The 57,671-nt window shown below is 69.0% G+C and carries 39 protein-coding genes (1 of these 39 running past the window's edge); 16 read left to right on the top strand and 23 right to left on the bottom strand.

Annotated elements, in window-relative coordinates; all coding sequences use genetic code 11:
* Positions 1 to 1,473 carry the 5' portion of a serine/threonine protein kinase gene (locus tag AC1Q6P_RS21095; protein WP_492665835.1) on the bottom strand. Its footprint begins 534 nt before the window's first position, so the window shows 1,473 of its 2,007 coding nt (coding positions 1-1,473); its start codon is at positions 1,471 to 1,473; its stop codon lies beyond the left edge, outside the window.
* Positions 1,474 to 2,347: 874 nt separating this feature from the next.
* Here AC1Q6P_RS21095 and AC1Q6P_RS21090 point away from each other — a divergent pair.
* Positions 2,348 to 3,058, top strand: coding sequence for a hypothetical protein (locus tag AC1Q6P_RS21090; protein ID WP_492665836.1), 711 nt, complete (start codon positions 2,348 to 2,350; stop codon positions 3,056 to 3,058).
* 57 nt (positions 3,059 to 3,115) lie between these two features.
* Here AC1Q6P_RS21090 and tagF read toward each other — a convergent pair whose 3' ends face one another.
* The 10 genes from tagF to AC1Q6P_RS21040 all read right to left on the bottom strand — a co-directional run bounded on the left by tagF (position 3,116) and on the right by AC1Q6P_RS21040 (position 17,895).
* Positions 3,116 to 3,847 carry a type VI secretion system-associated protein TagF gene (tagF, locus tag AC1Q6P_RS21085; protein WP_492665837.1) on the bottom strand — a complete coding sequence of 244 codons (732 nt, stop codon included), beginning with the start codon at positions 3,845 to 3,847 and terminating at the stop codon, positions 3,116 to 3,118.
* A complete protein-coding gene (gene tssM / locus AC1Q6P_RS21080) occupies positions 3,844 to 7,362 on the bottom strand; it encodes a type VI secretion system membrane subunit TssM (protein ID WP_492665838.1) in 3,519 nt (1,172 codons plus the stop codon). Before tssM ends, tagF begins: the two co-directional genes overlap by 4 nt.
* Before the next feature lie 91 nt (positions 7,363 to 7,453).
* Complete coding sequence (locus AC1Q6P_RS21075) at positions 7,454 to 8,815, bottom strand: DotU family type VI secretion system protein (protein WP_492665839.1); 1,362 nt, start codon at positions 8,813 to 8,815, stop codon at positions 7,454 to 7,456.
* Positions 8,816 to 8,824: 9 nt separating this feature from the next.
* Positions 8,825 to 10,162 (bottom strand): type VI secretion system baseplate subunit TssK, encoded by a 1,338-nt coding sequence (gene tssK, locus AC1Q6P_RS21070; protein ID WP_492665840.1) that lies wholly within the window; start codon positions 10,160 to 10,162, stop codon positions 8,825 to 8,827.
* A gap of 72 nt (positions 10,163 to 10,234) precedes the next feature.
* Positions 10,235 to 10,621 carry a DUF4280 domain-containing protein gene (locus AC1Q6P_RS21065; protein WP_492665841.1) on the bottom strand — a complete coding sequence of 129 codons (387 nt, stop codon included), beginning with the start codon at positions 10,619 to 10,621 and terminating at the stop codon, positions 10,235 to 10,237.
* Positions 10,622 to 10,645: 24 nt separating this feature from the next.
* On the bottom strand, positions 10,646 to 11,404 hold the full coding sequence (locus tag AC1Q6P_RS21060; RefSeq protein ID WP_492665842.1) for a PP2C family protein-serine/threonine phosphatase: 759 nt from the start codon (positions 11,402 to 11,404) through the stop codon (positions 10,646 to 10,648).
* On the bottom strand, positions 11,401 to 13,173 hold the full coding sequence (gene tagH / locus AC1Q6P_RS21055) for a type VI secretion system-associated FHA domain protein TagH (RefSeq protein WP_492665843.1): 1,773 nt from the start codon (positions 13,171 to 13,173) through the stop codon (positions 11,401 to 11,403). The genes AC1Q6P_RS21060 and tagH overlap by 4 nt, the downstream gene beginning before the upstream one ends.
* Before the next feature lie 63 nt (positions 13,174 to 13,236).
* On the bottom strand, positions 13,237 to 14,055 hold the full coding sequence (locus tag AC1Q6P_RS21050) for a BTB/POZ domain-containing protein (RefSeq protein WP_492665844.1): 819 nt from the start codon (positions 14,053 to 14,055) through the stop codon (positions 13,237 to 13,239).
* The gene (locus tag AC1Q6P_RS21045) at positions 14,055 to 15,845 is read right to left on the bottom strand and encodes a hypothetical protein (protein ID WP_492665845.1); all 1,791 of its coding nucleotides are present in this window, start codon (positions 15,843 to 15,845) and stop codon (positions 14,055 to 14,057) included. Before AC1Q6P_RS21045 ends, AC1Q6P_RS21050 begins: the two co-directional genes overlap by 1 nt.
* Positions 15,846 to 15,852: 7 nt before the next feature.
* Positions 15,853 to 17,895: a type VI secretion system Vgr family protein gene (locus AC1Q6P_RS21040; protein ID WP_492703318.1), complete on the bottom strand. Its 2,043-nt coding sequence runs from the start codon at positions 17,893 to 17,895 to the stop codon at positions 15,853 to 15,855.
* A gap of 259 nt (positions 17,896 to 18,154) precedes the next feature.
* Here AC1Q6P_RS21040 and AC1Q6P_RS21035 point away from each other — a divergent pair, with 259 nt between their 5' ends.
* Positions 18,155 to 19,087: a hypothetical protein gene (locus AC1Q6P_RS21035; protein WP_492665847.1), complete on the top strand. Its 933-nt coding sequence runs from the start codon at positions 18,155 to 18,157 to the stop codon at positions 19,085 to 19,087.
* A gap of 13 nt (positions 19,088 to 19,100) precedes the next feature.
* Here the strand turns inward: AC1Q6P_RS21035 and AC1Q6P_RS21030 are convergent, their stop codons facing one another.
* Positions 19,101 to 20,156 carry a cupin-like domain-containing protein gene (locus tag AC1Q6P_RS21030; RefSeq protein ID WP_492665848.1) on the bottom strand — a complete coding sequence of 352 codons (1,056 nt, stop codon included), beginning with the start codon at positions 20,154 to 20,156 and terminating at the stop codon, positions 19,101 to 19,103.
* A gap of 11 nt (positions 20,157 to 20,167) precedes the next feature.
* Positions 20,168 to 22,054: a S8 family serine peptidase gene (locus AC1Q6P_RS21025; protein ID WP_492665849.1), complete on the bottom strand. Its 1,887-nt coding sequence runs from the start codon at positions 22,052 to 22,054 to the stop codon at positions 20,168 to 20,170.
* A 471-nt stretch (positions 22,055 to 22,525) separates the two neighbouring features.
* Here AC1Q6P_RS21025 and AC1Q6P_RS21020 point away from each other — a divergent pair, with 471 nt between their 5' ends.
* The 11 genes from AC1Q6P_RS21020 to AC1Q6P_RS20970 all read left to right on the top strand — a co-directional run bounded on the left by AC1Q6P_RS21020 (position 22,526) and on the right by AC1Q6P_RS20970 (position 46,934).
* Positions 22,526 to 23,335, top strand: a complete 810-nt coding sequence (locus tag AC1Q6P_RS21020) for a PEP-CTERM sorting domain-containing protein (protein ID WP_492665850.1) — start codon at positions 22,526 to 22,528, stop codon at positions 23,333 to 23,335.
* 219 nt (positions 23,336 to 23,554) lie between these two features.
* The gene (locus tag AC1Q6P_RS21015; protein ID WP_492665851.1) at positions 23,555 to 25,006 is read left to right on the top strand and encodes a hypothetical protein; all 1,452 of its coding nucleotides are present in this window, start codon (positions 23,555 to 23,557) and stop codon (positions 25,004 to 25,006) included.
* A 293-nt stretch (positions 25,007 to 25,299) separates the two neighbouring features.
* Positions 25,300 to 26,460 carry a PEP-CTERM sorting domain-containing protein gene (locus AC1Q6P_RS21010; RefSeq protein ID WP_492665852.1) on the top strand — a complete coding sequence of 387 codons (1,161 nt, stop codon included), beginning with the start codon at positions 25,300 to 25,302 and terminating at the stop codon, positions 26,458 to 26,460.
* A gap of 370 nt (positions 26,461 to 26,830) precedes the next feature.
* Entirely contained in the window at positions 26,831 to 28,570 is a 1,740-nt protein-coding gene (locus AC1Q6P_RS21005) for a ShlB/FhaC/HecB family hemolysin secretion/activation protein (RefSeq protein WP_492665853.1), read from the top strand.
* A 19-nt stretch (positions 28,571 to 28,589) separates the two neighbouring features.
* Positions 28,590 to 41,042 carry a filamentous hemagglutinin family protein gene (locus AC1Q6P_RS21000; RefSeq protein ID WP_492665854.1) on the top strand — a complete coding sequence of 4,151 codons (12,453 nt, stop codon included), beginning with the start codon at positions 28,590 to 28,592 and terminating at the stop codon, positions 41,040 to 41,042.
* 46 nt (positions 41,043 to 41,088) lie between these two features.
* Complete coding sequence (locus AC1Q6P_RS20995; RefSeq protein WP_492665855.1) at positions 41,089 to 42,789, top strand: DUF2341 domain-containing protein; 1,701 nt, start codon at positions 41,089 to 41,091, stop codon at positions 42,787 to 42,789.
* Positions 42,790 to 42,813: 24 nt separating this feature from the next.
* The gene (locus tag AC1Q6P_RS20990; protein ID WP_102766681.1) at positions 42,814 to 43,224 is read left to right on the top strand and encodes an ExbD/TolR family protein; all 411 of its coding nucleotides are present in this window, start codon (positions 42,814 to 42,816) and stop codon (positions 43,222 to 43,224) included.
* A 31-nt stretch (positions 43,225 to 43,255) separates the two neighbouring features.
* The gene (locus AC1Q6P_RS20985; protein WP_102766682.1) at positions 43,256 to 43,657 is read left to right on the top strand and encodes an ExbD/TolR family protein; all 402 of its coding nucleotides are present in this window, start codon (positions 43,256 to 43,258) and stop codon (positions 43,655 to 43,657) included.
* Between the two features lie 19 nt (positions 43,658 to 43,676).
* Positions 43,677 to 44,405, top strand: coding sequence for a TonB C-terminal domain-containing protein (locus tag AC1Q6P_RS20980; RefSeq protein ID WP_165794462.1), 729 nt, complete (start codon positions 43,677 to 43,679; stop codon positions 44,403 to 44,405).
* Between the two features lie 35 nt (positions 44,406 to 44,440).
* A complete protein-coding gene (locus tag AC1Q6P_RS20975; protein ID WP_492665856.1) occupies positions 44,441 to 46,189 on the top strand; it encodes a putative porin in 1,749 nt (582 codons plus the stop codon).
* Positions 46,190 to 46,199: 10 nt separating this feature from the next.
* On the top strand, positions 46,200 to 46,934 hold the full coding sequence (locus AC1Q6P_RS20970; protein ID WP_492665857.1) for a hypothetical protein: 735 nt from the start codon (positions 46,200 to 46,202) through the stop codon (positions 46,932 to 46,934).
* Between the two features lie 17 nt (positions 46,935 to 46,951).
* On the opposite strand, the gene AC1Q6P_RS20965 is transcribed toward AC1Q6P_RS20970, so the two are convergent.
* From AC1Q6P_RS20965 to mltG, 7 genes are all read right to left on the bottom strand, one after another.
* The gene (locus tag AC1Q6P_RS20965; RefSeq protein ID WP_102766686.1) at positions 46,952 to 47,191 is read right to left on the bottom strand and encodes a hypothetical protein; all 240 of its coding nucleotides are present in this window, start codon (positions 47,189 to 47,191) and stop codon (positions 46,952 to 46,954) included.
* A 251-nt stretch (positions 47,192 to 47,442) separates the two neighbouring features.
* Entirely contained in the window at positions 47,443 to 48,096 is a 654-nt protein-coding gene (locus AC1Q6P_RS20960) for an ankyrin repeat domain-containing protein (RefSeq protein WP_492665867.1), read from the bottom strand.
* A gap of 15 nt (positions 48,097 to 48,111) precedes the next feature.
* Positions 48,112 to 48,891, bottom strand: a complete 780-nt coding sequence (locus tag AC1Q6P_RS20955) for a TatD family hydrolase (protein WP_492665858.1) — start codon at positions 48,889 to 48,891, stop codon at positions 48,112 to 48,114.
* A 65-nt stretch (positions 48,892 to 48,956) separates the two neighbouring features.
* Entirely contained in the window at positions 48,957 to 49,391 is a 435-nt protein-coding gene (locus AC1Q6P_RS20950; protein WP_492665859.1) for a PilZ domain-containing protein, read from the bottom strand.
* A 41-nt stretch (positions 49,392 to 49,432) separates the two neighbouring features.
* A complete protein-coding gene (holB, locus tag AC1Q6P_RS20945) occupies positions 49,433 to 50,494 on the bottom strand; it encodes a DNA polymerase III subunit delta' (protein ID WP_492665860.1) in 1,062 nt (353 codons plus the stop codon).
* Positions 50,488 to 51,117, bottom strand: a complete 630-nt coding sequence (tmk, locus tag AC1Q6P_RS20940) for a dTMP kinase (protein WP_492665861.1) — start codon at positions 51,115 to 51,117, stop codon at positions 50,488 to 50,490. Before tmk ends, holB begins: the two co-directional genes overlap by 7 nt.
* A 42-nt stretch (positions 51,118 to 51,159) precedes the next feature.
* Positions 51,160 to 52,197: an endolytic transglycosylase MltG gene (gene mltG / locus AC1Q6P_RS20935; RefSeq protein ID WP_492665862.1), complete on the bottom strand. Its 1,038-nt coding sequence runs from the start codon at positions 52,195 to 52,197 to the stop codon at positions 51,160 to 51,162.
* Between the two features lie 93 nt (positions 52,198 to 52,290).
* Here mltG and ygfZ point away from each other — a divergent pair, with 93 nt between their 5' ends.
* The gene (ygfZ, locus tag AC1Q6P_RS20930; protein WP_492665863.1) at positions 52,291 to 53,226 is read left to right on the top strand and encodes a CAF17-like 4Fe-4S cluster assembly/insertion protein YgfZ; all 936 of its coding nucleotides are present in this window, start codon (positions 52,291 to 52,293) and stop codon (positions 53,224 to 53,226) included.
* A gap of 8 nt (positions 53,227 to 53,234) precedes the next feature.
* Entirely contained in the window at positions 53,235 to 53,525 is a 291-nt protein-coding gene (locus tag AC1Q6P_RS20925; RefSeq protein ID WP_492665864.1) for a DUF4936 family protein, read from the top strand.
* On the opposite strand, the gene AC1Q6P_RS20920 is transcribed toward AC1Q6P_RS20925, so the two are convergent.
* The 3 genes from AC1Q6P_RS20920 to AC1Q6P_RS20910 form a co-directional block, all read right to left on the bottom strand.
* Entirely contained in the window at positions 53,512 to 54,369 is an 858-nt protein-coding gene (locus AC1Q6P_RS20920; protein WP_102766693.1) for a YbgC/FadM family acyl-CoA thioesterase, read from the bottom strand. The genes AC1Q6P_RS20925 and AC1Q6P_RS20920 overlap by 14 nt on opposite strands.
* Before the next feature lie 72 nt (positions 54,370 to 54,441).
* Positions 54,442 to 55,359, bottom strand: a complete 918-nt coding sequence (locus AC1Q6P_RS20915) for an alpha/beta hydrolase (protein ID WP_171826442.1) — start codon at positions 55,357 to 55,359, stop codon at positions 54,442 to 54,444.
* 94 nt (positions 55,360 to 55,453) lie between these two features.
* Complete coding sequence (locus AC1Q6P_RS20910) at positions 55,454 to 56,155, bottom strand: PA4824 family protein (protein ID WP_492665865.1); 702 nt, start codon at positions 56,153 to 56,155, stop codon at positions 55,454 to 55,456.
* A 284-nt stretch (positions 56,156 to 56,439) separates the two neighbouring features.
* Here AC1Q6P_RS20910 and gbd point away from each other — a divergent pair, with 284 nt between their 5' ends.
* Positions 56,440 to 57,588, top strand: coding sequence for a 4-hydroxybutyrate dehydrogenase (gbd, locus tag AC1Q6P_RS20905; RefSeq protein WP_171826346.1), 1,149 nt, complete (start codon positions 56,440 to 56,442; stop codon positions 57,586 to 57,588).
* Positions 57,589 to 57,671 lie beyond the last annotated feature (83 nt).

The following is a 57,671-nucleotide window of genomic DNA, read 5'->3' as shown; positions in this document are numbered from 1 at the left end:
TGCGCCCTCGCTCGGCGGCGCAGCTGTGAGGCTCGGTGGCGCGCTGGCGGCCGAGGCACTGCTCGACAGCGCGGCAGTGCTGTCTTTGGGTGCAGCGCCCGGCCCACCCCGCCCGCCCAACCAGGCCGTGACACCCAGCCCCGCCAGTCCCAGAGCTGCACCCAGGGCCAACCAACGCTTGCGCCCTGCCCCGGCGCCTGTGTCCGCCGCAGCTGTTCGGCCTGGCGCATGCACGGCGCCAGCTGTGGCGGCTGTGCTTGCGGGCGCGGCCTTGGCGCGCGCGGCGCCCGAAGCGGAAACAGATGCTCCATCGTCCAGCGCCGATGCCGCTGAGTCAGGGTCCGACTCAAGGCTGCTCAGTGCGCGCAGGCCCAGGTCCTGGCGCAGCGCGGCGATTGACGCGGTCCGGTCCTCCGGCCGCACGCGCAAGGCCCGGTCCAGGGCCTGCAAGAACTGCGGGCTGTAGCGGCCAGCGGCTGCCTGTTCCAGCGGCACATAGCTGTCGCTCATCAAGCGGCTGACCGAGGTGGGCGGCGTGCGGCCCATGATGGCGAAATGCATCGATGCCGCCAGGGCATAGACGTCGGTCCAGGGGCCCTGCTTCATATTGGGCGCCTCGGCGTATTGCTCCACCGGCGCATAGCCAGGCTTGAGAATCACGGTCAGGGCCTGCGTCATGTCGCCGATGACCCGGCGTGCCGCGCCGAAATCGAGCAGCAGCGGCTTCTGGCGCTCACCGACCAGGATGACGTTGTCGGGGGCGATGTCGCGGTGAAAGCAGTTCTGCGTGTGGATCACGGCCAGCGCCTCGGTCAGGGGCGCGAGCAGGCCCATGAGCCAGGCTTCGCTGGGCGGTTCGCCCAGCTCGCGCAGCTTGTCCTTGAGCGTGATGCCCTCGTAGAAGGGCATGACCATATAGGCCGTGCCATTTGCTTCCCAGAAGCGGTAGACCTTGACCAGGGAGGGATGGTCGAACGAAGCCAGCAGCTTGGCTTCGTTCACAAAGCTCTTGAGGCCCGCCTCGAAGGTGTCGCGGTGGCGCTCGGACTTGACCTGAACCTGGGTGTTGCCCAGGCGCGCCGACAAGGCCGCGGGCATGTACTCCTTGAGGGCCACGCGCCGCTCGAGGGAATGGTCCCAGGCCAGGTAGACGATGCCAAAGCCCCCTTCCCCCAACACCCCGGTCAGCTCGAACTCCCCGAGGTAGGTGCCCAAGGGCAAGGCGTTGCCGCTGTCGCCCGCACTCGATGCCGAGGGGGCCCGCGAGCTGGCGGCTGATGGGGAGGCAGATGGAGAGGTCGGCGCCAGCGCCGGAGCCTGTGCACGCGCGGCCAAGTCCGCAGCGCTCACCGGGGCCTGGGGCGAGATCAAGGTCGCCATATCGGCCAGTCCAGACGTCGGCGCCGGGCCGGCGGGTGGCGACTTCAAAGGCCGGATGACCGTGCGATCGTCATCGGAGTTATCACTGCTCATGGCGTGCTGGCTGACCCCTGCTCTTGTTCCCCGCATTTGCGTGTGTCGTGAATTCTGATTGACGAAAGTGACGCTCATGGGCCTCCAGACCCCAGTCGTGAATAAGCACGCGAATGGCCGCTGTTCGCGCCCTGCGCGGCCGACTATGGTGTGGGGCGAATGGCGACGCTGCGCCGTCCGGGCACCCGAGGGCCAAGCCCGAGCGGCGCCATTGCGCCAGCCATAGCCACCCATCCAGGTATTTCGAGCGAAGAAGCGAACGTGTGTGATGCCCGCGCCATCGGCCCCAGGCCGGATGCCATGAACCCAAGCCCTCTGCCAGGGGCGGAGCCTGCCTGTGCCGATTGAACGCGATGGCGGCTCGCGATTGAGAGCGTTCAAATCGACCGAGGCGGAAGCCTCGCAGTCCGGAGCCTCCACGCCCGCGCGTCGGCGGCTCGGCCCCAGACGTCGGCGTCCCAGGGCCGAAGAGGCTGAGCAACCCCAGCCGTTCAGCGCCACTGCAAAGACCTCACTCTCAACGCCTCCGCCCTCACCGCCCCCACCTTCACTGCGCGGCCGGGCTTCCGATGCAGCCGTTCATCCCGCAGCGCTGCCCCGGGCCGGTGCGCGGCGTCAGGCGCTGATGTGGGGCGCAGCGGGTCTGATCCTGGCGATCAGCGCTGGCCTGGCCTACCAGCGCTGGGCCTCGCTCGCAGGGGCTGGCGCGCCCCAAGAAACAGCGGCGGCGGAGCCTGCATCCCCGGCTGCCCGCGCAGCCTCGGCAGCGGCACCGGCCCTCGCCACAGCATCAAGGCAGGAGCCGGTTCCCCTGCTGAGCCTGGCGGACATCCTGGCCCACGATGGCCGGGGTTCGGGGTGGCAGCTCGCCCGCTTGCGCGACAAGCCCGCGATCCTGATCCTGGAGTTCCCCAGCCTGCTGGAGCAAGGTCTGGCCTTGAATCGCGCCGCGGCCTTCATCGAGAAGAAGCACAGCGCCGGCGGCGCGGTCTTGGGCGATGCCGAGATGCAGGGGCTGCTGGCCCGTTCGGGCGATTCGGTGGCGACCTTCTACTTCGGCCATGACTACAGTGCCGAGCAGCTGCAGCGCTTTTTTGCCCAGGCCCAAGTGCAGGGCCTGAAGCTCAATGCCCAGGAGCTCAAGCTGCAGAGCTTGCTGCAGGCGCAGGGCTTGCTGACGGCCACGGCTGCAGCCCCGTCAACGGCGAGCGCGCAGGCCCTGGTCAGCTTCACCGCCGTCCAGCAGGACGACCCGACCACCCCCGGCGATGAGCAGGTCGATGCCTTGCGCCGTGAGTCGACCTTGCGGCACGAACTCAGCCATGGCGAGTTTTTCACCAACCCGGATTACCAGCGCCGCTGCTGGGCGTTCTGGCAACAGGGCCTGAACGAAGCTGAGCGTGCCCGCTTCCGCAGCCTGCTCTCCAGCATGGACTACGACCCGGGCAACGAGGCCTTGATGGTCAACGAAACCCAGGCCCTGCTGATGCACACGCCCGATCAGCGTGCTTTCAACGCCAGCAGCCTGGGCGTGACGGAGGCGCAGCTGCAAGCGCTGCGCGAACGCTTTCGTCAGCAGCCCTGAGGAGATCGACGAGGGGCGCGAGCAGACCCGCCACAGCGGCGGCCCCGTCCGCTCGGCTCATTCACCACCAAGCAGCGCCGATGCGCGCTGGGGCATGCCGGCGCACACGCGCCAGCGCGCGGCCTGCCCGGCCGGCTGCGCGCGCCAGTAGGAGCGCGGGGCCTGGCTGGAAGACGCCAGGCTTTGAGCCCAAAGCCGCAGGCCTGCGTCCAGCACCGGATCGCTTGAAGCCAGGTCGGGCGTGGCTGCGACATCCAGCCATTGCCCCGGCGAGGCCGCGGCCGCAGGCGCATCGCCTGGATCGCTCCACAAGGCATCGGGCCAGGCCGAGCTTCGCAGGGCGGCCTCCAGCTCGGCCTCGACCTGCTCGACCACCCAGTCCTGCTCCAGGGCGTCGGCCGCGCAGGCGTCCAGCGCCTGCAGGCGAGCCTGCACCGCCCGCCACGCGGCCAGGCTTCGCGGCAAGGCCGGCAAGGACTGCAGGACCAGAAAAGGAAAGTAGCGACCGACCCGATCCACCGAGGGCATGAGGCAGCCCATCCAGGCCTGATGCCCCAGCTCGCCCGGCAGGCAGGCCGGGCTCAGCAGAAACTGCCAGCTGGGACTGACCAGGTAGGCGTCCAGCCAGTTGCTGCCCCGCAGGCGATGCTGGGTTTGCAAATCCAGCAGGCCCTGGGCCAGCCAGGCGTCCCACCAGGCCAGCAGGTCGGGCCCCATGCGACGAGAGGCAAAGTCACCCAGGGCCGGCAGCTTGCCGTACCAGCCCGGCAGGGTGTCACGCCGGTTCACAGCGCCGCCGGGCAACGGAATTGCTTGATTTCCCGCAGCTGGAAGGGGTTGAAGACGCTGGCGGCAATGACATCGAGCTTGGCTTTGCGCCCATCGATCACCACCGGCACGCTGAAGCGCTCGGGTACGTTGGAGGGCTCGATGCCGAAGCGATCGAACAGGCGGAACAAGCCCCAGGGCCCTTCAAACAACATGGGCGCGGCCGCGCCCGGGGCGCCGCTGCTGAGCTTGATCTGCGCTGCCACGCGGCTGCTGGGCCAGTTCAGGGTGATGGAGGCACCCCCGGCGCTGAGCTTGTGGATCTGACCGTCGTTGTCGATCACCAGCTCTTTCAGGGCCGGGTCGATCTCGGACAGGCGCAGCTCGATCTTCAGGCCCGCTTGCTTGCCCCCGCTGCGGAAGAACACCTCGCGGATGCGGCTGGCGCGCTGGAACTCGGCCAGGGCTGCGGCGGCCACCGGCTTACTGCCATCTCCCAAGGGTTTGTAGCTCCAGCTGGGGGTCGTGGTGTCGACCAGGGTGGCTAGGCGCCGCTGGAAGAACTCGTCCATCAGACCGGCCGCGCCGAAGAACTGACCGAAGTCCTCCGGCAGCACATCGGCCCGCGATCCGCTGGCGAAGGGGTAGCGCCCATTGATGGCGCGGGCGCAGAACTCGGAGATGGGTTTGAGCTCGGCCGACAGGCCTTGGATCTCGGCCCCGCGGCTCTGGTTGGCGCCGGCATCGGCCAGCTGCTCCAACATGGAGCGGATGGGCTCGGGCTGCTGCCCGGCCATGGTCTTGATGCGTTCCGCACCGCCGCCCGGCGGAGGCGGCGACTTGCTCTTTTGCGCCGCGTCGACCGCGCTCAGCTGGGTGTAGAGCTCGTTGAACATCTTGAGCGTGTCATCGATGGGCGCGGGCTGGCCGCTGATCTGGCGATGGATGCCCACGAAATGGTCGTCCACCATGCGCTCCAGCGGCCCTCCCCCGCCGGCGGCGTCGGCGGGCGCGGCGCCGGCCAGGGCGGCCGCATCGCTCTTGGCCTGATTGGCCAGCTTGTCCAGCGCATTGCCGCCACCAGCGGGCGGCACTAGGCGGGTCTCGGCGCTGACGCCACGCAAATAGGCGGCCAGGGGCGAATCGACGGCCGACAGGATGCGCGCCACAGCAATGCTGCGCTCCAGCCCGGCCAGCTTGACCAGGCGCACATCGGCCAGGAAACGGTCCCAGGTCTTGATGTAGTCCTCGAAGTAGAGGCGGCGCACCTTGTCGCTGAGCTGCGTGCCCACGGCCAGGTCCTTGAGTCGCGCCGGGTCGCTCTTGATGCCCAGCACCCAGGGCTCTTCCTGCGCCAGGCGCAGGGCGGATTTCTGCACCTGCGACTTCACCAGCTTCTCGTAGCCTTGCTTGGTGTACAGGCCCGAGATGCCCTTGGTCAGCGGCTCGCCACTGGCGCGCACAAAGACCTGCGCGGCATTGGGGCCGGCCGCAGCGGCCACGGTGAACTCCGGCACATCGCCGGCGCGGTACTGGCGCTTGATGCGGCTGTAGACGCGGTACTCCAGCGGATAGGCCGCCAGCATCTCGCGCACGCCGGCGACCAGGCTCTCGTCCATGGCCACCGATGGCCGCACCGGGCCGCGCGAGAGCAAGGCCTCGAGATGGGCATCCAGCAGCTGGCGCTGGGCCGGGTCCATGCGGCCGTAGTTCTGATCCCAGTCCACACCGATCCAGGCCATGAGGCTGGCAGCGTCCAGCTGCTCGGCTTGGTAGAGCATCAGGTAGTTTTTGAGTGCCTCGTAGGCCTGCTCCAGGTTGTCACGCGAGGCGGTGCGCAGGCGCTCCTCCAGGCGGCGCGCCAGGCGTGGCATCAGCTGCTGCTCGAGCAAGCGGCCATAGGCTAGCTGCGCGCCGGCGTCGAGCTTGTCACCCTGGTAGAGGCCCAGGCCTTGCAGCAGCGGTGGGTCCTTCAGGTCGAAGGCCTCGCTGTGCGCCGCATCGCGCACCTGGGCCAGCACCTCGGGCAAGGCGCTGACATCGGCATTGTTGGCGGCAGGCAGCGCATCCACCGCCGCTTGCAGCGCCGGCAGACGCGATTGCACCAGTTCCGCATGGTCCAGATTGCGCGAGCGGCTGATCGCCCAGCCGAGCAGCAGGGTCACGCTGAACAAGCCGATGGCGGCGAAAGCCACGCCGCGCAGCAGACGGCGCCGGGCCGTGGCCGCCTGGCTGACGGCGCCAAGCCCACGTTCGGCGAACACCACATCGCGCAGCAAGCGGTTCAGGAAAAAGCTCTTGCCCCGTGCGCCAGCAGGCGCGGCAGCGCGCGCGTCGAAGCCAAACGAGCGGCCGAGCGCGCCCATGACACGCGCAATCGGCGAACCTTCTTGCGTGCCGCTGGTGAAATAGACACCGCGCAGGCGCGGCGTTTGCTCCAGCTGCCCGCCGCCGGCCAGCACCTGGTTCAAGAACTCGGCCAGCAGCGGCTGCAGGCTCGCAAACTCCTGCGGGAATGCCAGCATGGCCTGGCGGCGGCTCAGATCGCGCTCGGCCTCCAGCCGACCCAGCAGCTGGGCCACGAGGCGCTGCTGCAGCTCGCCGTAGAAGCGAGCGAAATCGGCCAGCGGATCACCGGTCGGCGTTTCCTCATGCGCAAAGGTGAAGCCCCAGACCTGGTCGCGCTCTTCCTTGCCCAAGCCCTCGAAGCTCTCGTTGAACCCGCCGATCAGGTCGGTCTTGGTCACCAGCACATAGACGGGGGCGCGCACGCCGAGCTTGCTGTGCAGCTCCTGCAGGCGCGCGCGCAGCTGGGCCGCGTGCTGCTTGCGCTCGACCGCGCCCTGCTGCAGCAGGTCTTGCACATTGACCGTCAGCAAGACGCCGTTGATGGGCTGGCGCGGGCGGGTCTTTTTGAGCAGCGAGAGGAAGTTGTCCCAGGCGCTGGCGTCCACCTCACGGTCGCTCTCCTGCGTGGCATAGCGGCCGGCGGTGTCGATCAAGACGGCGTCCTGGGTGAACCACCACTCGCAGTTGCGCGTGCCGCCCACCCCTTTGACGGCCGCGCTCTGGCCCTCCTTGCCTTCGCGCAAAAGGAACTGCAAGCCGGCATTCATCAAGGCCGTGGTCTTGCCCGAGCCCGGCGCGCCGACGAACACATACCAGGGCAGCTCGTACAAATACTGCTCGCCCGACCACCAGCTGCGCTTGGAGGCGGCCTTCAGCCTTTGGCCTGCCTCGGCAAAGCGCTGGGCCAGCAGCTGCGCTTCCTTGTCGGCGGCCGAGGGGCCAGCGCCCAGGCCGGCCAGCAAGGCGGCATTGGTCTTGCGGCGCTGGTGGGCCCTCCAGAGCAGGCGCGCGCCCCAGCACAGCCAGATCAGCAGCAGCAGGCCGGCACGCGGCAGCCAGCCGCCCAGCGGCGTGGCGCCGGCGATGGCGATCAAGGGCCCAAGCCACCAGATCACGGCCGACAGCAGCAAGAGGGCCAGCGTGCCCATCACGGCGGGGCTCAGGAGCCATTGCAGAAATCGCTTCATGGGTAACTTTCTTGCCGCATCCGGCGCGGGGCTGGATCGGCGATGCAATTCTTGGAAGTTCGCGGGCGGGTCATGTCGGGGCCTGGGCGCTTCAGGGCTGAGCCGCCACCGTCAGCACGATGTCGACCCGGCGGTTGCGCGCGCGGCCTTCGGCGGTGGCGTTGTCGGCCACCGGTTCGCTGTCGGCACGGCCTTCGGCGCCGAGGCGGCTGGCTTCGACCGTCTGGGCCAGCAGCTGACGCACGCTTTGCGCCCGCGCCAGCGACAAATGCCAGTTCGAGGGGAAACGCAGCGAGCGGATCGCTTGGTTGTCGGAGTGGCCCACCACGGCCACGCGGCCCGGCACCTGCTGCAGGGCCGCGGCAATGCGGCCGAACAAAGGCGTGGCCCGGGCGGCCACATCGGCACTGCCGGGCTCGAACATGGTGTCGCCCAGGACGGTCACCACCGATCGATCAGCCTCGTCGCGCACCTGCACCGCACCGGCCTCGATGTCACTGCGCAGCAGCTGGGCCAGGCGCGGCGGCACGGCCACGGGCGCGGCGGCCAACGCCGGTTTCGCCTCGGCCTTGGCATGGAGCGCTTGCAGCGCCATGAAGGACGCATCGGTTTGTGCGCCCAGGGTCAGGCGCAGGAGCAGCAAGATCAGCAGCAGGCCAAAAGCACTGAGCGCCGCCACCAGCCAGGGCGAAATGCCATCACGCAGCCGCGCCGGCGCCTGCTGCACGCCTTGCCAATGCGGCGACAGCGTCGGCTCCACAGGCCCGCTCAGCTGGCGCAGCACCTGGGCCAGGCGTTCGCGGATGGCGTCCAGCTGGGCACGGCCGTTGTCCAGCACCTTGTAGCGGCCTTCGAAACCCAGGGACAGGGTCAGGTACATCAGCTCCAGCAGATTGCGGTGCTGGGCCGGGCTTTCCATCAAACGCGCCAGCAGCTGGAAGACCTTCTCGCCGCCCCAGCTCTCGTTGTGGAACTGCACCAGCAGGCTTTGCGAAGCCCAGGCGCCGGCGCTGCCCCAGGGGGTGCTCGACGCGGATTCGTCCAGGAGCGTGCACAGCACATAGCGACCGGCCACCAGCTGCTCATTGGGCAGCTGCTGTTGCTGGGCGCTGAGCTCGAACTGGCGAATCGCCTCCACCAGGCTGGCCCGCAGCGCTTGCGGGTTGGGATGGCGCGGCATGGCGCGCAAGCGCGGCGCCGCCGACAGCAAGGGCGCAGCCGCATGAACCAGCGGATTCAGGCTGGCCTGGGCGCCCAGCTCGGGCAGCGGCGCGGAAGCCGGGCCGTCGGCGCGCGCGGCGGCCGCCTGGGTGGGCGAACTGCCAGCCTCAGCGGCACGATCCGCACCCGCCGGCGCGGCCGATGCGCCAGCACGGGCACGCCCGGCACTGGGCTTGATGATGGTGCGCTCGGACTCGAACGCGGCAAAGGGATCGTTCTCGTTCTCGCTCATGACAGGTCCTCAACTCCGGATGGCCCAGAACTCCAGGCTCAGACCCGGGAAGTCGCCGGCGATGTGCATGGCCAGGCCGCCCGAAGTCTCGAGCTGTTTCCAGAGCTCGTTGCCCCGGGTTTCCAGCTCGAAATAGGTGTAGCCCGCGTTGTAGGGAATCTGGCGCGGTGCCACCGGCATGGGCCGCAGCATCACACCGGGCAGCTGCAGATTGACCAGGTCACGGATGCGCTCGGCCGGGCCGATCTTGATCTGGGCCGGGAAGCGCGAACGCAAGGCCTCGCCCGGCATCTGCGCATTGACCGCCAGCACAAAGCTGGCCGTGCGCTGCAACTCAAGATCAGGGATCAGGGCGACCCGGATGCCGAACTTGCGGTCTTGCAGCTCGATCGGGATGGCGGTCTGCTCCAGCACCATGGACAGGGACTGGCGCAGGTCTGTCATCACCGCGCGGAAACAGCTGGCCAGGTCCTCGTGCCGGTAGGCCGGATAGGCCAGAGGCCGGCGTTGCTCGCGGAAGGTCGAGAGATCACCGGCCAGCTCCAGGCACTGGGCATACAGGCGCTCGGGGTGCAGCACCGGCAGGCGTTGCAAATGGGTGAAGACGGTCTGCTGGCGGTTGACGGTCTGCAGCAGCAGAAAGTCAGCGATCTCACCGACGCCGGCCCGGCCCGGCTGGGCCAGGCGGGCGGCCAGTGCCTCACCGCGCTGGTGCAGCATGCCCTGCACCTCGCGCAGATGGCTGTCCAGCACGGCATGGGCCGGCGCATGCAGCATGGGCGCGACGTACTGGCTGTCCAGCACCACGCGGCCATCGGCGCGGCGCTCGATGATGCGCGTCAGGCCCAGCACCGCATAACCCTCTCCCGCATCGCGCTCCAGCATCAGGCGCAGGTTCAGGCGGCCGATCTGCAGCGGCGCCTCGCGCAGGCTGGCCGCGTGGATGTCGGCGGCATCCAGATCGAGAGCGCGAAAGCGTGGCGGCATGGCGCCGTCGGCCGCTTCCACATCGCTCTCGGCCACGCCCGGGCGCGACAACGGCAGGGCCAGCACCAGCACCTGGTCGCGCACATCGGCCGGTACCTCGTAGGCCAGGGGTGCCGGGTCATCGCCAGGGATGTCAAACACCAGGCCGTCCGGCAAGATGCCCCGCGCGCTGGGCAGGGCCACCCGCCCCTGCAGCAAGGCCGCTTCGTCGATCTGCAAGCGGCTGAAGCCCCAGGCCCAGGGCAAGGCGGCCTGGATGCGGCCGTCGATCTGGCGGGCCACGTAGCGGTCCTGTTGCTGGAAATGCTGTGGCTGGAGGAACATGCCCTCCGTCCACATCACCTTGTTATGCCATGTCATAGATTTCTCGTTCCTGAAAATGGGGCGGTCTCGGTCCGGGCTGCGGGCGGTCGGCCCCTCAGCCGCAGGGACTCAGGGAATCATCTCGTTGGTCTGGCCCGGGCTGACAAAGCTGATGACGCCGCCGTAGTTGCACATCAGCTTGCAAGTGTTGTCGAGCCCGGGCTGTTGCAGCACCAGCACCGTCGGGGCACCTGGCGTCCAGGGCGCCGTTGTGTTGGGGATGCAAGGCATGGGCGTCAGCGCGCCCAGGGCCGCCGCGGTGGCCGAGGCCACCGACGGATTGCCTATGCTCTGGCACATGCCGAAGGTCGGGATGTTGAGCATGGGGACGTGGTCCATGATGTTGCCGGCCATCATGTTGTTGGTCATCACGGTCTTCGGCGTGGCGTTGAACACCGCGGGCGCCGCGCCCATGGAGCACATCATCTGGGCGCCGGTACACACGTGCATGGGCATGGTGGCTGCTCCTTGGTCGCAGGTTCAGGCCGCGCCGACCCAGACGGTCAGTGCGGTGAAGTTGTCATGGCTGTTCTTGTGCGCGGTGCGCCGGCGCACCTCGGCGGCCAGGGTGTCCAGCCAGGCCTGCTGCGAGGGCGCTGCGGCCAGGCTGTGTTCGAGGACCTCGGCGTCGAGATACTCCCACAGCCCGTCGGTGCACAGCAGGAACACATCGCCCGGCTGGGCCGGCTGGATGCCATCGCCGCAGCTGACCTCAAGGTCCTCATCGGGCAGGCCCATGGCCGAGCGCAGCTCGCTGCGCTTGGGGTGGCTGTTCATCTGCGCCTCGTCGAGCAGACCGGCATCCACCAGGGTCTGCACCAGGCTGTGATCCTGGGTGCGCTGCAGCAGGCGCGCGGCGCGGAACCAGTACAGGCGTGAATCACCGACATGGGCCCAGTGCACCTGGCCGCTGGTCAGGTCCAGCACCAGGCTCACCGCCGTGCTGTGCATGTCCTCGCGCTCGGTGCCGGGCTCGCGCTCGGCGCGCAGCTGCTGGTTGGTCGAACGCAGCAGCTCGCCCAGGGCGGCGCCGTTCTGAGACGGCTGGCGCGCGAAATGGCTGACCACGCCCTGCACCACCAGCTTGGAGGCCACATCGCCGCCGCCATGCCCGCCCGCGCCATCGGCCAGCACACAGCAGAGCTGGCGCTCGGACTGCCAGTGCCCGCAGGCGTCCTCGTTGTAGTTGCGCCCGCCTCGGTCCGACAAGAGGGCAATTTCGACATGCAGCGGCATCATGGGCGCTCACGCTCCGCGGCCAGGCGGTCCAGCTGTTCTTCGTAGGCATCGAGAAAGGCCTGGCCAAACAGGTCCTCGAAATCGTCCTGCGCCTCACTCGAGAGCTGGCTGAACAGCTCCTCGAAGGTGTCCCAGAGCCGCGCCTTGCGCAGCGAGGGCAGCAGCGCGCTCAGGGCCGAGCGTTGGGTCAGATCCGCCTCCAGCCGCACCGGGTCGAAGCGCAGCAGCACGCTGTCCAGGGCCGAGCGCATGCCGGCCATCACCGCCAGCTGGTGGGCGCGCAGGTCGTTGAAGGCATCGCGCATGGCCGGCTGGGCCGGCATGAAGCCCGGCAGCGCCGGCGACAGCAGGTACTGCATGGCCACCTCGGCCGAGGGCGAGAACTTGAGCGGGTTGTTCTCCTTGGCCACGATCATGGTCATCTCGGCCCGCATCTCGCGCTTGAGCGCGGCACGCGCGACCAGCAGTTCCACGGCGCCACGGGTCGATTCGCGCAAGAGGCTGCCGATCAGGCGCATCAGGTCTGGCGTCAGGGCCTCGAGGCGCAGGCCCGGCGTGGCCAGACCTTCCAGCAAGGCGGCCAGCAAGGCGCCCTCCCCGGCTGCGTCCGTGGGGCTTGCCGTGGCCGAGGACGCAGGATGGGGGCCCGCAGCCGGCACTCCAGCTGGAGCGGTAGCCAGTGCTGGCGCCGCAGGTAAACGATCGAGGGTGGACGGCCACGGCGTGGCCAAGGGATCTGGCACCGGCGCGGCCTGCACCCGCTCCTGGCGATCGCCCGGCCCGCGCGCCAGAAAACCGGGCACCGTGGTGGGCATCGGGTCCTTGACCTCGTCCCAGGAGAACACCGCGCCGGGCGGCAGGGCCGGCGCCGCGGGGCTGGCTGCAGGGCTGGCTGCGGGAGTGGGCACCGGCTTGGCCCCCTCGGCGCGCACGCGCGGCATGGCGGCATTGAGTTCGGAGCCATGGTCGGCCAGGCTGGGCCCGGACCGGGCGGGCGCTGCGCCACCGGGCTGGAGCAGCGGGTCGATGCTCGAAGGCGCGGGCGCCAGCAAATGGGCAAAGGGGTCGGCGCAGCCGGTACCCGTACCCGCACTGGAACCGGCTGCGCCCGCTCCGCCCAGGCCGAACAAGGCGTCCAGCGAGCTCTCGCTGCCACCGCCCAGCAAACCAGCCAGGCCGGCCGATCCGGCAGCCGCTGCGGGGAATGAGGAGGCCGCGCTCGTTGAGGCCGCGCCGGCCTTGGATGGGCTCAGGTCGGCAAACGGGTCCCAGTCCTCGGGGATCATGGCTGCGCCTGCGCCGCCGTGGGCGGCCGGCGCCGCCACCGGGGGCCGCGATGCCGGCAGGGGCGAGATGGGCGGCGAAGCTGCAGCTGCCGGGGCAGCCACGCCCGGCGCCGCCAGGCCGCCGCTGATGTCGCCGAACAGATCGGCAAAGGGGTCCGCGCTGGCCGCGGCCTTGTGCTCCTCGCTCACGCTCAAGAGGTAGCCACCGATCTGCAGCTGATCGCCCGCCTGGAGCAGCTGCTCCGCTTGCGGCGCCAAGGCCTGGCCGTTGAAGAGCACCGGATTGCTGCCGTTGTCGGCCACCACATAACGCCCGGCGCGGAAACTGATGCGGGCATGCTGGCGCGAGATGCTGCGCTCCGGGTCGGGCAGCACCAGCTGGTTGCCCTCGGCCCGGCCGATGCTGCCGCCCAGCTCGTCAAAGCTGGCGCTCAAGCCCTGCATGGGCTCGCCGTTGAAACTGAGCACGGTCAGGCGGATCATGCCCGGCCCTCCATTTCGCGGCCGGTGGGCGGTAGCAAACGGCCAGGCGTCTGTGTGTGGTGATCAGCGCAAGACATAAAACTCTCCCTCAATGGCCGAGACGCGAAGCGGCCAATGCAGCATGCAAGCAGCGCCCGAGGCCGTGCGGCCGGGGCTGCGAAGAAACGGTAGGCCATCGGCCCCCAGGCATTCCAGCAGCCGCCCCCCGGCCACCGCTCTGAGCTTGAGATTGCCGAGGCTGGGCAGCACGGGCTTCAACGCCTGAGCGGCGTGGTGACTCTGGACCTGGGCGCGCAGCCGTGCCACTTCGCTGCCCAGCTCGCGCTGGTAGGCCTGGGCCAGCTCCTCCAGTCGCAGTCGCGAAGCGCGAATCAGCGGCTCTGCATCACCCTTGGCCAAGCCCAGGGCCAAGCCCATGACATGGTCGACCAGACCGGCTCTCACGCTCGGATTGAGGCTCTGAACCGGCGCATCCAGCCACCGCCAGCGCGGGAAGCTGATCGGCAGCTCGAAGCGCTGTTGCAAGCGTGTGGGCGAGCGGTAGACCTCGGCTTCCGCCGGTGCCCAGTCCAGGGCCGCCAGGGTGCGTGCATGGCTGGGGTGGGCCAGCGCACCCATGCGCGGCAGCAGCAGACACAGGCGTGCGCCCAGGTGGCCATCGGACAAGGCCGGCTCCGCCTCGGCCTCGCTGCCCTCCGCCAGCACCGGCGCGGGGTTGATGATCAGCTCCAGCTGATTGGCACCGGCCAGCGCGTACTCATGCACCGGCAGATTCAGCACCGTGCTTTGCTGGCCGTCCACACGGCCCAGCGGCACCCCGTTGAACCAGGCTTCGGCGCTGCAGCCCAGCGCTTCCAGTCGGAGGACGAGCAGGCGTTCCATCAGGCCATGCTCCAGTCCAGCAGTGGCAAGGCGGGCAGCAGCTGCAAGGTTTGCTGGCTGGGCCCCATCAACGGGTCCTGGGTCAGCAGCTCCAGCGACACCGCCTCCAGCTGCAGCTTGGCATACCACTCCCAGCCGCTGCCCACCTTGCTGTTGGGCCGCAAGCCGAGCTCACCAATCAGGGCAGCCTGAGGCGCCGACACCGGCTGCAAGAGTGCGCCGGTCTCCGAGGCCAGTGGGTCCAGGCTCAGGCTGAGCGGCAGGCGCCAGCGGCTGACGGTTTGCGCCATCAGCGCCGGCAGAGGCTCGCCGGCCTGGCTGCGATTGAGTTGCGCCTGCAGCTCGGCGCGGCCGGCGCAGCGCAGGCTCAGCCGGCTGCGGGCGTCTCCCAGCTGCAGCTCGGCACTGAACTCCAGATCGGCCAGACAGGCCTCAAGCTGCAGCTGGGCCTGCAGGCCCATCCAGGCCGATGCCGCCAGGCCCTCGGCGCCCAGGCGCCAGCCCCAGCTGAACGCGGCCGAGCCGCGCAGCAAGCCCAGGCTGCCCTCCAGCTTGGGCTGCTGCAGCGCGGGCACCTGGGCCCAGGCTTCGGCCAGGCGGCACAGGGCTTGGGCGCAGGCGGCGTCCAGTCCTTGGTCCAGCTGTGCTTGCAGAGCCTGGGCGTCCTGCGCTTCGCCGTCCCGCTCGACACGGCAACGGCTGAGTGACTGCCGCCGGGCCTGGTGGCTGGGCGTGATGAGCTCGCGCTGGTCCATGGCCAGGCGCGGACGCTGAATCTCGACCCACCACTGCGCCGCTGGCCAGGCCTGGATCAGGCCGTGCTGCGATCCCAGGGCCTCGCCCTGGTCACGCAGGCCGCAGACCTGCAGCTCAAGCTTGTAATACTCGGGCGAGCTCTCTTCCGCCACCAGACAGCCCGGCCCGCTGGCCCGGCTGCTGGGCGCGCGGGCGACCATGGGCCAATTCAGGGCCCGTGTCTCATGGCCATGCCAGCGTTGGCGGTCTTGCGGGCCGGTAACGCTCAGGGCCGGATGGTGATCGCCGTTGCAGCTGGCATGGCTGCGGGCGCGCAGCTGCAGCCGGCAGGGCTCGCCCTGGCCCGCCACGGGGGCCAGCACGCTGATCAGGGCAGGCAGCGGGTGCTGGCTGTCGATGCGCAGCGGCGCCGGCTCCGGTCGCGGCAGTCGCAGCCAGCCGCCGGCCTGCCAGTGGTAATCCTGGGCCACAGGCGCCGGGCGCTCGCCGCCCTCGGCGACTCCGGCAGGCAGGACACGCAGTTCCACGGCCTCCAGATCACAGGCGGCGCGCGGCAGGGGCGGCGCGGCGGCGACCCGGGCCAGGCCGGCGCGCGGCTCGGCCACCCAGGCCTCGATGGCATCCAGCAAGCGTGCGTCGGCCGCACGCAGGCTGGCGGCATCGACCTTGGCGCCGGCCATGCCCTGCAACTCGGTGAGCGAGCGCTGCAGCAGCTGATGGAGGCTGGCCCATTCCGCCAGCGCCGGCCGCTCGCTGGCATCGCTCAGATGCTGCGCGGCCCAGGCGTACTCGGGGCGATCTTGGAAGCTGGGGCCCCAGACAAAGCAGAGGTTGACGTAACGCCCCACGCTGGCGGGCTGGCGCAAGCCCAGTTTGCGGGCCTGTTCCACCGCCAGCTGGACAAAGGTGTGGTAGCGCTCGGCCAGCAAGGCTTCCATGGCCGGCCACTGCGCGGCCAGATGCGCCGCCAGGCGGGGCACAAAATCGTGCCACGCCACCGTGCCCTGGGCTTCTGAGGAAAGCTGTGCCTGCATGGAGGCCTCAGCGGTGGGTCAAGGGATCTTCCGGCGCCTCGGGTGCTTGCGGCGCCTCCGGATCCAGCGGTGACACCGGGCTGGCGCCGCTGCCGCTGCCCGGCGAGCCGCCCGAGTTGAGCTTGATCATGGGGCCGGTGATGGACACCCCGTCCGGCCCGAGCACGATGGAGGCGGGGCCCGCCTTGATGGTGATCTGCGTGCCCGCCTCGATCACCAGATTCATGCCGGCCTTGAGATGCAGGTTCTGGCTGGCCTCGGCGCCGATATTGGCGCCGATCTTGAGGTGCAGGTCGGCACTCGATTCCATCGAGATGGCCGCGCCCGATTTGGCCGTGATGTCCTTGTCGGTCTTGAGGCTGAACACCCCGCCGCTCTTGAACACCAGGTCCTTGCCCACGGTAAGGTCGAGCTTGCCGTCGACCGCCTGCTTCAGGTCCTTGAGTACGCTCAGATGCATTTCGCCCTCGACCTTGTCGTGGCGGTTGCCCTTCAGGCTGCGGTGCTCGTCCTTGCCAATCTCGCTCTTGTAGGTTTCCTCGACAAAGTCCAGGCGGTCTTTTTGGGCATGGAGCAGCACATACTCCTCGCCCTTCTTGTCTTCGAAGCGCAGCTCGTTGAACTCGGCCGCACCGCCCAGTTTGCTGCGGCTCTTCAGGGTGCTGACCGTGGCATGGGCCGGCAACTCGTAGGGCGGCTTTTGCTGGGCGTTGTAGACCCGGCCGGTGATCAGCGGGCGGTCCGGATCGCCTTCCAGAAAATCGACCACCACTTCCTGGCCCAGGCGCGGCAGGGAAACCATGCCAAAGCCATTGCCGGCCGAGGGGCTGGCCACACGCACCCAGCAGCTGCTGGCGGCGGTCTTGGTGCCGATGCGGTCCCAGTGGAACTGGATCTTCACGCGACCATGTTCATCGGTGACGATGTCGCCCGGGTCGGCATCGCCGACCACCACCGCGGTCTGCGGCCCGGCGACGCTGGGCTTGCGGCTCAGGCGGCGCGGCCGGAAGGCCTGGTCAAAGCGCTGCAACTCAAACTCGCACTGCAGGCCAAAGGCCGAGCCCAAGCTGCCCGCCCCCACGCCGGACTCATAGCCGCCGCGCTTCATCTCGATGCGGGTGGACAGCACCAGGTACTCGGCGTTCTGGTCGCTGCGCGGATGCTTGCTCAGCTTGAACCGCCCCCCGGCGCACAGGCCCGGCGAGTCGCCCTTGCCATGAAAGCGGCCGAACTGCGCCTGTGCCTCGTCGAGCTGGACCAGCGCGCGCGCATCGCCAGCGGCCTTGGCTTCGTAGCCACCGGGGTAGTCGTAGACCTCGTGGCCGGCCTCGGCATGGCTGCGGCTGGCCGTGGCCGGCGAGCTGCTCAGGTCGGTGTCGGGCGTCAGGTAGTTGTAGTCGCGCAGCACGACCTTGCCGGTCTGCACCTCGCTGCGCATCTGCCAGCTGTGGATGGCGCTCTGCTGGGTCAGGGCATTGCCCTCGGCCAGGAAGGGAATGGTCTCAAAGCCTGCCATGGCCACGTGGGCGCTGCTGCTGTCAGCAATCACCAGCTCGTGGCGCGATTCGCTGTGGCGGAAGAAATAGAAGATGCCCTCTTCTTCCATCAGGCGCGAGACGAAATTGAAGTCGCTTTCGCGGTACTGCACGCAGAATGCCCGCTTGGCATAGCTGCCGCTCAGCTCCTGTACCACGCTGCCGCTGTAGTCGGCGAACACCTGCTCCAGGATCTCGGGCACGCTCAAGTCCTGGAAGATGCGCAGGTCGCTGGACCGCGTCAGCAGCCACAGGGCCGGGCGCAGCGTCAGCTGGTAGACGAAGTTACGCCCTTCCATGCCCTGGAAGGAGAAGGCGCTGACCAGGCCATGGAACCAGCGGGTGTTGGACGCATCCAGGCGCAGGGAGACCGCCGCCGCCGTGCCCAGCAGATCGTCGGCCGACAGGGTGGCCTCCGAGGAGATGGCGGAAACCTGGAACTCAAACGGCGTGGACAGCGCCTCGGACGCCGTCATGGCGCGAAAGCGCAGATGGGCGCCAGCCGCGCTGTTCATCCCCATCAGAAACCCGGTCGATGCTGGCATAGGTCCTCGAATACCTGGGGCGTTCCTGGCGAGCAGGCGACCCCGCTCGACACGCCTCGTGCCGAGACTATACGGTCGCCAGGCGCCTGAAATTTCGTGATTAAGCCCGCAGAAAATTGCCGCGCAGCCCTTGCCGCCTGCGCACAATCGGCCTCGCCGACCGGGCTGTCATCAAGCTTGGCCAGAATGCGGGCATCTCCCAATTTCAGCCGGCCTGGCCGCCGCCGCGATGACTGTTTCGGAACCCGATGTCCTGATCGAAGCCGCCGAAGGCCCCGCGCCTCTGATCATCACCTTCGGCTTTGCGCAGTGGAATGCGCCGGTGGCGTTTGATTTCGTGGGGCGGCTGCGCAAACTCGAGCTCCTGCTCGGCCAGAGCTTTCATCGCATCCATCTGCGCGACCGCAGCCTGTCTTGGTATCTGCACGGCCTGCCCGGCCTGGGCTCCAATCTGCTGCGCACACTGGACGCACTCGCCAGCCAGGTGCGCGCGCTGGCGCCGACGCGGGTGCTGACCCTGGGGCAATCGATGGGCGGTTACGGCGCCATCCTCTACGGCCTGGCCCTGGGCGCCGATCGCATCGTCGCCTTTGGCGCCCTGTCCACCATGGACCCCGCGGTGGCGCGCGCGCAGGCCGACCCGCGCTGGCTGTCGGTGATGGAGCGCTTGCAGGCCGAGGGCATCCGCCCCGAGCGCAGCGATCTGGTCACTCTGGCCGCCGCCTCGGCCCGGCCTCTGGACCTGCGCCTGCATTACGGCGAGCAGCCGGACTTCCCCGAACAGGGCCCGGCGAACTTCGACCTTTTTCATGCCGAGCGATTCGCCAGCCTGCCCGGCTGCCGCATCCACCGTCACGCCCAGGCCAACCATGCACCCTCGCTGCTCTTGCAGGCCCAAGGCCAGCTCGATGCCGTGCTGCTGCGCGATCTGTTCGATGTGGATCCCGGCCTGGTTCATCAGCGCCGGCAGCCCGTGTTGAACGACCCGCAGCTGCAGGCCATGGCGGGGCAGCTGCTGCGCGGCGCGTCAGCCGAGGCGGTGCTGGAGTCCCTGCTCGAGCAAGGCCTGGCCCCGGTGAGCGCACGTTCGGCGCTGGCCGTGTTGCAGCGCGACCCGGTGTTCCTGGCCGCCACTCAGCATTGGAGTGAGCAGCGGCGCTGAAGGCGAGATCCACTCACCAGTTGCCGATGCTGGGGTTGGCGTAGCTGAACTGGTTGGGGATGTCCAGATTGGTGAAGGAGAAGGACATGCTCAGCTCCAGCGCGCTGACCTGGTGCCACCAGCCCAGGGGCAGGAAGAGCGTGTCGCCAGGCGTCAGCACGGTCTCCAGCACCGTGGCCTGGCGGAACAAGGGGTAGCGCTCGAAGTCGGGCCGGTCCAGATCGATGGGGCTGTAGACGCCCATGCGGTTGTAGAGCAGCGGCGTCTGCCAGGGCGAGATGAAGCGCCAGCGCTTGCGGCCCACGACCTGGGTGTGGAAGAGCATCAAGGTGTCGTGATGCAGCGGCGTGTGCGTGCCACCGGGGCCGAACCAGAAGGATGCGGCACCCGGCAGCAGGCTGGGGTCGCACAAGGGTGGCATGCTGCCGATATCGGCCAGCAAGGGCAGGAACTCGGGCCGGCGCAGCATCTCGTCGTTGGCCGTCAGGTAGTGGTCGTTGCTGTCTCCGGCGCTCTGCACCAGGTCCACAAACTCGCCCACCCGCATGCGCTGGCGCAGCGCCCCCTTGTTCTGCTCGAACAAAGGGTCGCGCGAGCGGCCCACCTGCACATCCACCTCGAGATGCCCGAAGCGCGTGGCAAAGTCGGCCGGCGACCAGCGCTGCAGCGCCGGCCAGTCTGCGGCCACATCCTCCAGCACCACCGGGCGGCAGCCCAGCACATAGCGCTCCAGCAACTCCTCGCGGCTCACACCGCGGCGCCGCTCGATCTCGCGGTAAGCCGGCGCGCTGTCCAGCAGCTTCTGGTGGCTGGCCATCAGGGATTCCAGCTTGCGCTGCATCTGCTTGTGCTTTTGAGCGGCGATGAAAGCCGGGCTCATCTGGATGCTGGCGATGGCGGCCTCGCAGGCGGCGGGGTTCAGGCCAGCCGACTGCATCACCGCACGCATGGAGGCTGGCTCGCCCTCCCACATCAAGCAATCGGCCACCCATTGCAGCCATTCAGGCGGCAGCACCGGCGGAACCGCGTTCAGCGGGCGAGGCGGCGAGAGCGTGGGCAGCTGCTGCATGGCGGCGCGTCTCAGTGCTCCGCCGTGGGCGTGTTGCCTTCACGCCGACGCGGTGCACGCAGCGCCACTGCCGCCAGGGCCAGGCCGGCCAGCCACCAGGGCGAGGCCGCGCCACCGCCACCGCCGCCCGAACTGGGCGCCGGGGCCGGCGTTGGGCTCGGGGCGGGTGCGGGCGCCGGTGCCGGAGCAGGCGCTGGAGCCGGTGCCGGAACGGGGATGGGCGTGCTGCCCTGGGCCTGGCCGCAGCGACTCAGGGCTGTGCTTTGCAGGGTCTGGGCGCTGCGCACCGGCGGCGTGTAGCTGCCCGGCGCCTGGGCGTATTTCACCGCCTCGGCCGCATCCAGCAAGCCGCTGCCGCAGGTCTCAGTGGTGCAGGTGCAGCGGCTGGAATTGCTGCTGTTGCAGTAGCCCAGGGCGTAAGCCGTCACATGGGGCCGCGCGCTCAGCTTGAGGCCGGATTCGATCTGGTTGAGGCTCAAGCCCGGGTTGAGCGACCACATCAGCGCGGCCGCGCCGGCCACCTGGGGCGCGGCAAAGCTGGTGCCGCTGACGGCCGCGTAGCCAGCTTCGCTGGGTGCTGTCTTGCCCTTGTTGCTGGCCGAGACCAGGCCGCTGTCGGCCAGCTCGGCGTCGCAGGTGCGGCCGCTGTCCGCGTCGCCGCCCGGGGCCAGCAGCTGCACTTCCTTGCCGAAGTTGGAGTAGATGGCCTTGAAGCCCTGGCGGTTGGCCGCGGCCACGCCGAAGACGCCGGCGCAATTGGCCGGGCGGCCCACCGCGCCGCGGTAGTTGCCGGCGGCGGCCACCACCATGACGCCGAGCTTGCGCAGCTCCTCGATGGCGTCGCGGTAGAGGCGCGCGGCCGCGGCCACATCGGCATTGGCGTCGTTGATGTCGCAGGAGGTCACGCCGGCAAAGCCGATCACCACGATCTTGGCCGGGTTGGCATTGGCTGGTGCACCGGCCACGGGCAGGCCGGCGGCCCAGCGCATGCCGTCCACCATATCGCCGACCGAAGCGCCGCATTTGCCCGACACGCGCACCGGCAGAACGCGGCCGTTCCAGTTCATGCCGGCCACACCGCCGCCGTTGTTGGTCACGGCCGCCAACTGGGCCGCCACCAGGGTGCCGTGCCAGCTGCTGCTCTCGTTGACCAGGCAGCCGTCCCACAGGGCCAGGTTGGCGTCATGCTCGGCCTTGCTCAGGGCGTCGCCGGGGTCGGCCGCGCCTTCGCTACGGCCCACGCCGTTGTTGGCGTACTCGGGCTTGCTGACGAAGTTGTGGCCCTTCAGCACATTGGTGTTGAGATCGCCATGCGAGGTGATGCCGGAATCCAGCACCGCCACCACCACCGAGGCCGAGCCCTTGCTCAGATCCCAGGCCTTGGTGAAGCCAGCGGCCGCCGGGTTGCCTTCGGCCGCCTGCTCGTCCAGCCACCACTGGCTGTTCTTGGGATCGCTGCTGTTGCGGAACATGGGGTCGTTGGGCACGGCCGCGCGCTGTTCGCGCATGTCCGGCATGGCGTGGCCGATGCGGGCATCGGCGCGCAGGGCCTGCAACCATTGCTCACGCTGATTTGGCGCAGCGCGATCTGCAGTCTTGGCCTGCAAACGCCACCAGCCCGAACCCAGGGGCTGCTGCGCGCGCAGCGGTAGGCCGTGCTCGGCCAGCAGATGGCGCAGCTGCGCTTCTTGCTGGGCGCGGTCGCGGCCGGCATCGGCCAGCTTGACGATCAGCTCGGTGCCGACCGCGGCTGAGCTGCCCCGTGCTGGTTTGGGCTGCGGGATCTGAGCGGCCAGGGCCCAAGCGCCCAGACCCACGGCGGTGGCCAGGCCCAGGCTGGCGGGTGTCTTGCGCAGCAAGCGCGTGAACATGAAGGCGGAAGGATGTGGCGTACTCATGGCGCGCACCATAGGCCGTTCGCATGAAGCGCCCGTGACAAAGGCTCAGCCTCGGGCGAGCCCGCGATGCCGTCATCGGCCCCTGTCGGTGAAGCGCCAAGTCGCGCTGGAAGCCCCGCAAAGCGTCGCAACCACGCCACAGGCCTAGTCCGTTCGGCGCGCAAACCTCGAATTTGCACGCATACGAGCGTCACTTCTCGCTGCCACAGTCCGCCCTGTCGCAGGACGACACCTGTTCTTTGTCTTTGCTTCGGGAAGCCCCGGGCACCCAGTGCCACCGCCGAGTCCGAGCGCCCTTGCAAGGGCGGCTCTCACTCCATCGGTGATGTCCAGGTGTCGCGCCCGCTGCCCGTGGCCGGTGCATCCACGCCGGGCCTCGGACGAGGGCTGATGTCATCCCTCTGTGTTTCATCCGGGCCACTGGCCCTCACTTGCCTTTTCTTCAAACCCTCTGTACTGGAGTACTCACCCATGAAGCTGAAACTCATCGCTGCCGTCGCAGCCCTGGCCGCTGTTGCAAGCACTCCCGCTCTCGCCACCATCAAGGCCGTGTCCGTCGGCTCCGAGCTGTTTCTGGTTGTTGGCGACAACAACGGCTCCTACGTGCTGGACACCGGCGTCACCTTCCAGCAAATGCTGAGCCTGGCCAGCGCCGGCACCCCGGGCACCCTGCTGAGCCAAAGCGTGGTCGGCACCGCCGGCTGGTCCGAGTTCGTGTCCACCCGCCCTGACCTGTTCAACGGCGCTTCCAACAGCGTCAACGGCATCCGCTGGTCGCTGTTCGTCTACGAAGGCGCAGGCACTTTCGACCTGACCGACAAGCATGTGCTGACCACGGTCGGCACCGGCGTCAGCGCCGCCACCATCAGCAACAGCCTGACCGCCAACAGCTTCGACGGCAGTTTCGGCGGCTCGACCGGTCTCATCCTGAACGCCAACGGCACGGGCACCCACCGCACCCAGCTCAACGGCTCCAGCTACAACGCTGTGGGCACCCCGGGCTATGCCGGTGACCGCTTCTTCAACTGGGGCAATGCCTTCACCAAGATCGGCAACAAGGTCGGCGTCGATTCCGCCCTGGTCCATGTCAACCCGACCGATCCGGAAGACTATGACCTCTATGTGGGCGCCCAAGCCTTCGAGAACGTCAAGGTCAGCTTCGACGGCCAGACCATCGCCGTGACCAATGTTTCCGCCGTGCCGGAACCCGAAACCTATGCCCTGATGCTGGCCGGCCTGGTGGCTGTGGCTTTCATGGCACGCCGCCGCCGCGAATTCTGATCGCAGCGGGTGCATCCCGAGCGCTCGACCTCGGGACGCTTCGCTGAGCTGGCCATGTGCCAAGACGCGGCCAGCCTCATCAACAGCAAAGTGTTGCGCCCGGCATTGCCTTCCCTCGTGGATTGCTGAAGGGATCGACCTCTGGGTCACTCCCTTCACTCCTGGTTTCTCTTTGTCTTTTTGTTCTCTTCTTTCTACTCACGAAAGCACCCGTTCATCATGAAGCTCCGCCTCCTCGCCATCGCCGCCGGCCTGGCCGCTGTGTCCAGCGCCCACGCCCTGACCCCCGCCCAGATCGCTGACGCGCGCACTGCCGGCACCCTGAAGGAAGTCACCTTCTCGGGCGCCTCGGCCCTGCGCCTGTCCCTGGGTGCTTACGTCCAGGAAATCTGCAACACAAGCACCATGCACGTGTTCTTCAACAACGCCGCTGGCAACAACCACCGCGCTTACAGCTGCAACCTCGGCGTGGCCGTGGGCAACTATGCCGCCGGCACCCCGGTGCTGGTGGTCAAGCGCGACCAAGGCGGCTCCGGCCAAGGCGTGGCCCCCATCGCCCTGAACACGCCCATCGCCCACATGAATGTGGACGCCTCCTGCGTGGTCACCGCCACCCCCAACTTCACCGACATCCAGGTGCCCAACTACACCTGCGGCACCACCAGCAACCGCGTGTCTGACGCCGGCATCTCCGACGTCGAACCCGGCCTGCTGAACGCCACCATCAATCTGGCCGACAACACCCCCGGTGATCCGACCAGCGGCCCCTCCTCGCCGGTGGACCTGAGCAATCTGGACGTCAAGCCCTTTGTGCAAGGCATCTTCGGCGTGGCCGTGAACCTGCGCGCCTATCGCGCCCTGCAAGCCACCCAAGGCCTGACCCAGGACGACAGCGACGCCAACCGCCCCAGCCTGCCCACCACCTGGGTGCGCGGCGCCCTGACCGGCGGCCTGACCGCCTCCAACGCCAGCCAACGCGGCTGGGGCCTGGTGATCAGCCCGGCCGTGGACGCCTCGGTGCACACCAAGACCCTGAACATCTGCCGCCGCCAGCCCAGCTCGGGCACCCAGGCCGCCTCCAACGCCTACTTCGCCCAGAACCCCTGCGGCCTGTCCACCACCAACGCCCTGCGCCAGGCCAGCGCTGCCGCCCCGGTGCACGCCGCCACCGGCGGCACCTATGTGGTCAATGAAGGCGCCGGCACCGGCAATGTCGAGACCTGCATCGGTACCACCGTGGAAAACATCGCCGGCGCCTACGCCATCGGCGTGCTGGGCCGCGAGAACAACCCCCTGGCCAATGGCGGCGACAAGAAGTACCGCTATGTCAAGCTCGACGGCGCTCAGCCTCTGCGTTATGACGCCAGCACCGGCCGCGGCGCCATCTTCGGTGACTACGACTTCGTCTACGAGTCCACCCTGCAGTACAACACCACTAATCCCAACCTGAACGCCGACAAGATCGCCTTCATCGCCGCCATCCGCAACGGCGCACCGAAGCCCGCTTCGCTGGCCAAGGCCGATGCCGACACCCAGCAAGGCGTGATGGCCCCGTCCTCGACCTGGGCGCCCGCCCAGTACCCGGCCCTGCCGGCCGCCGACAAGCCCTTCGCCTCGCGCGTTGGCCGCACGGCCGGTGACAGCTGCTCGGTGCTGAAGCTGGCACGCTGATCGCCGCGATCGCAGCATCCGGCCGCAAGCCGGGAGCTTCGCAATGCCTGTGAAACGGGGTCGGTGTTCCGACCCCGTTTTTCATGGTCTCCTGCAGCAGCCGTTGCGGGCAGCAAGCCTTCAGATGGCGCACCGCAAGCCGTCTGAGGGTCTTGGCAGATGGGAACGCCAAGCACGCTGAGCCGAACGGTCTATTTCCAGCCTTCTCCGCTGGCATCAGGTTTTCACATCACTTGCGCACACTGCCGCGCATCGGGCGCCTGCCCCGCATCTCGCCATTGAGGATTGCTTCCATGTTGACCGCTTCTACATCTCGTGCTCCCTTGCTGCGCCCTCTGCTGGGGTTTGTCTTGTGCGCCGCGGCTCTCGCACCTGCGCAGGCCAAACTTGAAACCGCGGCCCAAAAGTCAGAGCTGGTGCTGCTGCTGCTGGATCAGAAAAAAGCGGAGATGACCTATATCAAAGACCTCGGCATCACGGCCACCGAGTTCTGGATCACGGCGCAGCAGGACACAGGCGCCTCTTTGTTCAAATATCTGGACCCCGACACGGACGCGGCCCTGAAAACCTTTCTCGGCAATGCAGACCTGGCCAGCGTCCGCTGGATCGTTGCTGCAAGCAACATCGGCAGCGCTGATGCTAAGGAAAGAAACGACTATGTCACCCTGAACAACAGCGGCGACCTAGCCACACAACAAAAAAACTTCCAAGGCATGAGTGAGATGTTGACGGGCTCGTTGACGGATAAAGCTGACATCAACAACTACCTCAAGAATGTGGCGTCCGGCGGCCCAGCGCAGATCCTCATCAGCAATCTGCAAACGGAGGAGAACGGCAGTGCCCTGGCCAGCAATGCAGCGGGAAACTCGGGCACTTATGCGGGGATGCGCACCAATTTCTTTGCGAAGGGCAGTACCCTGGCCCCTGGCGATTGCGTCGTGACCGCCACACTGTGCATAGGCAACCCTCTGGGCACTTCGTCCTGGTTCTACAAACTCACGGCCGCAATCCTTGATGGCGAGTCCGATGGACAATCACCCATCGTCTACGACGAGTTTGACAACCTCAGCGGTGACGGCTACTGGGGCTTGATCAAGGACCCCAACTCCAGCAAGTACGTGCTCAGCTACACCCTGGCGGGCTCCAACCCGCGCAGCCTGGTGAGCACCGATTTCGGCCGCAGCCGGCTCTCCTTCACCGACTACAGCGCGCAGAGCGGCTTTGCTCGCCAGATCCTGGCCCTGGCCGGCGACGATGTGGCAAATGCGCCCGATGCTGCGGCGCTCTTCCTCAACGGCAGCCTGGCTGCACAGCAGGCCGTGACGGCCGTGCCCGAGCCGCAGAGCTGGGGCCTGATGGCTCTGGGCCTGCTGGGCCTGGCGGCCCATGCGCGCCGCCGCAGCAACAGCAGCACACGCAGCACACACAGCAGCAGCGGCGCCTCGCAAGCCTGATCTGTTCGGCGAGCACGCAGCTGCGCAGCAGGCGGCCCCGCGAGCCCCGCCGGCTCGCGGGCTGAGCCTGCGCCTTCGCCTGCCACCTCGCTTCGAGCCTTTGCCCCCTGCCGTTCGGACCACGGCGCTTCATCGCGGATTCACCACGGCTCGGGACACTGCCACCACGCGGGCCAGGTGACTGGCGCTGAGCTCGGGCGTTTGCAGCTCACCGGCAACGCAGGCGTGCTTGTTTGCTTGTTTGCTTGTTTGACGCTCGCGCTGACGTCCAGGTTTTGCTCCTCGCTGCAGCTTCTGCTTTTCGTTCGTTCATTCATTCATTCGTCTATCCATCCATCCAGGGAGTCAGCCTCTAGCCGGGCTGGGATTCATGTCGTTCTTGCCCTTGCCGACCTGCCGGACTTTTTGCGCCCTGCCGCGCCCCGTGCTGCAGCCCGCGCGTGGCCGTCTCGTGCCGGCGCTGAGCACGGCCGTGCTGGCCTTGCTGAGCGCTGCGCCGGGCTGGGCCCAGGACGCGCCGCGCGCCACGCCCGAGCCTGGCCCAGCGGCCAGCGCGGAGCAGGCGCCGCGCTTTGACATCCTGGAGTTCGAGGTCGAGGGCAACACGGTGCTGGGGGCGCTGGTGATCGAGCGCGCCTTGCTGCCCTTCATGGGCCCGCAGCGGGCCCTGGCCGATGCCGAGGCGGCGCGTGCGGCGCTGGAGAAGGCCTACCAGAGCGCCGGCTTTCTGACCGTCTTCGTGGACCTGCCCGAGCAGCGGGTCGATGGCGGGGTGATCCGCCTGCAGGTGATCGAGGGCCGGGTCGAGCGCCTGGCGGTGACCGGCGCGCGCTACTTTGACCAGGGCGTGATCCGCAGCCGCGTGGCCGCGCTGACACCGGGCCAGGTGCCCAATTTCAACGAGATGCAGGCCCAGCTGGCCACGGTCAACAACAGCGAAGACCGGCGCGTGCAGCCGGTGCTGCGACCAGGCCGCCTGCCCGGCACGGTGGAGGCGGAACTGCAGGTGAAAGACCGCCTGCCGCTGAGCGGCTCGCTGGAAGCCAGCAATGCCGGCACGGCCAACACCGACCCGCTGCGCGTGACCGGCCAAGTGCGTTACGAGAACCTCTGGCAACGCGGCCACAACCTGGGCCTGACCCTGACCACCGCGCCCAACCACAGCGCGCAGACCAGCGTCTTCGTGCTGAACTACGGCATCCCGCTCGAGGGCGGCGACAACCTGGGCTTCTACGCGGTTCACTCGAACAGCAATATCGACGCCCTGGGCGGCACCAAGGTGCTGGGCAAGGGCGACACCTTCGGTCTGCGCTACGCGATCAATCTGCCCGGAGCCGAAGGCAGCCTGCACAACCTGGCCCTGGGCGCGGACTACCGCGATGTGCAAGAGCAGATCAGCCTGGGCGAGCTGCGCCTGGCCAAGCCCTTGCGCTACCTGCCGCTGCAAGTGGCCTACACCGGCAATTGGTTCTCGGCCGAGCGCCAGACCCAGCTCAACGCCAGCCTGGGCTTCGGCCTGCGGCCGCTGATAGCACGGCGCATTGCGGGCTGCGAGCTGGAGGATGGCAGCATTGGCGTCGACGACCAATTCCGCTGCAAGCGCAAGGGCGCTGATGGCGGCTTTGCAGCCCTGCGCGTGGACCTGCGTCACACCGAGCAGGGGCGTTGGGGCAGCGCGCTGGCGCGGCTCTCGGGTCAGCTGGCCTCGCAGCAGCTGAGCAGCGCGGAGCAGTTCTCGCTGGGCGGGGCCGAATCGGTGCGCGGCTACCAGGAAGGCGCGGCGGTGGGCGACCACGGCCTGCTGGCTTCGCTGGAGCTGCGCAGCGCCAACCTGGCCGACTGGCTGCGCCGCCAGCACCCAGGTGCGCCGCTGGACGATGTGGCCGAGCTGAGCCTCATGGGCTTTGTCGACGCCGGCCGTCTGCAAACCCTGAGCCCCGACCCTGGACAGAACCGCCGCCAGCCCCTGCTGGGCAGCGGCTGGGGCATCCGCTTCGGCAGCCGGGCCGGTTTCAGCATCGAGCTGATCGCGGCCCGCGCCCACAAGGCGATTGCCTTCACCGACACCCCTCGCCAGCGCGTGCATGCACGCATGGCCGTGAAATTCTGAGCCTCGTGCCCCTGCTGCCATGTCGCGTCGTCCTGCCTCCTCGCTTGCCTCTCGCCTGACACCCCCGCCGCTGCCGCAGGCGGGCCCGCTGGCTCCTGCCGCTCCGCCGGTGCCGCACTGGGGCCATGCCCTGCTGCACCCCCTGGTGGCGGCCCTGGCCACGGTGATGCCCTGGCAGGCTCAGGCCCAGACGCAGGCGGCGCCCAAGGTCAACGCGCTGCCCCAGCCGGCCCCGGGCTGGCGTGTGTTCGGCAGCGGCCAGAGCGGCCTGCCGCAGGGCGTGCCCAATGCCCGCGGCGGCGCGGACATGGTGATCAAGCAGGACAGCCAGCGCGCCATCTACGACTGGCTGAGTTTTGACATCGGCGCGCAGAGCTCGGTCACCTTCGACATGGCGCAGCGCAATGCCAGCGCCCTGAACCGCATCGGCGGTGCCAACCCCAGCCAGATCTTCGGCAGCCTCAAGGCCACCAATGGCGGCGAGATCCTGCTCTACAACCGCAACGGCATCCTGTTCGGCGCGGGGGCCCGGGTGGACGTGGGCAGCTTGATCGCCACCTCGCTCAAGCCGCGCGACGAGGATTACAAGAACGGTTTTGCCAACAACATCCTCGGCGGCGACCCGGCCTTCCGCTACGACGCTGCGGCCGAAGGCGGCCGCGCGGGCGCAGCCCTGTTCGCCGACAGCTATGTGAGCGTGGCACCGGGTGCCGAACTGCGCAGCGCCGAGGGCGGCCGCATCTTCCTGTTCGCCAAAAAGGTGGAGAACGCCGGCACGATCAGCGCACCCGGCGGCCAGGTGGTGCTGGGCGCGGGGGCCGAGGTCTATCTGGGCCTGCCCTCGACCTCGAAAGAGCGGCTGAGCCAGACGCTCTACGCCTCGGAATCCAACCCCGATGTGCCGGCCCTGCGCGGCCTGCTGGTCGAGGTGGGCCAAGCCGACCTCGGCAAGGACGCGGGCGATGGCACGGTCACCAACGCGGGGCGTGCGGCCGGCGCGGGTGCCGCCAATGCCCAGCCCGGCGTGATCGAAACGCCGCGCGGCAACACCACCCTGGTGGGCATGGCGGTGAACCAGCTGGGCCGCGTGTCGGCCACGACCAGCGTGGCGCAGAACGGCTCGATCTTTCTGCTCGCGCAAGGCAATGCGGCCGGGGCGTCCACCAACACCACGCCCTCGGATGCGCAGTACAAGCGCGCCCGCACGGGCGGCAGCCTGATCCTCGGCGGCGACAGTCGCACCGAGATCAAGCCCGACAACAACGGTGCCGACGGCAAGCCGCTGAGCTCGGACGACAACGCCGGCTTCACCGCCTCGCGCCTGAACCTGGCCGGCGCGGCCATCAGCCTGCAGCCCGGCGCCCAGGTCGTGGCCCCGGGCGCACAAGCTTTTGTGCGCGCCAGCCTGACGCCCAATTACGACGGCAGCCCGGGCGGCGAGCATGTGTTCAAGCCCGAGGGCGGCAGCCTGAACATCGGCGCAGGCGCGGTGATCGATCTGGCCGGCACCACCGACACCCAGGTCGGCGTGGACCGCTACTTCGTCACCACCGAGCTGCTGGGCAGCAATGACCTGCGCGATGCGCCGCTGCAGAAAGACGGCCTGCTGTTCCGCAACAAGGTGACGCTGGACATCCGCAGCGGCTCGGACATCCTGGGCGATCTGTCCAGCTACCGCCTGGGCCTGCAGCGCACGGCCAGCGAGCGCCTGGCCAAGGGCGGCAGCCTGTCCATGCTCTCGGGCGGCACGGTCGATGTCGCCGCGGGAGCGCGGCTCGATGTCAGCGGCGGCCAGGTGCAGGTGGGCGAGGCCAAGGTGCGGCCCAGCCTGCTGACCGCGACCGACGGCCAGGTCTACACCCTCAACAACGCGCCCAAGGATGTGGTGTTCGAAGGCATCAGCAGCGCCTTCGTCAACCGCAGCGCCTGGAAGCGCAATGGCGCCCGCGTCGGCTTTGGCTTGCAAGGCAGCGAGCGCCTGGAGGCCGGCTATGTGGAAGGCCGCGCCGGCGGCAGCCTGCAGATCGTGGCGCCACAGCTGAGCCTGCAGGGCGAGCTGCGCGGCCAGGTGGCCCAGGGGCGGCGCCAGCTCAACGGCCAGGACGCCCGCGCGGACCTGGCCCGCCTGAGCCTGGGCGCCGCCCGCCATGGCCGCGACTTCGCGGCCGACGCCTATGCCGGCGCCGTGTTGGAGCGCCTGGTGCTGGGCCGCAAGGCCGGCGAGGCAGGCGCCAATTTCTCATTGGCGCAGATCGAGGCAGGCGGCTTCGGCCGCGTGCAGATCAGCAGCGTGCAAAGCCTGGAGCTGCCGAGCGAGGCGCGCCTGAGCCTGCCCACCCTGGGCCAGCTGGAGCTGAGCTCCGAGAAGGGCTCGGTCATCCTGGGCAGCGATCTGCGCCTGCCGGGCGGCAGCCTGCTGGCGCGCAGCCTGGACGGCGGCGAGGTGCAGCTGGGCGCGGGCGTGCGCCTGGATGCCTCAGGCACCTGGACCAATGCCTTGCTGGACGGCGTGGGCTCGGGCGCCGGCACGGCCGGCGGCTCGGTCATGCTGGCCAGCCAGCGTGCGGTCAAGACCGGCGCGGGCGCGCTGATCGATGTCTCGGGCGGCGCCTGGGTCGATGCCGGCGGCGCGGTGCGCAGCAGCGCCGCCGGCAGCATCAGCCTCGGCCAGGACAGCAATGCCGACGATGCCAAGAAGGCGCTCAACACCGTACGCCTGCAGCTGGACGCCAGCACCGAGCTGCGCGCCTACTCGGCCCAGCGCGGCGGCGCGCTGAACCTGACGACGCAGACGATCCAGATCGGCGCGAATTCCAGCAACGCAGCCGCAGCCGATCTGCGCCTGGGCACCGAGTTCTTCAGCCAGGGCGGCTTTGCCAGTTTCTGGCTGAACGGCCACGCCACGCTCGACGTGGCGGCGGGCAGCCGCATCGCCCCGGTCGCACAAAGCTGGGCCCCGATGGCCACGGCTCGCCTGGCCCCGAGCGGCTCGGTGGTGGCCACGCAGATGCAGGCCGCTTCGGCCAGCAACAGCCTGCCCCAGGTCGTCAATCTCAGCCTCAACGCCAACGCGCCCATCCTGGGCAGCCTCAAGGTGGGCGAAGGTGCGGCCATCGAGCTGCGGCCCACGGCCAGCTTCTCGCTCAATGCGGCGGCGCACCTGCAGTTCGACGGCCGCGTGCAGGCCCCGGGCGGCACGGTGGCGATGCGTGTGGCGGCCAGCGACGACAGCACGGCCCAGTACCTGTGGCTGGGCGCGAACAGCGTGATCGATGTGGCCGGCACGCGCCTGCTGACGCCCAGCGATGACGGACTGCTGCGCGGCCAGCTGCTGGCCGGCGGTACGGTCAACCTCAACGCCAGCGGCAGCTTTGCCAGCAGCCTGGTCTGGAGCCAGGGCAGCCGCATCAATATCGGCGGCGCCCAGGGCGAACTCGATGTCAGCCTGCGCGAGAGCGGCGGCAACCGCACACTGCGCCAGACCCTGGCCAGCAGCGGCGGCAGCCTCAATGTCAGCGGCAGCGGTGCACTGATCCTGGAGGGCGATCTGCGCGCCCAGGGTGGCGATGCATCCCAAGCCGGCGGCCGCGCCAGCATCAACCTCACCGCAGGCCGGAGCAACAGCGGCAGCCTGCCGCCGCTGCGAGAGCTGAGCCTGAGCGTGCAGCGCGGCGAGGCCAGCGGTGGCATGCAAGCCGAGCTGCTGCCCAAGCCCGCCGATCTGGGCGGCAACAGCGCCGCCCCCATCGCAGCCAGCAATGCCCGCATCTCGGCGGCCCAGCTGCAGGCGGCCGGCCTGGCCGACCTGAGCCTCGGCGCGCAGGATGGCCTGCGCATCGAAAACGGCGTGACGCTGAATCTGGCCCGCCAGCTGCAGCTCGACAGCCCCAGCCTGCGCCTGGACGCGGGCGCCAGCGCCGAGCTGGCCGCCACCGAGCTGATCTGGGCCAACTTCGCCTACAAGGATCGCCCCACCCAGTCCAATGGCACGCCGGCGCCCCTGCTGCAGGCGAGCGCCGGCAGCGGCGCCCTGGCCCTGACCGCGCGCGAGAACCTGGTGCTGTCCGACCGCCTGGTGACCCAGGGCCTGGGCAGCCTGGCCCTGAACGCCGGCCAGGATCTGCGCTTGCAAAGCCGCAGCACCGAGGCCAGTGCCACCGGAGACCGCGTGGCCGGCGCCCTGCTGAGCCCGGCCGATCTGAGCCTGCGCGCCGCCCAGATCTACCCGGCCACCGACACGCCCTTCACCCTCGATGTGGGCAGCCACCGCCTCAGCATTGCCCGAAGCAGCCAGACGCCGGCCGACCAGCCGGCCAGCGCCGGCGGCCAGCTCTTCATCAAGGCCCGCGAGATCGAGCAAGGCGGCGTCGTGCGCGCGCCCTTTGGCCGCATCGAGCTGCTGGCCAGCGAGCGCCTGAGCCTGCAGGCAGGCAGCGAAACATCGGTCAGCGGCGCTGGCCAGCAGCTGCTCTTCGGCAAGGCCGATGCCAGCGCCTGGAGCCAGAGCGCCAACAGCCAACTGCTGCTGGACAAGCCCCTGGCCAAACAGCTGCTGCTCAAGGCCCCGTCCCTGAGCCTGGAAGAAAAAGCCCTGCTGGACCTGAGCGGCGGTGGACAGCTCAGCGGCTGGCAGTTTGTGCCCGGCCCGGGCGGCTCCAGCGATGTGTTCACGGGCAGCGATGGGGCCTTTGCCCTGCTGCCCTCGCGACAGTTGCAGGCGCTCTGGGACCCCAGCCTGGCGGCAGTGACGCCGGCCCTGGGCCGCCAGCTCGAAATCGGCGACGGCGCGGCCGTGCCCGCCGGGCGTTACACCCTGCTGCCGGCGCGTTATGCCATGCTGGCCGGCGCCTACCTGGTGCGGCCGCTCAGCGGCACGCCGCTGAACCTGGGTGCCGTGATCCCGCAGGCCGATGGCAGCCAGTGGATCGGTGCACGACTGCGCGACGCCGGCACCGCCTTCCAAAGCACCCTGCCCTCGGGCTGGCTCTTGCTGAGCGCCGAGCAGGCACGCAAGCGCAGCGAGATCCGCCTGCGCGATATCGACAGTCACTTTGCCGAGAAGGCCAGCAAGGCCGGTGAAGCCCTGCCGGCCGGCAATCGCGATGCCGCGGCCCTGGTGCTGAATGCGCAGCAGCTGCAGATGCAGGCCAGCCTGCTCAGCGCCGTGGGCAGCATGAAGCCCGATGGCGCCAAGGAGGCCATCCCTGGCCGCGGCGCCCAGGTCTTCATCGCCAGCGAGCGCATCCAGATTGGCGGCACGGCCGATACGGGCTTGCCAAGCACAACCTTGCGACTCGACACGAAGACACTGGAAGGCATCCAGGCCGAGCAGCTCGTCATCGGTGCCGTGCCGCTGGGCAACAGCAGCGACAGCCTGCAAGCCGTGGCCCGCGAGCTGACGGTCAAGGCCGGCAGCACGCTGAGCAGCCAGGACCTGCTTCTGAGCGCCAGCGAAACGCTGCGGCTGGAGGACGGCAGCCATCTGAAGGCCGAGGCGTCCGCCACGACAACAAGCCTGTCCGCCGGCAGCGATTGGAAGCTCAAGGGCGGCGGCGCCGCCGTGCGGGTGAGCGCACAAGCCGATGCCGGCCTGCAGCGCCAGGATCTGCCCAAGGCCGATGACAAGGCCCCACCGGTGCCCGTGGCCAAGCTCGACCTGGGCGCGAAGGTCCAACTCGAAGCCGCCGCAGGGCGCGGCAGCATCAGCCTGGACAGCAGCGGCGACAGCCGTGTGGGCGGCGGGCTGACGCTCTCGGGCCAGGCCCTGGATCTGGGTGCCCGACAGGTGCTGATCGGCGCGGCGAGCGTGCCGAGCGGCAGTCTGAGCCTGGATGCAGACCTGCTGCAGCAGCTGAGCGCGCAAAACAGCATCCACAGCCTGACCCTGCGCAGCTACAGCAGCATCGACTGGACCGCGGGCGCCAGCCTGGGGCAACCCAGCTGGGAACAGCTGACCCTGGACGCCCCCCTGTTGCGCGCCCCGCAGAACGGGACCGGCAGCGCCCTGGCCCAGCACATCGTGCTGACGCAGACCAGCGGCCAGACCGTCAAGCCCGCTCTTGAGGGCGCGGCGCTCCCGGCCGGCAGCCTGCTGCTGAGTGCCACCAAGACCCTGACGCGCGAAGCTGGCAGCCAGCGCATCGATGCCATCAAGACGGACTGGGAGGCCGGCCAGGCCCTGCTGGTGCAGGGCGGCAGCGAGGCTTTCTTCAGCGGCGCCCTGAACGCCACGGCCCCGCTGCTGGGCCAAAGCGGCAATGCCCGCAGCAGCTGGCAGGTGCGGGACGGCTTTGTCTTCAGCAAGGCAAGGGGCAGCGAGGTCAGTGAAGCGGCCCTGGCCCTGCTGGAACCGGGAGGTCAGCTCAGCATTGCCGCCCAGACGATTGCACAAGCCAGCCGCATCGAGATGCGCGGCGCTCAGCTGAACCTGGCGGCCCGCGACGGCCTGGAGTTCAAGAGCGGCTCGGACACCCTCGTGGCGGGCCAAACCTTGAACCTGCACGGCAGCGCAGTGGACCTGCCCGGCGGCAAGCTGGTGGCCAGCAGCGGCCAGAAAAACCTGGTGCTGGAGGCGGGTGCCACATTGAATGTCTCGGGTGCAGGGCTCAGCGATGCGGGCACGCTGCAGCTGAGCGCGCCTGCGGGCGAGGTGATCCTGGCGGGCAAGCTGAGCGGAGAGTCCAAAGCCGGCGCCCGAGGCGGCCAGCTCGAGATCGACAGCGGCCAGCCGGTGAAGCTGGCGGACCTGGCCGAGGGCTTGGGGGACAACAACTTTAGGGGCAGCCTCAGCCTGCGCAATCGCAGCGGCAACCAAAGCCTGGGGGCCGACGTGCAACTGGCGGCGGATGAGATCCGCATCGTCAGCGACGCGGGGCGCCTGGACATCGCCGGCAGCTTGCGCGCCAGCAACAGCGCCGCGCAAGGCAAGGGCGGCCAGATCGTGCTGGCGGCCGGCCAGAACTTGAACATTGCCGCGGGCGCCCAGCTGCAGGTGCAGGCACCACGTGGCCAGGGTGGCCGCATCGAGCTGCACAGCAGCGCAGGCCAGATCGATGTGCAGGCCGGCTCGCTGCTGGATCTGCGCGGCAGCGATCGCGTGCATGGTGGCCAGCTGCTGCTGCGCGCGGGTCGCGAGGACACGAGCAGCGAGAAAGCGCCCGAAGGTCGTGACGTGAAGATCGGTGCGCTCGCCGGCCGCATCGAGGGCGTCTACAGCGTCGACGTCGAGGCGGTCAAGGTTTACCGCCAGGCCGATACCATCGGCCTGGGCAGCGCCATGCAGCCGGCTCCCACGCCGGGCAATCCGCCCCGCCCCTACCCCACACCAGCGCCCACACCGGCCCCCGAGGAGCCCGAGGCCGAAGCCGAAGGCCTGAGCAGGAACCCGGGCCGCATCGCGCAGGCTGCAGGCCTGCCGCCCGCACCGCTGGCGCTCAACATGAATCGCACCGACGAGGGCAGCACGCCCTCGACCGGCAATGGCAATGGCAGCACCCTGGGTCAACTGCCCCCACGTCCGCCGCTCAAGCCGGGCGACCCGGTGGTGCCCGCCCCAGTGCCTGTGCCTTCACCGACACCCGCCCCAAGCCCGGCTCCCGCACCTTCGCCGAGCCCGGCACCGGCACCGGCACCGGTTCCAGCTCCAGCTCCAGCTCCGGTGCCAACGCCCGCACCCATTCCCGGCAAGTTCGGCACCGCCCTGATCGATGCCGAGAGCCGCGACTATCTGGAAGGCCATGCCGAGGCCGTGACACGCCGCCTGACGGCGCTGCAGCCCGAGTTGCAGCAACGCCTGCGCGTACGCGCCGGTGCCGAGCTGCAATCGACCGGCGATATGCGCCTGAGCGTGGACTGGAACCTGCCCCTGCTGGTGGCGGCCGATCGCGCCGCCATGCCGCATGCGGCCGAGACCTCCATCACCTTGCGCGCTGCCGGCAACCTCTACTTGGAGCGCGGCTTGAGCGCCGGTTTCCAGTCGCCGACCAACCAGGCCAGTGAGCCGCTGGACCAATGGCTGGCGGTCAGCGGCATGGCCGGTGACCTGCGCGTGGTGGCCGGTGCCGATCTGAGCTCGGCCGATGTGATGGCCACGCGCACGCCCACCGCAGGCGGCACCGGCAATGGCCTCGCCCAGGAGGAGATCAAGCTGCAGATTGGCCGGGCGAGCACGGGCGGCGAAACGCCCAGCGTGCCGTTGCGCAGCACCACGGGCTCGTTGCAGCTGGCCTCCTCGGGGGATGTGGTCCTGCTCAACACCGGCGCCAAGGTCTACACCACCGGCCAGCCGGTGCTGAGCTTGCAACAGGAAGACCTGAACCTGCCGCCCAGCCCACCAGCACCTGCGCCTACTCCTGCACCCAGCCCGGCGCCAGCGCCAGCGCCGACACCCTCGCCGGCTCCCGCACCCGCACCCGCACCCGCACCAGCTCCTGCGCCTGCGCCTGCGCCTGCACCAAGCCCGGCGCCTGCTCCCGTTCCTGCGCCTGCGCCATCTCCGGCACCGGCACCGGCACCCTCGCCCGCCCCGGCGCCATCGCCGGAGCCAGGTCCCACGCCATCACCGGCACCGGCACCGGCGCCCGCCCCGACACCCATCCCTAGCCAGCCCAGCGCAGGCAACGGCAACCAAACCACGGACGGCAAACTGCCTCCGGCCCCACCGCTTCCGCCTCGGCCACCTCAGCCCTCGGAAGGCAACGGCAACAGCAGCACCGGAAGCACCTTGCCGCCGCCACCGCCGGTGACACCGGCGCCCAGCCCGGCTCCAGCGCCTGCGCCTGCTCCTGCTCCTGCGCCTGCGCCTGCGCCTGCGCCTGCGCCTGCACCTGCACCTGCACCGGCTCCGGCTCCGGCTCCAGCTCCAGCTCCAGCTCCAGCTCCAGCGCCCGCACCTACTCCGGTCCCCGACACCCCCTCGGCAGGCAATGGCAACGAAACGACCGGCAACACCCTGCCGCCAGCGCCACCCGTACAGCCAGCACCGACACCTGCACCTGCGCCTGCACCTGCGCCTGCGCCTACACCCACGCCCGCACCGGCTCCGGCACCGGCTCCGGCACCTGCTCCGGCTCCGGCTCCGGCTCCGGCTCCGGCTCCGGCACCGACGCCGGTGCCCGACACGCCCTCGACCGGCAACGGCAACGAGACCACCGGCGGCAGCTTGCCGCCGGCGCCACCCGTCGGCATTCCCGGCGGCCAGAGTGTGGCGCTGCCTGCATCGCGCTCGGCACTGCACACCCACGCCGCAGCGGGCGTGGAAGAACCGGAAGAGAGCCGCGTTCGAAGGAAACGCAGCGAAGGCAGCGAAGACACGCCGCAGCCGCAGCTGGAGCCTTCAGCCGGCAACGGCTCTGGCACCACCAATGGCAAGCTACCGCCCAAACCTCCCCTGACACCGGGTGAGGTGCCGACGCCGGCCCCAACTCCTGCACCGGCCCCGTCGCCTACGCCAGCACCTGCACCTGCACCTGCACCTGCGCCGACGCCCACTCCGGGTCCGACACCAGCGCCGACTCCAACACCGGCGCCCAAGCCCGCGCCGGTGCCGGACCCCATCCCCCAAGGCGCCGAGCTGGGCATGGACCTCGACAGTCTGAGCAGCAATCTGCAGCGCAACGGGCTCAGCCCCTTCCTGCGCCAAGGCGGCCAGGTTCACCTGCGCGCTGGACGAGACATCAAGGGCGCGCTCCTGGCCCGCGAGCAGGACGATGTCAGCCAGTGGTGGTGGCGCTCCGGCGTGGACGGCGCTTCGACCACCGCCTGGTGGTCACGTTATGACCGTTTCGGTCAAGGCAATGCCAGCTTCGGCGGCGGCGATGTGCGCCTGCTGGCCGGCCGTGACGCGCAGCAGGTTCATGCCTCGGCCGCCAGCAGCGGCTGGCGTGCCAGCGACGCCAACTCGGCCGGCAGCCAGGCCATGCAAGTGCTGGGCGGCAGCGTGTTCCTGCAAGCCGGCCGCGACGTGGTGGCTGGCCGCCTTTTCGCAGCCGGGCCACAGCTGCGCGTGCAAGCTGGCGGTGATGTGCGTCGCGACACGGCGGCACCGAGCTCGGCCACCACGGTCGATCTCGGACTGCAACTGCTCTACGGCGCCACGGCCGTGCGTGCCGAAGCTGCAGGCGCGCTCGATGTGGGCGCCCTGCGCAGCGCCGGCTATGCGCTGAGCACCAAGGACAATGAGTTGGCCTTGGATGCGGTGCTGGGCGGCGTCCATGCCGGCGCTTCGGCCCTGCTGCAAAGCCAGTCGGGCTCGGTGACGCTGCGCAACGACGGTGTGCTCGATGGCGGCATGTCCAACGCGCCCGATCTGGTCAACAGCGTCGTGCCCGCGCAGCTGCAGATCCGTGCGCCACGCGGTGATGTCAGCATCACGCACGACATCGTGCAGATGCCCGAAACCGGCGGCGCCCCCGCGCGCACCGAGATTCTGGCCGCCGGCGATGTGAACCTGGCCGCGCTGAAGGTGGGCGCCCAGCGTCAGGCTTTGGAGACCGGCCTTTACAGCCGTCGCCAGCTGGGCGACGCGCTGGCCAATGCCCAGGTGGCCGTGCCCCTGGCACGTTATGCCGATCTGGGCGTGGAAGCCCCCCCGGTCAGCGAGGTGGCGCGACTGGACAACAGCGACCGCAGCCCGGTGCGTGTGGCCGCCGGCGGCGACATCAAGGTCGAGGGCGAGATCCTCTCGGCACGAGCGCTGGACCTGAAAGCCGGTCGCGACCTGATTGCCGGCTCAGGCAATGTCTTCAAGCTGCAGCATCAGGATGTGCAGCTGAGCGCGGGCCCGACCCAGCCGCTGCGCATCCACGAGTTCACCGTGCTGCAAGCCGGCCGCGACATGCGCAATGTGGCGGTGGAGATTGCCGGCCCCGGCGATCTGCTGCTGCTGGCCGGGCGCGATGTGGACCTGGGCAACAAGGCCGGTCTGCTCTCGCTGGGCGCTTTGCGCAACGGCAATCTGCTGCCCAGCCTGGGGGCGGACATCACCGTGGTGACCGGATTGCGAGCCGATGGCCGCGACTACCAGCAGGCCGTGGATCAGGGCTTTGCCTTGTTCGGCAGCCGCGCCTGGCAAGGCCGTCTGGGCCAGCTCTACAGCGCCCTGGGTGGGCCGCTGCCAGGCTTCGAGCAGCTGGCACCCCCGGCCCAGCTCGATGGCTTGCGCCGCCTGATGGGCGAGGCCCAGTTTGATGCCGCGCTGGCCGACTATGTGCGGGGCTTGCCGGCCCGCGCCGATGCCAGCGAACAGGGCTTGCGTGCCAGCACTCTGCTGGGCAAACCCTTGCAGGACAAAACGGTGCAGGACTTCCTCCAGAGTTCGCCAAACAAGACCGAACCGGCCTGGAGCGAGCTCAGCCGCGAACAAGCCCTGGCCGTCTTCGCCACCCTGGGCGACAGCCAGAAGGCTGCTGCCGTGCAAGCCCTGCTGACGGCCCAGCTGGGCCGCCAGACCCCGCAGGCGCGCCAGCAACTGCTGCAGCAGCTGGCCGGCCGCGATGCCCTGGGCCAGGCCGCGCTGAAGGCTCTGGCGGCCTATGTCCGCGAGGTCAGCGGTGACGCGGCGCGCGGCCTCAGCGACAGCCAGGCCGTGGCTGCCTTCGAGGCCTTGCCGCTGGCGCGCCAGATCCCCTGGCTGAACCGCCAGCTGGTGCAGGAGTTGCGCGTCGCGGGCCGCGAGGCTGCGCTGGCCGAGGGTGATGCACGTTGGGCGGCTTATGCGCCAGCCTATCTGGCGGTGAACACCTTGTTCCCGGTCGATGGCCTGGGCGTCCGCCCGGTCGGCGAGCTGCGCATGCCGACCAGCCAGATCAAGACCAACCAGCAGGCCGACATCACCCTGATGGCGCCCGGCGGCGGCATCAATGCCGGTGAGCTGGCCAGTTCGGGTTCAGGCAAGAAGCCCAATGAGCTGGGCATCGTCACCGTCAGCGGCGGCAGCGTGTCGGCCGCGGTGCGGGATGACTTTGCGGTCAACCAGTCGCGGGTCTTCACCCTGGCGCAAGGCGATCTGCTGCTCTGGTCTTCACGCGGCAATATCGACGCGGGCCGTGGCGCCAAGACGGTGACGGGCGCGCCCTCGCCAGTGCTGCGCCTGGACAACGAGGGGCAGCTGATCTTCGACACCTCGGGCTCCTTCAGCGGCTCCGGCATCGCGGTGCTGAGCGCAGGCAGCGACCTCGACTTGTTCGCACCGGCCGGCGAGATCAATGCCGGCGAGGCCGGCATTCGCTCCAAGGGCAATGCCTTCATTGCCGCCGAGCGGGTGGTCAATGCGGTGGACATCCAGGTCGGCGGCAAGACCTCGGGCGGCGGCAAGGTGGAGGCCCCGCCCGCCACCATCAGCGCGCCGCCCAACACCACGCTCAACGCCACCAGCGCCGGCGCCGCAAGCAGCGAGAGCGAGGAGGACGGCAAGAAGAAACGCCGTCGCCGCCGCAATCTGCTGCTGGAGTTCCTGGGCTTTGGCGGTCAGTGACCGAGGCCTGATCCTTTTGAGAGTTATGACACATCGGACCGAACGCATGAAAACCCATCTGATCCCCGCCCTGCTGCTGGCCCTGAGCGCGGCCCTGCCGGCCACCTCCGAGGCCTGGTGGAATGCCGAGTGGACGCAGCGCACCCGCATCACCCTCAACACCACGGACCAGGGCCTGGCCACGCAGGAGGCCGCCTCGGCCGTGCCGGTGGCCGTGCGCCTGCACTCGGGCAACTTCGACTTTGCTTCGGCCAAGGAGGGCGGCTCGGACCTGCGCGTGCTGGCCGCCGACGACAAGACGCCGCTGAAGTTCAGCCTCGAGCGCTTTGACAGCGTCAACGAGCTGGCCGTGCTCTGGGTGCAGCTCCCCAGCGTGCTGCCGGGCAGCGACAAGAACCAGTTCTACGTCTACGCCGGCAACAGCAAGGTCGCCGCGGGCGAAGCCAGCCCCGCGGGCGGATTTGATGCGGCTCTGGTGTCGGCCTTTCATTTCAGCGACAGCGCCAAGCCCGGCGCCGATCACCTGGGCAGCCCGGGCCGCGAGGCTGGACTCGTGGTGGTGGAGCCCAACGGCCTGCTGGCTGCCAGCCTCAAGCTCGACGGCCGTGCCGTGCAGCTGCCGGTGGCCGACAAGCCCTTGCTGGACGCCGCGCAGCTGAGCCTGAGCATCTGGGTCAAGCTGGACGATGTGGCCTCGGCCAAGCTGCTGCAATGGGGCGGGCTGCAGATCGCGGTGCAGGCCGGCCAGCTGCGCGCCTCGGTCGGCGGCAGCGAGCTGCGCGGTGGCGAGCTGACGGTGGGCCGCTGGACCCAGCTGGGCCTGCGCGTGGGCGCGGGCAAGGCAGCCCTGCTGCTAGACGGTGCGGTGGTCGCGGATGCCGCGGCCTCCGCCCTGCCCAGCCTGGGCAGCACGCTGAGCCTGGGCGACGGCGCCCGCGGCCTGGCCGATGAGCTGCAGATCTCGGCCAGCGCGCGCAGCAATGCCTGGCTGGCCATCAGTGCCGGCGCGCAAGGTGCCCAAGGCAAGCTGCTCAGCGCCCAGCGCGAAGACGCCGCCGCAGCCGAGGGCGAGAGCCACGGCTATATGGGCATCCTGATCAAGAACCTGACCGCCGACGCCTGGGTCGTGATCGTGATCTGCGGCCTGATGCTGCTGATCGCGATCTGGATCTCGGTGGCCAAGGGCCTCCTGATGGGCCGCATCGATCAGGCGAATCGCGCCTTCCTCAAGCGCTTCCGCGACGCCACCGACAACCTGCTGCATCTGGAGCAAGGCGGCGCGCATGCCGAATCGCCCTTGTTCCGCCTCTACCAGGCCGGCGTGCGTGAGCTGGCCAAGCGCAAAGCTGGGCAGGACGGTGCAGCGCCGCTGAGCGGCGCGTCCATGGACGCGGTCAAGGCCTCGGTGGATGCCGACTATGTGCGCGAAAACGCGCGCCTGAACGGCGGCATGGTGATGCTGACCATCGCCATCTCGGGCGGCCCCTTCCTGGGCCTGCTGGGCACGGTGGTGGGCGTGATGATCACCTTCGCCGCGATTGCGCAGGCCGGCGACGTCAATGTGAACGCCATCGCTCCCGGCATCGCCTCGGCCTTGCTGGCCACGGTGGCGGGCCTGGGCGTGGCCATCCCCTCCCTGTTTTCCTACAACTACCTGGCCTCGCGCATCAAGAACACCAGTTCGGACATGCAGATCTTCATCGACGAGTTCATCACCCGCGCGGCCGAACTCTACGGTGCCCGCTGAAATCTGAGGTCAGGAGACTGAGCCATGGCCGCCGACGTCAAGAACGACAACCAGCCCTACGACGACATCAACATCACGCCGATGCTGGATCTGGCCTATGTGCTGCTGGTCACCTTCATCATCCTGACCACCGCCTCGGTACAGGGCGTGCGGGTCAACTCGCCGCAAACCCAGGCGGCCAACAACCTGGCCAAGCCGCAAACGCGCGCCATCACCATCACCGCCGATGGCGCTGTCTACCTGGATGCCTTCCCGGTCAGCATGGAGCAGCTCAGCAGCAGCCTGGCCCAGTACAAGAGCGCCAATCCGGCCTTGCCGGTGGTGCTCAAGGCCGACGCCGCAGCGCAGTACGAGCGGGTGATGGAAGTGCTTGAGATTGCCAAGAAGCTGGACATCACCGAGATCGGCCTTGTCACCAAGCGCAGTGCCGGCTGAACTTTGACCGACCTGGCCAGGAGCACCCGAGATGCAAGTTCAGAACGAAGTCAAACCCTACGACACCATCAACGTCACGCCCATGCTGGACCTGGCCTATGTGCTGCTGGTGGTGTTCATCCTGATGACCACCGCCTCGGTGCAAGGCCTGAACATCAGCATGCCCAAGCCCAGCAACAAGCCCAGCGTCGAGAAGCACGAGCTGGTGATCGTGCAGATCACGCCCGAGGGCCGGCTCCTGATGAACGGCGCCAGCGTCAGCGAAGACGAGCTGGAGCAAGGCCTGCTGCAGGCCAAGGCGCGCGACGCGCAGATGTCGGTGGCGATCAAGGGCGATGCGCGTTCGCAGTATGCGCATGTGGTCGCCGTGGTGGACCTGTGCAACAAGCTGCAGGTCAATATGGGCCTGGTCACGGCCCGCATCGGTAACTGAGGAAGAAGGGAACCCAGCCATGAGCGGACTCGCCGAAGACCATCTCGATGACAAGCCCGGCCGGGCCTGGCTGATTCGCGGCCTGATTGCCGCCGGCTTGATCGCCCTCGTGGGCGGAACGCTGGTGGTGGTCAAGACGCTGAAGAGCGACGACCACAAGCCGCAGCGCCAGGTGGCCAAGATCTCCATCCTGCCCAACACCCCGCCGCCGCCCCCGCCACCGCCCAAGGACGAGAAGAAGCCCGAGCCCCCCAAGGATGAAAGCAAGCAGGCGCCCCGCGAAGAGCCGCTCAAACAGGCTGAGGCGCCCAAGGCCGCCAACGAGCCGCTGAAGATGGAAGGTGCTGCAGGCGACGGCCCGAGCGCCTTTGGTGCCGGCGCGGTCAGCAAGGACTATGCCGGCGGCGCGCCCAGCACCGGCGCCCCAGCGGCGGGTGCGGGCGGTACCCAGTCCGATCGGGCGCAGGAGCGCTTCTACGCCAACACGGCCCGCCAGCTGCTGCGCGACGAGATCGAGCGCCGGCTCAAGTCCGAGGCCGAACAGCTGACCGCCACCTTCTCCATCTGGCTGGCCCAGGACGGCGCCATCCAGCGCTTCGAGCTGCAACCCAGCGGCGACAGCGCGGGCGATCTGGCCCTGCGCAGCGCCCTCGACGAAACCTCGCGCCAGTTCAAGCTGCCGCCGCCGCCGGCCACCGCGCTGGCCCAACCGATGCGATTCAAGCTCAGCGTGCGACCGCTCGCCTGAGCTTCCAACCCAAGATGTCTATCAACAGCCCCACCATGCCTCCCTCCTCACTTCGTTTCTCCGGCCCCGCGGGCTTGAGCGCCAGCCTGCTGGCCGCCTTGCTGGCCCTGCCTGCGGCACAGGCCCAGACGGCCGCACCGGTGCTGGCTTCGTCCGAAGCCCAGCAGCTGGCCCAGTTGCGGGCCACCACCCTGGCTTTGATCGACGCCCTGGTCAGCCAGGGCCTGCTGACCCGCGAACGCGCCGATGCGATCAAGCGTCAGGCCGAGCAGGCCGGCGCCCAGGCAGCCCACACAGCACCTGTCGCCACGAGCGCCGCCGCCAGCGCAGCGCCCGAGGCGGCCAAGGTCTTGCGCATCCCCTATGTGCCCGAGAGCACCCGGCTGCAGATGCGCGAGGAGATCAAGACCGAAGTGCTGGCCCAGGCCCGCAGGGAGCGCTGGGGCGAGCCCGATGCCCTGCCCGAATGGCTGGGCCGCGTGCGGGTCGGTGGCGATGTGCGCGCCCGCGCGCAGAAGGAGTACATGGCCGACAGCAATGTGCCGGCCGAGATCTTCCGGGCCCAGACCAGCTCGCCGGCCTGGGCGCCGGACCTGAGCAACACCACGCTGGACCGCCAGCGCATGACCCTGCGCGCCCGCCTGGAAGTCGACGCCAAGCTCAGCGACCAGGTGCAGACCGGCCTGCGCCTGAGCAGCGGCGGCAGCAGCAGTGGCCCCACCTCCACCTCGCAGACCCTGGGCAATCAGTTCAACCGTTATGCCCTCGGCCTGGACCGCGCCTGGCTGCGCTGGCAGCCCGAGTGGTTCCACAACAAGCTGGCCGCCGACTTCGGCCGCATGCCCAACCCCTTTTACAGCAGCGACCTGAGCTGGCCAGAGGACATGGCCTTCGACGGCGTGGCCGCCCAGCTCAAGCACAGCTTCGCGCCGCAGCGCTCGGTCTTTGCCAGCATGGGCGCCTTCCCGCTGGAAGAGTTCAGCGGCAGCACGCGCGACAAATGGCTGTTCGGCGGCCAGATTGGCGGCGACATTTCGCTCGGCGGCGGTGCCCAGCTCAAGCTGGGTCTGGCGGCCTACGAGTTCCGCCATATCGAAGGCCAGCGCGAGAGCAGCCCGCCGCCCAGCGGCCCGCGCGCCGGCACGGGTGCCTACTTCAGCTCACAGTACCCGAGCTCGGTTCGCCTCAAGGGCAACACGCTGATCAATCTGAACGACCCGATCAGCGTGGCCGCGCCCACCTGGGGCCTGGCCTCCAAGTTCCGCCCCATCAATGTCACGGCAGGCCTGACGCTGGAGAACTTCGCCTCCACCCGCCTGGCCCTGAGCATGGACTGGATCAAGAACACCGGTTTCAGCCTCGCCGACATCCAGGCCCGCGCCGGCGTCAGCCTCAGCGACTCGCGCGACAAGCCCAACAGCCTGCTGGCCAAGACCCAGGCCCTGCAGGCCAAGGCCCAGATCGGCCGTGCGGCCCTGACCCGACGGGGCGACTGGCAGGCTTTTGCCGCCTTCCGTTTTGTCGAGCGCGATGCTTGGGTCGATGGCTTCACCGACACCACCTGGCATCTCGGCGGCACCAATTACAAAGGCTGGTCCCTGGGCGGCAGCTATGCCCTGGACACGCGCTTCTGGATGAATGCGCGCTGGACCAGCACCCGCAACCTCGACGACGGCGTGCGCTACCTGGCTGTGCCCGGTGATGCCGCCTCACTGAGCGGCAATCTGAGCAGTGCGCCGCTGCGCATCGATGTGTTCCAGCTCGACCTCAATGCCCGCTTCTGACCGCCCGATCATGCGCACACCGAATCACCCATTCAAGCCGGCCCCGGTTGCGCGGCTGGTCGCGGCCGCCCTGTCCGGCCTGCTGATCTTCAGCCCCGGTGCACAAGCGCAGGACAGCAAGACCAGCAAGGAACGCGAGGCCTTGCGCCGCGCGCAATCCGCACTGCGCGCCGCGCAGGAACAGCAAAGCAGCCTGCAGGCCGAGAAGGCCAAGGCCGAGGCTGCCGCCAGCGAGGCCAGCAAGGAATCAGCCGCCCTGCGCGGGCAGATCGGCGCTCATGCCGCCAAGTTGCGCGCCAGGGAGCAGGCGCTGACCGCGGCTCAGGAAGAGCTGAACCAATTGCGCCAGGGCCTGGCCCAGGCCCGCGGCGAGCACGGCGCCGAGCAAGAACGCGCTCAGGCATTGCAAAGCCAGCTGATGGAAGCACGCCGGCTGGCGAGCGAGCGCGAGCAGGCCAATCTCGGCCTGGTGGCTTTGCTGGAGGGGCGCAGCCGCGCCTTGAGTGAGGCCGAGCTCAAGAACCGCCAGCTGCAGGAGCTGGGGCATGAGCTGGTGCGCCGATTCCTGGGCCGAGCACGCATCGATTCAGCCCTGCTGGGCGATCCGGTGCTGGGCTTGCAGGCGGTGCGGGCGGAAGATGAGGCGGAGAAATTTCGCGCCGAGCTGGCGCGTCTGGAGCTGCTGAGCGGCCGTCCGGCGGGTTCTCCTGCCGCGGCGGCACCCAGCGCTGCAACACAGCCCTGAACCGGGCTGCTGCCGATTCAGCAGCTGCCGACCACGTCCAGGCCGTCGTCGCTTTCGTCGGCGGCCTCTTCGATCTGGCGATCAAAGTCGGCCGAGGCAACCGCGCTCTTGGCGATCAGGGGCTTGTCCAGCGGGCGGTAGACGCGGCTGTGCAGGCGATTCAGGCGTTCGGAATGTTCCATGGCACGGACCACGCGCTCGGGGTCGATCAGCATGGCGAAGGGGCTGCTGAGGTTCAGGTGCTTGGCGTTGATCATGATGGGGCTCCGTCTCGGTTCGGACGCGCGAAGCGCTGGGGTGTCCGTGGGTTTGTGGCGTTGGGAGTCGCTGCGGGCCCCTCAGGGGCTTCGTTCGCGTCTCAGCATGGATGCCACTGTAGAAGCCCGAGCCTCGGCCTCACAGTCGGCTGCGCCCCAAAGTCCTTGTCAGACAAATTCCTAGGTGCTTGCTGCGAACACCGCGTCCCAGCGGCCTGAAAAACAGCAGAAAAACATGCCAGCCGGCGGCATCAAGGGGCTTTGGGCGAGACGCGCTGGAGCGCCTTTTGCAAGGCAGCGACGAGCTTGTTGCGCTCGGCCGCACGCGCAAACTCCAGGGCCGAGAGCTCCTGGGCATTGCGCAAGCTGGGGTCAGCGCCGGCGGCCAGCAAGGCCTCGGCCAGGTCCATGGCGCCGTAGCGCGAGGCCATCATCAGCGGCGTGCTGCCGTTCGGCGAGCGGGCATCCAGCACGGCACCCTGGCTCAGCAGCCAGAGGGCCACGCCCTTGTCCGGGCCGCTGCAGGCGTAGTGCAGCGGCGTCCAGCCTTCCTTGTTGATTTGCGCACCGCGCGCCACCAGCTTCTTGGCCCAATCGAGCCGGCCCTTGATGGCGGCCAGCATCAGCGGCGTTTCGCCGGCGGCATTGGCACGGTTGACATCGGTGCCGGGGTGGCTCAGCAAGCTGTCCAGCGCGCGGCTGGACCCCTCGCGCAAGGCCACTTCCAGGGCATTGCGGCCACGGCCGTCGCTGGCATTGGGGTCCACGCCGCGCACCAGCAGGGTCATGATCTCGCGGCCGTTGTCGAGTTCGGCGGCCAGGACCAGGTCATCGATTGGGGCGGCCAGGGCAGGCACCTGCAGTGCGGCCAGCAGCAGCACCCAGCCAGCCCAGCGCTTGACCATCTGCAGCACGCTCGCTCAGACCAGCCCGAACAGGCGGCGCGTGTTGGCCGAGGTCTGGGCCGCCAGCTCGGGGATGCTCATGCCTTTGACCGCCGCCAGAGCGGCCGCCACATGAGGCACATAAGCGGGGCTGTTGGTACGGCCGCGGTAGGGCACGGGGGCGAGATAGGGGCTGTCGGTCTCGATCAGCAGGCGCTCGATCGGCAGGACCTTGGCCATATCGCGCAGGTCCTGCGCGTTCTTGAAACTCAGGATGCCCGAGAAGGAGATGTAGTAACCGCGCTCCACGGCGGCTTGCGCCACCTCGAGGCTTTCGGTGAAGCAGTGAAACACGCCGCCGGCCTGCTCTCCGCCCTCCTCGTCCAGCACTCGCAAGGTGTCGGCCGCGCTGCTGCGGGTGTGGATCACCAGCGGCTTGCCCACCTGGCGGGCGGCGCGAATATGGGTGCGGAAGCGCTCGCGCTGCCACTCCATGTCCTGCTCGATGCTGCGGCCGTTCAGGCGGTAGTAGTCCAGGCCGGTTTCACCAATGGCCACCACCTTGGGGGCCTGGGCGCCGGCCACCAGCTCGTCAACGCTGGGCTCGTGCACGTCTTCGTTGTCCGGGTGCACGCCCACCGTGGCCCAGAGCACCTGATGCTCGGCCGCCAGCGCCGCCACCTTGGGGAACTCTTCCATGGTGGTGCAGATGCAGATGGCCTGCTCCACCTGCGCCACCGCCATCTCACCGAGGATCTCGGGCAGGCGGGCGTTCAACTCAGGAAAGCTCAGGTGGCAGTGGGAATCGATGAACATGGGAAGGCAGGAAATACAGCGGAAATGCAGACCTGGACGCAAAGCATGGGGCCAGGCCCCGCCGCTCACATGGTTTGCGTCGGCTTGGAGGAGGAGATCTGGGTGCCGAGGATTTCTTCAATGCGCAGTTTGATCAAACGGCTTTTCTCATCGGCAGGAAAACGCACACCAACGCCCTGCGTGCGCCCGCCCGGCGCATTGGCCGGGGTCAGCCAGGCGATCTTGCCGGCCACGGGATAACGCTGATTGTCCTCGGGCAGGGCCAGCAGCAGGTAGACATCCTCACCGAGGCGGTACTCCCGCGTGGTGGGCACGAACAAGCCGCCGTCGAGGAACTGCGGCATATAGGCCGCATAGAGCGCGCCTTTCTCGCGGAACACCAGCTGGATCACGCTGGGGCGCGGGCCAGCGCTGGCCGCGGCCGGCGCCGCAGCACCAGCCGCAGCGCCCAGCGAGGTGGTCAGGCCGCCCAGGGCGGGTTTGGCTGAGGAATTGTCCATGGCGCGAGTGTAGCGAAGGCCTGCCGCTGGCGATGGCAGGCTCAGCCGCGCCGCGCCGTGCCGCTGCGCGAGGCCGCCTGCAGCGCCTGCTGCCCCTGAGCAAACAGCGATTCCATCAACAGGCCGGCATTGAGCGGATGCTCGGCATGGCGGGCGGCGCGGCGCAGCACCGCCTCCCACTCATGCAAGGGGCCGGCCAGCTTGGGGCTGGGCAGGGACTCCGCCGGGAAGTAGCTCGGTGCCGCGCCGTGAGCCCTGCGCAGCAGGTCGTGGCAGAGCCGCTGCAGCGCATCGATGGCACGCGGCTGTGACCAGTCCGCCAGGGCGGCGGCCTCACCGCGGGCCAGGCGCTGGGGCAGCTGGGTCCAGGCCTGGGCGCGCAGGCCGGCCTCGAACCAATCGCGCGCCTCTTGAGGCCGGCCACCGGCGGCGGCCAGCAGCACCTCGGGCGACTCCACGCCCTGGGTTTTCAGCCATTGCAGGCAGGGCCCGGCAGGCGGCAAGGCCAGGGGCACGGGCTGGCAGCGACTGCGTATGGTGGGCAGCAGGCTTTCCGGCGCGCTGCTGGCCAGCACAAAGCGCAGGCTGCCGCTGGGTTCTTCCAAGGTCTTGAGCAGGGCATTGGCGGCCACGGTGTTGAGCGCCTCGGCCGGATAGACCACCACCACCTTGGCACGGCCGCGTGAGCTGGTGCCCTGGGCGAAGGACAGCATCTGGCGCACCGCCTCGATCTTGATCTCGCGGCTGGGCTTGGTCTTGCTGGCCTTGGGCTCGCCGTCGCGGCCGGTCTCGGCCTCGCCGCCCCAGCCCAGCTGCTCGCGCAAGGCATCGGGCAGGAGCAGCATGAAGTCAGGGTGGGTGTGCGAATGCAGCAGCTTGCAGCTGGCGCAGTGGCCGCAGGCAAAGCCACCCTCCAGCGGCGCCTCACACAGCCAGGCCTGGGCCAGCAGCAAGGCCAGATCGAGCTGGCCGACGCCGGCCGGCCCTTGCACGAGCAAAGCATGGGAGCGCGCCGTGGCCAGGGCCTGGCGCAGCGGCTCGGCCAACCAGGGCAGCGGCTGGCTGCCGGCCTCGCCAGCGGCATTCAGGACCTCGCTCACCATCCTCGCGCCTCCAGCAGCTGGTGGATCTGTGCCACCACCTCAGGAACCGAGAGGCCTGCGTCGATGCGGGCAAAGCGCTGCGGCGCACTCGCGGCGCGGGCGGCATAGCCGGCGCGCACGCGGGTGAAGAACTCGAGGTCCTGCTGCTCGAAACGATCAGCCTCGCGCGCGGCAGCACGGCGCTGCGCAGCAATGGCCGGGTCCAGGTCGAACCACAGGGTCAGGTCAGGCTGGCGGGTGCCTTGCACCCATTGCTCCAGCGTGCCCAGCACGGCCAGATCCATGCCGCGGCCACCGCCCTGGTAGGCAAAGCTGGCATCGGTGAAGCGATCGCAGAGCACGGTCTTGCCGGCAGCCAAGGCCGGCTCGATGACGCGCTGCAGGTGGTCGCGCCGGCCGGCGAAGACCAGGAGCGCCTCGGTCAGGCTGTCCATGCCGCGGTGCAGGATCAGCTCGCGCAGGCTCTCGGCCAGCTCGGTGCCACCGGGCTCGCGGGTGTGCACGACGTCGGCGCCGCGCTGACGCAGGCGCTCGCCCAGGGCCTCGATATGGGTGGACTTGCCGGCGCCATCGATGCCTTCAAAGCTGATGAAACGGGCAGTGGTGGGGGCGACAGGGCTCACGGGCGGGAACTTCTCTTTCTCTCTCTCGGGGCGGCTTTGAGATCAGCGCCCGCGCTGGTATTTGTTGACCGCGCGATTATGCGCGGCCAGGTCTTCGCTGAATTCGCTGCTGCCGTCACCGCGTGCCACAAAGTACAGCACCCGGCTGGGTGCCGGATGCAGGGCCGCTTGCAGGGACGCGACACCGGGCATGGCGATGGGCGTGGGCGGCAGGCCGCCGCGGGTGTAGGTGTTGAAGGGCGTGTCGGTCTGCAGATCGCGCTTGCGCAAATTGCCGTCGAACTTCTCACCCAGGCCGTAGATCACGGTGGGGTCGGTCTGCAGCGGCATGCCGATGCGCAGGCGGTTGATGAAGACCGCGGCCACCAGCTGCCGGTCGGCCGGCGCGCCGGTCTCCTTTTCGACGATGGAGGCCAGGATCAGGGCTTCTTCCGGCGATTTGAGCGGCAGGCCCTCGCTGCGGCCGGCCCAGGCGCTGAACAGACGGCGCTGCATGGCGGCATAGGCCCGCTTGAGCACGGTCAGGTCACTGACGCCGCGGCTGTAGGCGTAGGTGTCGGGGAAGAAGCGGCCTTCGGCGGCCTGGCCCGGCGCGCCCAGGGCGGCCATCAGCTCGGCCTCGGTCCAGCCGGCGGTCTGCTGCTTGAGCGAGGGTGCGCGGGCCAGGGCGGCGCGCAGCTGGCGCAGATTCCAGCCCTCGATCAGTCGCAGCTGCTCCAGCACCTCGTCGCCACGGACCATCTTGGCCAGCAGTTCGCGCGGCGTGGCGCCCTGGTGGATTTCATAGCTGCCGGCGCGGATCTGGCGGGCCTGACCGGACCAGCGGAACCACTGGTAGAGCAGGCGCGGGTCTTCGGCCACCCCGGCCTGCGCCCAGGCCTGCGCCACTTCGCGCGGCGAGCTGCCGGCCTCGATGGACAGCTCCACCGTCGGATGGCGCAGCTGCATGGGCGCTTGCAGCCACCACCAGGCTGCAGCGGCGGCGGCGCCGGCCAGCAGCAGGGTCAGCAGCAACAGGGCGACGATCCAGGTCAGCAGACCAGCACCGCGCCCTCGCCGGCCGCTGCCCTTGGCACCCATGGCCTTGTTCCGCTTTGCTCTTGTTGTCTTGCTGCTCGCCATCAATGCCCTTGCCCGGCCGCTCTGTTTCGGGCGCTGATGATAATCGGGGGCATGACGACCTTGCCCGAAACCACCCTCTCCCTGCCCGCTTCTGCCGCGCTGCGCCTGACCGACTGGGGCGTGATCCGCGCCCAAGGCGAAGATGCGGCCAAGTTTTTGCACAGCCAGCTGACCCAGGATTTCGCCCTGCTGGGCCCGGATCAGGCCCGTCTGGCGGGTTTTTGCTCAGCCAAGGGCCGTTTGCTGGCCACCCTGCTGGGCTGGCGCGAAGGCGAGCATGACGTGTTGCTGGCCCTGCCCGCCGCTCTGCTGCCGGCCATCCTCAAGCGCCTGTCCATGTTCGTGCTGCGCGCCAAATGCAAGCTCAGCGACGCCAGCGCCGAATGGGCGATCTGGGGCGAGATCGCGCCGCCGCAGGACGGCGCGCGTTGGGCCCTGAGCCGCGAGGGCGGCGAGGACGGCGGGGGCGCACGCATCCGCCTGCCGGATGTGGCCAGCCACAGCCGCTGGTTGCGCATCCAGCCTGCCGCTGCGGCAGCGTCGGCCCTGCCGACTTTGAACGCGCAGGACTGGGCCTGGCTGGAGGTGCTGGCCGGCCTGGCCTGGGTGCAGGCGGCCACGCAGGAGCAGTTCGTGCCGCAGATGCTCAACCTCGAGCTGCTCGACGGGGTGAACTTCAAGAAAGGCTGCTACCCCGGCCAGGAGGTGGTGGCGCGCAGCCAGTACCGCGGCACCCTCAAGCGCCGGACATTTTTGTACGAGCTGCAAGGCGCGGCGCAAGCTGGCCAGGAGATCTTTCACAGCGAAGACCCGGGTCAACCGGCCGGCCTGGTGGCCCTGGCCGCCGTGCGCGACGATGGCCGCAGCCTGATCCTGGCTGAAACCAAGATCGCCGCCCTGGAGAGCGGCAGCCTGCATCTGGGCAGCCCGGACGGCCCTCGCCTGCAGCCGCGCGCCCTGCCCTACGAGCTGAAGTCGCTGGAATGAGCGCGGCCATGCACATGCCCGCCACCGAAATCTTCGTCTACTACCGCCTGCGCGCCGCCGACGCATCCGCGGCCTTGGCGGCGTTCCAGGCCCTGCGTGCCGAACTGGCGGCCGAGGGTCAGGCGGTCGAGGCGCTGCGTGTGATGCAGCGCCAGGACAGCGACATCAGCCTGCCCACCTGGATGGAGATCTACGGCCCGGGGCTCGCCGAGCCGCTCGCGCTGGAAGCGCGGGTGGCGGTGGTGATGGCACCGTTTGTTCAGGGCCTGCGCCACCGCGAGCTGTTCACAGCGCTCTGACCATCTCCACATGGCCGATGCCGGCCTCCTCGAAGGCGGCACCGCGCTGCACAAAGCCGGCGCGGGTGTAGAAGCCCGCGGCCGAAAGCTGGGCATGCAGCACCGCCTCACGCTCGCCGCGCTGGCGGCCGGCCTGCATCAAGGCCTCCAGCACCTCGCGGCCGATGCGGCTGCCGCGCATGCTGCGCAGCACGGCCATGCGGCCGATCTTGGCCACGCCCGGCACATGCTCGAGCAGGCGCCCCGTGGCCAGGGCCTGGCCGAAGCGGTTGAAGGCCACGGCATGAACGCAGCTCTCGTCGGCGCTGTCCCATTCCATCTCGGCCGGGATCTTCTGTTCATCGACGAACACGGCCTGGCGGATGGCGCCGGCCTCGGCGCCCAGCTCGGCCCAACTGCCCACACGCACCTCCACCACCGGCTCGCCGGCCTCGAAGCCCTCGATCAGGCTGCGCAGCTCGGCCGGCACTTCGCGCGGTGAGGCGCTGGCGCGATCGGCGAATACATAGATCAGCTCGCCATGCACCAGCAGCTCGGTGCCGCGGAACACGGCGCAAAGCATTTGCAGCGAGCTGTGGCCGATGCGTTCGCAGCGCACGCCGATGCGGAGCTGGTCGTCATAACGGGCCGATCCCAGGTACTCCAGCGTGGCCTTGCGCACGAAGAGATCGCCGCCCAGCTGGTCCATGGTTTCCATATAGGGCAAGGCCAGACCGCGCCAGTAGCCGCCCACTGCCACGTCAAAGTAGTTCTGGTAGTGGGCGTTGAAGACCACCTGCTGGGCATCGATCTCGCCCCAGCGCACGCGCAGCGGCTCGAAGAATCGGAAGTCTTGCAATTTCATGAGGTGAGCGAGGGGCTGTGGTGAATCAGTTGACGATGCGGACGCAGGCGGGGAGGCAGGCGCTGAGCGCCGTCAAGACTGGAGCGCCTCACGCAGGGCCAGGCCGCAGGCGTCCAGCGCGTTCAGCGCTTCCGGGATCGTACGCCCCATCTTGATGAAATCATGGGTCACGCCGCGATAGAGCTCCAGCTGCACCTGACCGCCGTTGGCGCGCAGCAGATCGGCATAGGCAATGCCTTCATCCACCAGCGGGTCGCATTCGGCCAGCAGCACGCAGGCCGGAGCCAGATCGCTATGGTCGGGCGCCTCGAGCGGCGCAAAGCGCCAGTCGCGCTTGTGTGCGTGGTCGATGTAGTGGTCGAAGAACCAGGCGATGGACGCTGCGTCGAGCAGAAAACCGTTGGCAAACAGCTTGTGCGAGGCAGTGTCGGCATGGGCCGTGGTGCCCGGCGTGATCAGCAGCTGCAGGGCCAGAGGCAGGCCGATGTCGCGCGCATGCAGGGCGCAGACCGCCGCCAGCGTGCCCCCGGCGCTGTCGCCGCCCACGGCCAGGCGGCGGCCGTCCAGGCCCAGGCTGCCGGCGTTCTCCGCCAGCCAGCGCATCACCGCCCAGCAATCATCCACCGCGGCCGGGAAGCGATGTTCGGGCGCCAGCCGGTAGTTGAGCGAGAGCACGGCAGCGCCGCTGCGCAGGGCCAGCTGGCGGCACAGGCTGTCGTGGGTGTCGATGCTGCCGATGGTGAAACCGCCGCCGTGCAGGTAGAGCAGCACGGGCAGGCGGGCCTCATCGGGTGTCTGCGGTGCGTACAGGCGGGCGGCCAGCGGGCCCTCGGCACCGGGCACCTGCAGGTTCTCCACCCGCGCCACTGGCGCGCGCGGCAGGTCCAGGATCTCAGCGCCCATCAGGTAGGCGATGCGGGCCTGCTTGGGGCTCAGGCTGTGAAAGGCCGGTCGCTTGGCGCGATGGATTCTCTCCAGCACGCCAGCCATGCGCGGCGTCAACAAGTGGGTGCGGCTCAACAAGGGCTCCAGGGGTTAACCCGGTATTTTCGCAGGCCTGGCGGCTTGTCCCGCTGGGCAGGGTTCAAAACTCCAGGCCGTACCATCCAAACCCTGCCGTCCACAAGGTTTGCGAGCTGCCGCTCTGGCGGCTGGCGGTGAGGCTGAGGCCCAGCTTGTCCGGGCTCAGCCACCACAGGCCGCCCACCGTGCGCACCGTGGTCCCTAGCAAGGCGCGGCGGTCATTGGTCTGGATCTCAGCAAACAGCAGCGCGCGCGGATCGGGCACCCAGACACCGGCGAGATTGAGCATGGTGCCGGTCTGGCCGCTGGCCCGCTCTTTGTGCGGGCCGATGTTGAGGTGAACCGCCGCCTCCTCGCTGATCGCCAGCGTGGCCAGGCCAAGCACACCGCTGGCACTGCGGCGCCAGCCGCTGCTCACCGGGCGCTCGAAGCTCAGGCCGGCCTTGAGGCCAAAGCTCAAGGAACCCCAGGCGGTCGGGACCTGCCAGCTCTTGGGCACCCACTTGACGGCGACGCTGGCTTCGCCCCGGATCTCATCGCGGGGTTGAGGGCGGCTGTAGTCGCCACCGAGTTCCAGGCTTTCGGACAGGCCGCAGGCCGGGGCCAGCACCCAGGCCCGGCTGGATCCGGCTTTCTCGCCCCAGCCTTCGAGCTGACAACTGCCGACTGGCGCGGTGGCGGCGTCATCGCTGGACAGTGGGCGCCCGGCCTGGACGGTCATGGCGGCCGGCACAAGGCCGATCAAGGCCAGCCATCGAGCCATGCGAGAAACGTAGGGGCAGCGTGGCATGTAGTTACTCCCTGGGTGACACGAGGCGTCGCCACTTGAGCGGGCGCATCTCGGCTCAGAAAGAAAGCCGCGCTCAGACGCTAGCGACCGGCGCGCAATAACGGCTTTTCGGACGTCCCACAGTGAACTTTATGGGGTGCACCGCCGAAAGGCGCATCACTTTCTCACCTCTGTTGGCAAAAGGCCTTTGCCCATGGGCCTGCCTCGACGCACACTGGTGGACACGATCACCTGCAGCGCAGCCAGGGAGGCCCGCCATGCCATTGATCCAATATCTGACCCAGGTGCATTTGGAGTTCGGCGCCGCCGCGCTCTTGCCTCAGGAATGTCAACGTGTGGGCATGCTGCGCCCGCTGGTGATCAGCGACAGCGGGGTCCGCGCTGCCGGGGTGCTGACGCGGGCTCTGGCAGCGTGGGGCACCCATCCGCCGCCCGTGTTCGACCAGACACCCCCGAACCCCAATGAAGCGGCGGTGCGCCGCGCGGTGGAGCAGTACAAAAAGCACTATTGCGATGGCCTGATCGCCATTGGAGGCGGCTCACCGATGGACCTTGCCAAAGGCGTGGCCATTGCCGCCACCCATCCGGGGCCGCTCAAGGCTTTTGCCACCATCGAAGGCGGCAGCCTGTCCATCAGCAAGGCCACGGCGCCGGTGATCGCCGTGCCCACCACCGCCGGCACCGGCGGCGAGGTCGCGCGCGGCGCATTGATCACGGTGGAGGATGGCCGCAAACTGGGCTTTCACAGCCAGGAACTGATGCCGCGAGCGGCCTTGTGCGACCCCGAGCTGACCCTGAGCCTGCCGCCGCGCCTGACGGCTGCCACCGGCATGGATGCGATCGCGCATTGCATGGAGACTTTCATGTCTGCCGCGGTCAACCCGCCGGCCGATGGCATCGCCCTCGATGGCTTGCGCCGCGGCTGGTCGCATCTGGAGCGCGCCACCCGCAACGGCCAGGACCGTGAAGCACGCTGGCAGATGATGAGCTGCAGCATGCAAGGCGGCATGGCCTTTCAGAAGGGCCTGGGCTGCGTGCACGCGCTCAGCCATGGTCTGGCCAGCGTGGACCCCGGCCTGCACCACGGCTGCCTGAATGCCTTGCTGCTGCCCGCCGTGATCCGCTTCAACGCCAGCGCTCCCAGCATGCAGGCCGAATGGCGTTTGCTGCGCATGGCCGAGGCCATGGGTCTGGGCCACTGCGACCCCGCCGGCCACACGCTGGCCGAGGCCGTGCTGGCCATGAACCAGCGCCTGGGCCTGCCGGCGGGCCTGGCCGAACTGGGCGTGGACCCGGGCATGTTCGAACGCGTCGTCACTGGTGCCCTGGCCGACCACTGCCACCGCAGCAACCCGCGCCTGGCTACGCGGGAGGACTATCTGGCCATGTTGGCGTCATCGTTGTGATGCGGGTTTCGGCACGAAGCAGCCTTTGGTTTTGCTCGTGAGGCCCTGCAGCCCGTGCCGCCACCGGGCTCATGGTTCCGGGG

The sequence above is a fragment of the Roseateles sp. GW835-FHT13E02 genome, assembly GCF_058794035.1.
Note: the sequence above shows the minus strand (reverse complement) of the source record. Positions and strands in the feature narration are given on the sequence as shown.

Coding starts and splice junctions, on each gene's coding strand:
- tssM (WP_492665838.1), bottom strand. CDS start 7,362: ATGAAGCGATTTCTGCAATGGCTCCTGAGCCCCGCCGTGATGGGCACG.
- AC1Q6P_RS21075 (WP_492665839.1), bottom strand. CDS start 8,815: ATGAGCGAGAACGAGAACGATCCCTTTGCCGCGTTCGAGTCCGAGCGC.
- tssK (WP_492665840.1), bottom strand. CDS start 10,162: ATGACATGGCATAACAAGGTGATGTGGACGGAGGGCATGTTCCTCCAG.
- AC1Q6P_RS21065 (WP_492665841.1), bottom strand. CDS start 10,621: ATGCCCATGCACGTGTGTACCGGCGCCCAGATGATGTGCTCCATGGGC.
- AC1Q6P_RS21060 (WP_492665842.1), bottom strand. CDS start 11,404: ATGATGCCGCTGCATGTCGAAATTGCCCTCTTGTCGGACCGAGGCGGG.
- tagH (WP_492665843.1), bottom strand. CDS start 13,173: ATGATCCGCCTGACCGTGCTCAGTTTCAACGGCGAGCCCATGCAGGGC.
- AC1Q6P_RS21050 (WP_492665844.1), bottom strand. CDS start 14,055: ATGGAACGCCTGCTCGTCCTCCGACTGGAAGCGCTGGGCTGCAGCGCC.
- AC1Q6P_RS21045 (WP_492665845.1), bottom strand. CDS start 15,845: ATGCAGGCACAGCTTTCCTCAGAAGCCCAGGGCACGGTGGCGTGGCAC.
- AC1Q6P_RS21040 (WP_492703318.1), bottom strand. CDS start 17,895: ATGAACAGCGCGGCTGGCGCCCATCTGCGCTTTCGCGCCATGACGGCG.
- AC1Q6P_RS21035 (WP_492665847.1), top strand. CDS start 18,155: ATGACTGTTTCGGAACCCGATGTCCTGATCGAAGCCGCCGAAGGCCCC.
- AC1Q6P_RS21030 (WP_492665848.1), bottom strand. CDS start 20,156: ATGCAGCAGCTGCCCACGCTCTCGCCGCCTCGCCCGCTGAACGCGGTT.
- AC1Q6P_RS21025 (WP_492665849.1), bottom strand. CDS start 22,054: ATGAGTACGCCACATCCTTCCGCCTTCATGTTCACGCGCTTGCTGCGC.
- AC1Q6P_RS21020 (WP_492665850.1), top strand. CDS start 22,526: ATGAAGCTGAAACTCATCGCTGCCGTCGCAGCCCTGGCCGCTGTTGCA.
- AC1Q6P_RS21015 (WP_492665851.1), top strand. CDS start 23,555: ATGAAGCTCCGCCTCCTCGCCATCGCCGCCGGCCTGGCCGCTGTGTCC.
- AC1Q6P_RS21010 (WP_492665852.1), top strand. CDS start 25,300: ATGTTGACCGCTTCTACATCTCGTGCTCCCTTGCTGCGCCCTCTGCTG.
- AC1Q6P_RS21005 (WP_492665853.1), top strand. CDS start 26,831: ATGTCGTTCTTGCCCTTGCCGACCTGCCGGACTTTTTGCGCCCTGCCG.
- AC1Q6P_RS21000 (WP_492665854.1), top strand. CDS start 28,590: ATGTCGCGTCGTCCTGCCTCCTCGCTTGCCTCTCGCCTGACACCCCCG.
- AC1Q6P_RS20995 (WP_492665855.1), top strand. CDS start 41,089: ATGAAAACCCATCTGATCCCCGCCCTGCTGCTGGCCCTGAGCGCGGCC.
- AC1Q6P_RS20990 (WP_102766681.1), top strand. CDS start 42,814: ATGGCCGCCGACGTCAAGAACGACAACCAGCCCTACGACGACATCAAC.
- AC1Q6P_RS20985 (WP_102766682.1), top strand. CDS start 43,256: ATGCAAGTTCAGAACGAAGTCAAACCCTACGACACCATCAACGTCACG.
- AC1Q6P_RS20980 (WP_165794462.1), top strand. CDS start 43,677: ATGAGCGGACTCGCCGAAGACCATCTCGATGACAAGCCCGGCCGGGCC.
- AC1Q6P_RS20975 (WP_492665856.1), top strand. CDS start 44,441: ATGCCTCCCTCCTCACTTCGTTTCTCCGGCCCCGCGGGCTTGAGCGCC.
- AC1Q6P_RS20970 (WP_492665857.1), top strand. CDS start 46,200: ATGCGCACACCGAATCACCCATTCAAGCCGGCCCCGGTTGCGCGGCTG.
- AC1Q6P_RS20965 (WP_102766686.1), bottom strand. CDS start 47,191: ATGATCAACGCCAAGCACCTGAACCTCAGCAGCCCCTTCGCCATGCTG.
- AC1Q6P_RS20960 (WP_492665867.1), bottom strand. CDS start 48,096: ATGGTCAAGCGCTGGGCTGGCTGGGTGCTGCTGCTGGCCGCACTGCAG.
- AC1Q6P_RS20955 (WP_492665858.1), bottom strand. CDS start 48,891: ATGTTCATCGATTCCCACTGCCACCTGAGCTTTCCTGAGTTGAACGCC.
- AC1Q6P_RS20950 (WP_492665859.1), bottom strand. CDS start 49,391: ATGGACAATTCCTCAGCCAAACCCGCCCTGGGCGGCCTGACCACCTCG.
- holB (WP_492665860.1), bottom strand. CDS start 50,494: ATGGTGAGCGAGGTCCTGAATGCCGCTGGCGAGGCCGGCAGCCAGCCG.
- mltG (WP_492665862.1), bottom strand. CDS start 52,197: ATGGGTGCCAAGGGCAGCGGCCGGCGAGGGCGCGGTGCTGGTCTGCTG.
- ygfZ (WP_492665863.1), top strand. CDS start 52,291: ATGACGACCTTGCCCGAAACCACCCTCTCCCTGCCCGCTTCTGCCGCG.
- AC1Q6P_RS20925 (WP_492665864.1), top strand. CDS start 53,235: ATGCACATGCCCGCCACCGAAATCTTCGTCTACTACCGCCTGCGCGCC.
- AC1Q6P_RS20920 (WP_102766693.1), bottom strand. CDS start 54,369: ATGAAATTGCAAGACTTCCGATTCTTCGAGCCGCTGCGCGTGCGCTGG.
- AC1Q6P_RS20915 (WP_171826442.1), bottom strand. CDS start 55,359: ATGGCTGGCGTGCTGGAGAGAATCCATCGCGCCAAGCGACCGGCCTTT.
- AC1Q6P_RS20910 (WP_492665865.1), bottom strand. CDS start 56,155: ATGGCTCGATGGCTGGCCTTGATCGGCCTTGTGCCGGCCGCCATGACC.
- gbd (WP_171826346.1), top strand. CDS start 56,440: ATGCCATTGATCCAATATCTGACCCAGGTGCATTTGGAGTTCGGCGCC.